We start from the raw sequence: 57,671 nt of genomic DNA on the forward strand, positions 1-57,671 counted from the left end.
CATCGACGAGACGGAAGAGGCGCGCAAGGCGCTGCGCTGGGCATCGCGGCGGGCCGCAGCCATCGATGGGTCGGTGCATATCCTCGCGCTGGTCCAGCCGCAGAATTTCAGCGCATTCGGTGGTGTCCAGGCCACCATCGAACAGGAAGCGCGCGACCGGGCCGAGGCGGTTGCCTCCAGCGCGGCGGGATCACTGCTGGCCGAAAGCGGGCGGATGCCGAGGATCACCGTGCGCGTCGGCGAAGGCCGCGCCGTGATCAAGGACTACCTCGCCGAACACCCCGAGGTGCACGCACTGGTGCTGGCCGCGGGCGAAACCTCGTCCGGCCCGCTGGTCATGCATTTCAGCGAAAATGCCGCCAGCCTGCCCTGCCCGTTGGTGATCGTGCCCGGCACCTTCACCGCCGAGGATATCGACCGGATTACCTGACGCCCGCGCCAGTGCAGGCGGCGGTTGGCCTATTTCTTCCGGCGACCCTGGTGGCGGATATTCTTCGGCCGTCCGCGCTTGCCCTGCTCGGGCTTGCCCTGGTCGCGCTGACCGTTCCCCTGCTTGCCGCGCGGGCCTGCGCCACTCTTCTTGCGTTCGGTGCGGTTACCGCGCGGCTCGATCGGGTTGCCCTCGGCATCGAGCGGTTCGAACTTGAGCGCGCCGGTCAGCGGATTGGCCTCGGCCAGCTTGAGATCGAGCTTCTGCCCAACCTCGTAGCGGGTGCCCGTCCGGTCTCCCACCAGCGCCTGCGCCGCCTCGTCATAGCGGAAGTAATCCTGCCCCAGCGTCGAGACCGGGACCAACCCGTCTCCCCCAAATTCGAGGATCGTGGCAAAGAAACCGAAGCTCTGCACGCCGGTGATGCGCGTCTTGAAGGTCTTGCCGACATGCTGCGCCAGATAAGATGCGACATAGCGGTCGATCGTATCGCGCTCGGCCTCCATCGCGCGGCGCTCGGTCGTGCTGATAGCGTCTGAAATCTGCTGCAGGTCCTCGCGGTCGCGGTCCGATAGGCCCGAATGCGCTGGCAGGTCGCCCTTGGGCTTGGGTTGTTCGAGGCCGTAAGTGTCGACCAGAGAGCGGTGCACCAGCAGATCGGCGTAACGGCGAATCGGCGATGTGAAGTGCGCGTAGGAGCCAAGCGCCAGCCCGAAGTGCCCGGCATTCTTGGGCCCGTAATAGGCCTGCATCTGGCTGCGCAGAACAGCCTCCATCAGCAACACCCTCTCGGCGTCATCCGACACGTCTTTCAGGAAACGGTTGAACAGGGTCGGCGTGATGACCTGCCCCATCGCCAGCTTCTTGCCCTGCGTGCCGAGATAATCGCGCAAGGAAATGATCTTCTCGCGGCTCGGCTGCTCGTGGACGCGGTAGACGACCGGCGAGGCCTTGGCCTCCAGTGCCTTGGCAGCGGCGACATTGGCAGCGATCATGAAATCTTCGACCACGCGGTGCGCGTCGATCCGTTCGCGCACGGCAATGTCGGCAATCTGGCCCTTGTCATCGAGGATCACGCGGCGCTCGGGGAGGTCGAGTTCGAGCGGATCACGCGCGGCCCGCGCCGCGGCGAGCAATTTCCAGCACGCCCACAGGTCGCGCAGTTCCTGGTTTGCGTCACCGGCATCAATCTGCGCCTGCGCATCCTCATAGGCAATATTGTGCGTCAGGCGGACGATGGCGCGGGTGAAACGCCATGACGTCACCTTGCCCTCGGGCGAAATCTTGAGGTGGCACGCCATCGCCGCGCGGTCTTCGCCCTGCTTGAGCGAGCAGACATCGGCGCTGAGCACCTCGGGCAGCATTGGCACGACGCGGTCAGGAAAATAGACCGAATTGCCGCGCTTGCGCGCTTCGCGATCGACGGCACTGCCGGGACGGACGTAATAGGAAACGTCGGCGATAGCGACGATGGCATCGAACCCGCCCTTGTCATCCGGCTTGGCGTAGATCGCGTCATCATGATCGCGCGCGTCGGCGGGATCTATGGCGAGGATTGGCACGTCGCGCAGATCCTCACGCTTTTCCTCGCTGAGCGGCAATTCGGCAGCAAGCTCGGCCTCGGCCAGCGTTTCTTCGGGAAAGACGTGCGGAATGCCATGCTTGGCGATTGCAATCAGGCTGAAGCTGCGCGGGGCGAGCGGATCGCCGACCACTTCCACCACCTTGACCCCGGCGCGCGGTGAGCGGCCGGCCTGTTCGGCCAGTACCAGCTGTCCAGACTCGGCTCCGCCCAAATCGACTACATGGACCGAATTGCGGACCTTCTTGTCGACAGGTGCTAGCCATGGCTTGCCGCTGCCGTCGATCTCGATCACGCCCATCAGCCCCTCGGTGCGGGCAGGCAATTTCTTCATCGGGAAGGCGCGCCAGCCGCGATCGGTTTCCTCGGTCCTGGCGAGCACGCGGTCGCCGCGCTTGAGCGCCGGCATGCCCTTGGCACCTTTGGGACCGCGTCCGCCCTTGGCCTCGACTACCAACAGCCGCGGCGGCTTCTGCTTGTCGTCGGGGTCCCAGTTCTCAGGTTCGGCGAACAATTCGCCGTCGTCGATATCAATCACCCTGAGGACGGTGACTTTCGGCACTCCGCCCATGCGGTGATAGGCGGTCTTCTTGCCGTCAATCAGGCCTTCCTCGGCCATGTCTTTCAGCAGCTTCTTGAGGGCAATCTTTTCCTGCCCCTTGAGGCCGAAAGCCTTGGCGATTTCGCGCTTGCCCGCAGGCGTTTCGCTGGATTGGATGAATTCGAGGATTTGCGCGGTGGTCGGAAGCCCCTGCTTATGGTGAGGCGACCGTTTGCTGTTCTGTTTTCTTGTCATATGGCCACAATATGGGGATGGCGTTACTCGCTGTCACCCTCTGGCGACGCGACAGGCGCGAAAGCGCCCGCCGGAACAGCGCTGGCGACTGGGCTGCAGATATTTCCCGCACATGCGCTGACTCCGAAAAACCAGTCGTCCCCGCGTTCGGGAACGATGAACTGCATGAGAGATTGCGGGTCTGTCTTTGTCATCGGAACCGGCATCATTGCTGACATGGCGACCGCACCGAATGTTTCTGTCCAGGCCGGATTGTCGGTTCGCCGACCATGAACCACAAAGTTCGACGCCCCCTGCGGCGTGGTCCATTGCACCAGTGTATCGGTGCGCACCGCTGCTTCTGCCGTGGTTTCTGGTGGCATGGGAGCCCGTGCGAGTCGATCAAGCGCACGCACATTGAGCTGCGTCACCTTGGCCAGATAATCGAAGTCCATCACCTCCACAGTGTCGCCATAGGTCACGCCGTCCTCGACCCGCAGGTCCTGGTGCTGGTGCTCGTAATCTTCGACCGCGACTGTAATGCGGACAGCAGGATACCCTTTTTCGAGGAAAGGGATCTGGTCTCCGCCACGCCCCATCCGGTCGACCCGCCAGATTTGACGTACATCGAGCCCGTCTTCGAATTCGTCGGCCAGGCCATCGATCCAGCGTGACAGATTGCGGCTCGGGCTGTCGTTTTCACCACCTTCGCGGCGCTGGGAGGCGCGCAGATCGTCGGTCAGGTCGGCGCGTGGCCCTTCGGAAAAGACGCGCACGTTTTCGGCATCGCAATAGCCGTCGCTGCTGCAACTGTTGCCCACGACATCGTTGTTGAGCACGGCCTTGACCGTATAGCCTTGCGCCTCGACCCAGTCCGCCAACAGGCGACCGCCATAGAGCCCTTGCTCCTCGCCAGAGAGCAGCGCGTAGATGATGGTAGTGGGATAGCGTTTGCCGGTCAGCACCCTTGCAGCTTCAATGACAAGCGCGGTGCCCGAGCCATCGTCATTGGCGCCGGGAGCATCGCTTTCCCAATCGAATGGGTCGGTGGCCCGGCTGTCGATATGGCCTTGTACGATGACGACTTCATCTGGCCGTTCGGTCCCGCGCTGAATGGCGACCGCGTTGCGCAGTCTGGTCGGGCGCGGGATGCGGCGCCCTTCGACCGTCGTTTCGGGCAGGACGATGTCGAGGCAGCCACCGCAAGCCGTAGCTATGCGTTGAAACTCGGCTGCGCCCCAGTCCACTGCGGCCCCGATCCCGCGAGTGGGATCATCCTGTTCCGACAAAGTATGGCGGGTGCCGAAGGAAACGAGCTTCTCGACATCTTCCTTAAGCCGATCGGCCGAGACATTGTCGGCCGGCGTATCCTGGGCAACGGCGGGTGTGGTGAAAAGGGCGGCGGCGAGGATCAGTTTGCGCATGCCGCCTTTTCAGACCTTTGCGAGGGCGCGGTCAATACGCCTTGGCGACGTAAATCCATTCCTTGGCCGGTTCGCCGGTGAAGATGCACGGGCCATCGGGTGCAGGTGCGTCCATAGGCACGTTGCGGATCGTCAGCTTCAGGTCCTTCAACTGCTCGACCACATTGTCCAGTGCCGTGCCCGTTGGCTTCGACCATGCGACCTTCACCCAGCCGGGGAACTTGATGCCCTTCGAATAATAGGCACGCACTTCATCGAAGCAGCTCACTTCGTCGACGATCTGGGCATCGCGGCGCTCGCGCGCTTCCTCAAACAGGGCGGTCTGGATGCCGGTGAGCAAGTCGGAGATGCTTTCAGCCAGCGCTTCGCGGCTTGGCGTCTCGAACGCCGGTTTGCCGGTCTCAGCGTTCCACAAATTATCGCGCCGCAACATGCTGACGACGCCGTTGTCCATATCGCGTCCGCCAACCTCGACGATCACGGGTGCTCCCTTGCGCACCCAGTCCCAGCGCTTGGCAGCAGCTTTGCCCGGCTTGGTATCAAGCAGGACGCGGACCGGTTCGCCCAGCGCGGATTGTGCCGCGAGCGAGGCGCGCAGCTCTTCGCAATACGCAATCAGCGCGTCATCCTCGGGCTTGTCGCGGAGCATTGGCAGGATGACGACCTGTTGTGGCGCTATGCGCGGTGGAACGCGTAGTCCGTCATCATCGCCATGGGTCATGATGACGCCGCCAATCATGCGGGTCGAAACGCCCCAGCTGGTGGTGTGGCAGAATTGCTCGCCACCTTCGCGGGCCTGGTACTTGATGCCCGAGGCTTGCGAGAAATTGGTGCCAAGATAGTGACTGGTGCCCGCCTGCAGGGCCTTGCCGTCCTGCATCATGGCTTCGATCGACCACGTCTCGACCGCGCCGGGAAAACGCTCGTTTTCAGGCTTTTCGCCGGCAATCACCGGCAATGCGAGATCGTCCTCGGCATGGGCGCGATAGACCTCGAGCATGGTCAACGTATGCTCCTTGGCCTCTTCGGCCGTGGCGTGGGCAGTATGGCCTTCCTGCCACAGGAATTCGCTGGTGCGCAGGAACATGCGGGTACGCATTTCCCAGCGTACGACATTGGCCCACTGGTTGAGTTTGAGCGGCAGGTCGCGCCAGCTCTGGATCCAGCGCGCCATGGCATCGCCGAAAATGGTTTCCGACGTCGGTCGGACTACCAGCGGCTCTTCCAGCTTGGCCTGCGGATCGGGGATCAGCCCGCCCTCGCCATCTGCAATCAGCCGGTGATGGGTGACGACCGCCATTTCCTTGGCGAAACCTTCGACGTGCTCGGCCTCGCGTTCGAAATTGGAAAGTGGAATGAAGAGCGGGAAATAGACGTTCTCGTGGCCGGTGGCCTTGATCCGGTCATCAAGGAGCCGCTGGATGCGTTCCCAGATGCCATAGCCCCAAGGTTTGATCACCATGCACCCGCGTACGCCCGATTCCTCGGCCAGGCCGGCTTCGGCGATGACAGCCTGGTACCAGTTGGCGAAGTCTTCCTCGCGCTTGATGGTGAGGGCGTGGCGTATCTCGGGCACGTCGGGTCTGTCCTGTCTTGAAGTTGTGGATCGAGTGGGCGGGCGCTTGGCGCTACTTACCAAGTTCGTCCAGCTTCTTTTGCATCTCGGCCATCTGTCTTTTGAGCTCGGCGAGTTCGGCATCCTTGCTCGAAGCCGGGTTCGCCTGGGTCTTGCTGCCAGGGATCAGGGCGGAACTCATGGCCTTGATCATGGCCATGTTGTTTTCGTGCAGCTTGGCCAGTGGAGTGCCCGAAATGCCCTTTTCGAACGTTTCGCGAATTTTGACCTGGTTCTCGCGGAAATTCTTCATGCTGGCTTCGAGATAACTCGGCATCATGGCCTGCATGGAATTACCGTACATCGAGATGATGTCGCGCAGAAAACTGACCGGCAACATCTGCTTGCCGCCGGTCTCCTCGTCCATGATGATCTGCGTCAAAATGGTGTGAGTAATGTCGTCGCCGGACTTGGCATCGACCACCTTGAAATCCGTCCCCTCACGCGTCATCGCAGCAAGATCGTCGAGCGTGATATAGCTCGAGCTCTGTGTGTTGTAGAGCCGCCGGTTGGCGTATTTCTTGATGACGACAGTGTCGCCCGGTGCGGTGGTTTTGCGAGCCATGGCTGGAATATCGAACTTATGTTGCTGCGCACAATGCTGCGCAGCATCGCCCTTAGCACTTGCAGCATGAAATGCGCAATTGCCGCGATTCAGTGGCGCAGGCGTTGTCCCAGAACGGTCAGCAATTCATATTGCGAAAGACCTGATGCTGCGGCTGCACGCGGCAAATAATAGGGCACGTCGAGCCAATCACCGATCTGCAATCCGGGCGCTGCAGACAGGTCGACGACAATCATGTCCATCGACACTTTGCCAAGTATCGGGAGCGCGCGATCTTCGTGCACCAGGGCATTGCCCTTCCCGCCCCAACTGCGCAGGAATCCGTCGGCATAGCCGAGCGTCACAGTGCCGACCCGCATGGGTTGCTCTGCCGTGAATTGCGCGTTGTAACCCACGCGATCGCCGGCTGCGAGATCGGCAACCTGGATCAGGCTTGCGCGCAAAAACGCGACCTGGCGAATTTCTCCTGCCAATTCGCGCCTGGGTACGCCGCCATACAGTGCGACACCCGGACGGGTTAGGTCGAAAGCATAGCTCTCCCCCAAGGCGACGCCGGCGCTGTTGGCCAGGCTGAGAGTTCTCGCCTCGATTTGATTGGCCACTTCAGCAAAAGCACGCTGCTGCGCCGGATTGGCATCGCTCTCCTCATCCGCGCAGGCAAGATGCGACATGAGCACTTCGATCTTTAGCGCTGCAATGGCCGGGTCTCCTGCATCGGCGGGCCGGATTCCCAGCCGATTGATGCCGGTATCGACCATCAGGTGGCAGGGGCCGCCGCCGCTCTCGTACCAAAGCTGCGCCTGGTGCAGCGAATTGATGACCGGGCGGACTCCCGTGGCCCTGGCATAGGCCGCTTCGGCAGAAGTGTTTGCACCATGCAGGACCGCAACTTGTTCGGCCGGCACGTGGGTCAGGACCGCTTCCACCTCACTCCAATGCGCGACAAAGAAATCCCGCGCGCCGGCATCTCGCAACACGGGCAGGCAGGTGTCGATCCCGAGACCATAGCAATTCGCCTTGATCGCCGCGCCGGCTCGCGCCTTTCCGGATAACCTATCAAGCGTGCGCCAGTTCGCGGCCAGCGCGTCGCAATCGACATCGAGCCGCAAGGTCGGCGGGGGATGATTGTGGGCCACGCTATGCCTGGATTTCAGCTCGAAAGGCTTCGCATCGCGCTCAATCCTCAAAGTCGCGCGGCGGACCGTCGGGGACGCCCCACCACAGCACTACTATGCCGAAGGCGACGACCACCCAAGTGTACCACAATCCGGAATAGATATTGCCGGTACTGGCCACAATGACGCCAGCGATAAGCGGCAGGAAGCCGCCCAGGTAGCCAGCTCCGATATGGTAGGGGATCGACATTGAGCTGTAGCGGATGCGCGGCGGAAACATCTCCGAAAGCAGCGCCGCGACGGATCCGTAAGTCAGCGCCGACAACAGTCCGAGGCCAAGCAGGATGGCGACGATGCCGAGGATGTTGCCGGCGGAGGGCTGCTGCTTGGCGAAATCGAACCCGTGTTCACCCAGAGCCGCACGTATTCCGTCGCGGCGGACACCGCCGTCCTCGAACCAGGCCGATTCGAGCGCGATCGCCTCTTCCCCTGCGGTCAGTGCAAGCGCCTCGCCCTCGACCAGCGAGTAAGGCACGCCGGACGCGGTAAGTGTCTCCAGCACCTTGCCGCAATCGGTCTGCTCGCGGTCAAACAGATCGGCGAATGGGTCGGTCACACATTGCGGGCCGGCTACCGTAATCGGGGTGTCCCTGGCGGCCTTTTCAAGCCCCGGATTGGCCAGGCTACCCAGCCCCCAGAACGCCGGGAACAGCAGCAGCAATGTAAGCACGGCGCCAATCATGATTGGCTTCTTCCGGCCGACCCGATCCGACCAATTGCCGATCAGGACATAGAACGACATCGCGATCAGGCCCGAGAAGAACAGGATCAGTTCGACGGTCAGGTCTGCTACATGCATTGGGCCACGCAGGAAGCTCATCCCGCTGAAGAAGGCGGTGTACCAGATCGTCGTCAGGATGCCCGTGACGCCAAACAGGGCGACGAAGATGCGCTTGCGGTTCCCGGGATAGGTGAAGCTTTCAACAAAGGGGTTGCCGGCGAGCTGACCCTCTTCCTTCATCGCCTGGAACACGGGGCTTTCGGAAAGTTTGAGACGCATCCAAAGCGAAATGCCGAGCAGAATGATCGAGAGCAGGAAAGGCACACGCCAGCCCCAGGCGGCGAAATCATCTTCCGGGATCAGGAAGCGACAGGTCAGCACGACCGCTATCGACAGTACAAATCCGCCAGCCACGCTGGCTTGGATAAAGCTGGTGTAGAAACCGCGCTTTTCCGGTGGGGCGTGTTCGGCGACGTAGATTGCCGCCCCGCCATATTCACCGCCCAGCGCCAGTCCCTGGATGACCCGCAAGAGTATGACGATGATCGGCGCGGCGATCCCGATAGAAGCGACAGTAGGAATCAGCCCGACCCCGGCCGTGGCAATCCCCATCAAGGTGACTGTAACGAGGAAGGTGTATTTGCGGCCCAGCTTGTCGCCGAGGAAGCCGAACAGGACCGCACCGAGCGGACGGAAGGCGAAGCCGACGGCGAAGGTCGACCAGACCAGCAGCAGGCCGAGCGTTTCGTTGTCGACGTCGTAGAACGCATCCTTCAGGATGTAGGCCAGCGTCCCGTAAATGAAAAAATCATACCATTCGAAGATGGTGCCAGCTGACGAAGCACCGATAACCAGCTTGATCTCGTTCTCGTCCGGCTCACGTCCCTTGAGTGCTGCTGCGTCGCTCATGCTGCGCCCTGTCCCCCTGATTGTCGGAAGAATCTTTAGCGAGCCGCCCCAGCGTTGGAAAGCGCGACTTCGGCGGCCTTCCACGGCAACAGCATTGCACCATGCCGCGCAGGATATTCCCGGGCCGGAGCGATCAGATCGATATCGGGCCAGTTTGGCGTCGGCCCCTCGACCTCAAGCCACTGCGCAATCGCTGCGCGCGCCTGACCGATCGCGTCCCCATCGAGGCCGAGAACGTGGCGAGCGAAAATCGCAGCGCTGGCTTGCCCGATGGCGCAGGCCGAAACCTGCATTCCGACAGCCCGGATGGTATCATTGTCATCAATATCGAGGCTCAGCGACAAAGAACTGCCGCAGCTCTGCGACCGGGCGTGGCCAATGTATGGCAGATCCGTATCGAGCGGATACCGGGCCAGCTCGACAGCAAGGCCGAGGATGGTTGGAGAATAGAGTTTCTCGGCTGTGCCCGGCGCCATCAGCCGCCGATCAATGCGCGTTGGGCGTCCTGTTCCGTGCGCAGTTTCTCGCGCCGTTCGGAAATATACTCGACCAGAGCCTCGGTGCTGGCATTGACCACCGGATAGGTTCGCGCGGTGGCGATCCATACCGGGCGGCCCTTGTAACCCCAGACAGTATCATACCCGAGCACCAGCAAGGAAAACGCCATAACCACGACGATCGCACCCTTGATCGCACCGAAACCGAACCCCAGTACGCGGTCAATCGGCCCCAGGATCGATTTTCGCGGACCGTCGCCGGCGCGACCGGCAATCAGTTTCATCGCGGCATAGGGAATGAGTAGAAGAGCCACGAAAGCCAGAATCGCAGCCCCGGTTGGCGTCGGGGTATAGCGTTCAAAAGACTCGTATAGCGGCGTGTGCAGATATCGGATTGCAAATAGCGAGAGAATCCACGCAGCGAGCGAGAGGACTTCTTGCACGAAGCCCCGCATGAAACCACCAATCGCGGCAACCGCGACGATGAGAAGTACGATGATGTCAAACCCGGTCATTATGGGTTCGACAACTACGAGTTCGCCATCACCCGGTCAACGAGCTTGGACAGCCGATCGACAGGTAAAAACTTCATATTTGCGACCTTCTCGCCGCCGTTCTGCGGTCCGCAACCCGTGGCAAAGCCGAGCTTGGCAGCTTCGCGCAATCGCAGCCCGGAGTGTGCCACCGGACGCACCTCGCCCGCTAACGAAACTTCACCGAACCAGACCGAGCGTTCGGGCAATGGCTTGTCTGCCTGCGCCGAGACCAGTGCGGCGGCTACGGCTAGGTCGGCTGCCGGATCGGAAAGGCGGTATCCCCCGGCGACGTTTAGATAGACCTCGGCCGAGCTGAAATTAAGTCCGCAGCGCGATTCGAGCACCGCTAGCAGCATCGCCAGTCGGCCATTGTCCCAACCGACGACCGCACGTCGCGGCGTCGCGCCTGATTGCAACCGTACGATCAGCGCTTGCACTTCCACGAGTACTGGTCGTGTGCCTTCCAATGCCGGAAATACCGCGCTTCCAGCCAGCGGCTCGTCGCGGCCCGACAGGAACAGCAGCGATGGGTTGGCGACCTCTTCCAGGCCCTTGGCAGCCATGGCGAAGACACCGATCTCGTCGACTGCGCCGAAGCGGTTCTTGAGCGCACGCAGGATGCGGTATTGGTGGCTGCGCTCGCCCTCGAAACTCATAACCACGTCGACCATGTGTTCCAGCACGCGTGGCCCGGCTATGCTGCCGTCCTTGGTGACATGGCCGACAAGGACCAGCGCAACGCCTGTTTCCTTGGCATAACGTATCAGTTCGAAAGCGCATCCGCGGACCTGGCTGACCGTGCCGGGCGCACCTTCGATCGTGTCCGAATGCATGGTCTGGATCGAATCGATGACGAGCATTGCCGGCGCTTCCATTCCGCCGAGCGTTGTCAGGATGTCGCGCACCGAGGTGCTCGATGCGAGCTTGAGCGGGGCATCGGCAACGCCCAGGCGAGAGGCGCGCAGGCGCACCTGTCCGGCGGCTTCTTCTCCGCTGACATAAACGACCTGCTGGCCGGCTTTGGCGATATTGGCTGCGGCCTGAAGCAGCAGGGTCGATTTGCCGATTCCCGGATCGCCGCCCATCAAGATGGCGCAGCCGGGGACGAGGCCGCCGCCCAGTGCGCGATCAAACTCGTCGAGACCGGTGGTCCGCCGGACCAGTTCCTCGCCGGGCTTGTGGAGGTCGACGAACTCTATCGCACGACCACCACTCGAAAGGTTATGTTTCTGTGAAAACACCGTGGCCGGTGCATCCTCGACCAGAGAGTTCCACTCTGAACAATCCCCGCATTGCCCTTGCCAGCGGTGCGCGACCGCGCCGCAGGCCTGGCAGATATATCTCTTCTTGGTCTTCGCCATGACAGATTCGATAAACAGAACATTTGCAGAACGCAATTGCTATTGCCTCGGACCGCGGCCACTATCCCCCAATGCGGCAGAAGGAACTTCGGATTGCGCTGGTTTGCTATGGGGGTGTGAGCCTGGCCGTCTATATGCATGGCGTAACCAAGGAACTGTGGAATCTGGCCCGCGCCAGCCGTGCCTTCCTTGCCGGCGAAACGGCACCGAGCGGAAGCGCGGCAATCTATGCTGACCTGCTGCGCATCATCGAAGACGAGACCGAACTACGGCTGCGGGTTCTGCCCGATATCATGAGCGGCGCGAGCGCCGGGGGAATTAATGCGGTTTTCCTTGCCCAGGCGATCCATTCTGGTGCTTCTCTCGAGCCCCTGACCGAATTGTGGCTCGACAATGCTGATGTCGAACGCCTGGTAGATCCGGACGCACGGCCGGTGTGGCGCTTTGCAAAGCCCTATGCGGAACCGTTGGTCGCCTGGATCTTGCGGCGCCCGGGCAGCGCGGTGAGCGAAAGCGTCGCGCCGGAAACGCGGTCGGAAGTCAGGGGCAAGGTATCACGCTTGATCCGCGGACGCTGGTTCCAGCCCCCTTTCTCTGGCTCAGGCATGTCGGAACTGTTGTACGAGGCGCTCGAGGCGATGGCGGCAGAACAAGCCGGTCCTCCCCTGCTGCCCCCTGGCCATCCGATCGACCTGTTCGTAACGGCCACCGATTTTCGCGGTTATCTCGACACGTTGCGCCTGCACAGTCCGGCGTTGGTGGAAGAGAGCGAGCATCGGATGCCAGTCACCTTCCACGCCCCCACCCCGGCCGAGTCCGGCCATTCGCTGGCCGATCCGCTGGAACTGACGCTGGCCGCGCGTGCCACCTCCAGCTTTCCCGGAGCCTTCCCGCCATTGATGCTGGCCGAGATTGATGCCCTTGCCGCCAAGTATGATCGCCCGTGGCCAAAGCGCGACGAGTTCCTCGAGCGTGTCATGCCGATCCACGTGAAGCTCGGCAGCACGAATTCGGTTTCGCTGATCGATGGTTCGGTGTTGGTCAATCGACCGTTTGGCGGCGCGATCGAGGCCTTGCGGGGCCGCCCTGCCCACCGCGAGGTTGATCGTCGATTTGTCTATATCGATCCGCGACCGGATCGCGTGGGCACCTTGCGCGAGGCCGACGACAGCCCAGTCGGCTTCTTCGCCGCGATCTTCGGCTCGCTCTCCACGATCCCGCGCGAGCAGCCGATCCGCGACAATCTCGAAGCACTTGAAGCACAATCGCGCGAGGCCGAGCGCCTGCGGCGTATCGTCAGCGGGATGCGGCCGGAAATCGAGGACGCCATTGAGCGCCTGTTCGGCCGCACGCTGTTTTTCGACAACCCGACGCCCAGCCGGCTCGCCATCTGGCGCCGGAAGGCGCAGGCCGCCGCCGCCGAAGATGCCGGTTATACATTCCCCGCCTACGCCCACACCAAGTTCACCGGCATTGTCGAGCGGATTGCCGAACTGGTGCTCGAAGCTGCGCCGCATCTGCAATTGCCCCATGCCGGCCCGATCACTGATGTGTTGCGCGGTGAGTTCGAGCGGCGAGGCCTTGCTTCCATGACGCTAGAGGGCGGCGGCGCGACAGAGGAAGCAGTTTCGTTCTTCCGCGCTTTCGACCTGGGGTTTCGCATTCGCCGCCTGCGATTGCTGGCGCGGCGGCTGTCGCGCGATTGGGACGCCGATCCGGAGATCGACGATGACGCGCTCGACCAGGCGCGGGAGGCTATCTACGAAATCCTCGCGCTCTACTTCGAACGCGACGGGATCGAGCATATGGGGCTCGATTTCCTACTCATCGCGCTCAAGGTGTTCGAAGATCCAGGCGAGGTTATCGATGCCTTCGCCGAGCGTCACCTGTTGCCCGAAGTGGACGCCAAGGCAGAGGAAATGCTGGCCGAGGCACTGCAGGCGATGCCCAAGAACCTGCGTCGACGAATGTTGCTCACCTATCTCGGATTTCCATTCTACGATGTCGCCACGCTTCCCCTGCTTGGACATGACGGGCTGACCGAGTTCGACCCCGTCAAGGTAGACCGGATCAGCCCCGACGATGCGCGCAGTATCCGCAATGGCGGGACAAGAGCGACCCTTCGCGGCATCGAATTTTACAATTTCGGAGCATTCTTCAGCCGCGATTATCGCGAGAACGATTATCTATGGGGTCGCCTGCATGGTGCCGAACGGATGATCGATCTCGTCTGTTCGACAGTCGAGGAAAAGCTAACTGAAGCGCACTGCCAGACCTTCAAACGTGACTCTTTCCTGGCCATTCTCGACGAAGAGATGGAAGCGGGTCGTTGTTCGGAGAAACTGATTTCAAAGTTACGCCAAGAAGTAATCGAACAGTTGGGCGCTCCCGGCTGATTATTCGATGCTACGCCATATCGCGGTGACAAAACTGTCAGCATCGATGAATCCTTCGCCGCGTTGGAAATCTGCCAATGGCTTGGCAGCGATGGCCTCGTCCAGTGTCTTGCCCGCGGTCTTGAGCTTTTCGACCCGTGAAACAGCGTCGCCAATCATGGCGCGATAGGCGTCCAGTTCGGCCTTGTTGGACAAGCCCCCATGACCGGGAATGACGACGGTTTCGTCATCGATTGTCCTGATCACCGCATCGAGCGAGTTCATCATATTGAACACATTGCCGCCCGAGCGAACGTCGACATAGGGATAACCGGGGATGTTGAGGTAGAGGTCGCCTACGTGGACGACATTGCCCTCGCGCCAAAAAATCACGCTATCACCATCGGTATGCCCACCGCCCAGAAACGCGATGTCGACGGTGTCGCCATTGAGGTTCAGCCGCAGGCCCTGATCGTAGGTGACGACTGGGAGCGCGGCCTTGGGCGCGGGGGTGGATGGATTGGGCTCGCCGCGCCCATCCTTGAGGCGAATGCGGACGTTTTCCTGGGCAAAGATGAGCGCGCCCTTGCGGCCGAAGTTCTCGTTCCCGCCGGTATGATCACCGTGATAATGGGTGTTGACCAGGAACTCGACCGGCGATGCACCCAGATTGGCAATGGCGGCTTCAATTTTTTCCGTCAGGGGAGCGAATTGGTCGTCGATCAGGACCGTTCCATCATCCCCGTGACTGACCCCGATGTTACCGCCAGCCCCGAACAACACCGCAATTCCGGGAGCGACCTGTTCTGTCCGGATTACGACCTCGTCGAAATTACGCTGCGCGCTGGCGGCCGTGGCCAGCACGCACAATGACAGGCTGGCGAAGAAAGCGCTCTTTCTCATTGCAAATCCCCCAATGGCTGAACCATTGTCGGAACGTGCCACAAGCGGTCGCCTTCCGCTAGGCTCCCAACGCTTCCTTGATCTTGTCGAAGAAGCCGCGGCTTTGCGGACATTCGTCGCCGGTTTCGGTGTCACGGAACTCGGCAAGGATCGCTTTTTGCTCCTTGCTGAGCCTCGTCGGAGTTTCGACGATAACCTCGACGATCAGGTCGCCCCGACCACGGCCCTGAAGCACCGGCATGCCGGCACCACGTTTGCGCAATTGCTTGCCCGACTGGATACCGGCCGGGATATCGATCGAATTGGTTGAGCCATCAAGATCGGGAATATCGACACAGCCACCCAGCGCGGCAGTCGTGAAGCTGACAGGCACACGGGTGACCAGCGAAGTGCCTTCACGTTCGAACAGCTCGTGCGGCTTCACATGGAGGAAAATGTATAGATCGCCAGGAGGCGCTCCGCGCGGGCCGGCTTCACCCTTGCCGCTAAGGCGGATGCGCGTGCCGGTATCGACGCCTGGCGGTACTTCAACCTTGAGCGCGCTGGCCTTGTCGACCCGGCCTTCGCCCCGGCAACTGTGACAGGCTTCTTCGAGGACCTCACCGCGACCATGGCAGTTGGGGCATGGCCTCTCGACCATAAAGAAACCCTGTTGTGCGCGGACTTTGCCGTAGCCATTGCAAAGGTTGCAGCCCCGCGTGCCGGTGCCCGGTTCCGCCCCAGATCCGTCGCAGGTATCGCATTGGACCGAGACTTCTATCTCGATCTCCGTTTCCTTGCCGTGAAACGCTTCGTCCAGCGTGATTTCCATATCGTAGCGCAAGTCTGCGCCGCGCTGTTGCCGACGGCGACCGCCGCCACTGCCAAAAGCGCTGCCGAAGATGGTTTCGAAAATATCGCCAATGTCGCCGAAATCGGGATGCGCGCCGCCTGCCCCGCCGCCGCCGTTCTGGAAAGCGGCATGGCCGAACCGGTCATAGGCTGCGCGTTTCTGCGGGTCCTTGAGGACTTCGTAAGCCGCACCGACGGCTTTGAACTGCGTCTCTGCCTGCGGATCGCCTGGATTGCGGTCCGGGTGATATTTCATCGCCAGCTTGCGATAGGCGGACTTGATCGCCGCGCCATCCGCACCGCGCTCGACGCCCAGAATTTCGTAAAGATCGGTTTCGGCCGACATATCCTACCCCATCCCTGCAAAGACCCGGGCCGCCACCGATGTCGTCACATCAGCGGCGGCCCGGCTTTGCATCAGGAAATCAGCCCTTGTTGTCTTCGTCGACTTCGGAGAACTCGGCATCGACAACGTCTTCGTCCTTGCCGGCGTCTGCGGCAGCTTCCGCCGTGTCGCCGCCATCGTTCGAAGCGTTGGCCTGTTCCTGCTCGTAGATCGACTGACCCATCTTCATGGCGACTTCGGTCAACGCCTGTGCCTTGGCATTGATGGCATCGGTATCATCGCCTTCAAGCGCGGTCTTGGCCTCGGCCAGCGCCGCCTCGACGTCGCTCTTGAGCGATGCGTCGATCTTGTCGCCATGCTCCTCGAGCTGCTTCTCGGTTGCATGAACAAGGCTGTCGGCTTGGTTGCGGGCTTCGGCCGCTTCCTTGCGCTTCTTGTCCTCTTCGGCGAACTTTTCCGCATCCTGGACCATCTGGTCGATGTCGGCTTCGTTGAGCCCGCCAGAAGCCTGGATCTTGATCGTCTGTTCCTTGCCGGTGCCTTTGTCCTTGGCACTGACATTAACGATGCCGTTGGCGTCGATATCGAAGGTGACTTCGATCTGCGGCACGCCGCGTGGTGCAGCAGGAATGCCGACGAGGTCGAAATTGCCCAGCAGCTTGTTGTCAGCGGCCATTTCGCGCTCGCCCTGGAAGACCTTGATGGTGACCGCATTCTGATTGTCTTCAGCAGTCGAGTAAGTCTGGGTCTTCTTGGTCGGGATCGTCGTGTTGCGATCGATCATGCGGGTGAAGACACCGCCCAGCGTTTCGATGCCCAGCGACAGCGGGGTCACGTCGAGCAGCAGGACGTCCTTTACGTCGCCCTGCAACACGCCTGCCTGGATCGCGGCGCCCATGGCCACGACTTCGTCCGGGTTCACACCGGTATGCGGTTCCTTGCCGAAGAAGTCCTTCACCGTTTCGCGTACCTTGGGCATGCGGGTCATGCCACCGACCAGGATCACCTCGTCGATGCCGCCTTTTTCGATGCCGGCATCGGCCAGCGCCTTCTTGCACGGCTCAAGGGTGCGCTTGATGAGGTCACCGACCATCTGTTCAAGTTTCGAACGGGTGATGGTCTCGACCAGGTGCAGCGGAGTCGAGCTACCGCCTTCCATGCGAGCCGTGATGAAGGGCAGGTTGACCTCGGTCGACTGCGAGCTCGAAAGCTCAATCTTGGCCTTTTCCGCCGCTTCCTTGAGCCGCTGCAGCGCCAGCTTGTCGCTGCGCAGGTCCATGTTTTCCTTCTTCTGGAACTGTTCAGCCAGATACTCGACAATTGCATTGTCGAAATCTTCGCCGCCCAGGAAGGTGTCGCCATTGGTCGACTTCACTTCGAAAACGCCGTCGCCAATTTCGAGGATCGAGACGTCGAAGGTACCGCCGCCAAGGTCATAGACAGCAATGGTCTTGCCGTCGTTCTTGTCCATGCCATAGGCCAGCGCAGCTGCCGTAGGCTCATTAATGATCCGCAAGACTTCAAGACCGGCAATCTGGCCGGCATCCTTGGTTGCCTGGCGCTGGGCGTCGTTGAAGTATGCCGGGACGGTGATAACCGCCTGCTTGACGTCCTCGCCGAGATAGCTCTCTGCGGTTTCCTTCATCTTCTGCAGGATGAAGGCCGAAATCTGGCTGGGAGAATATTCTTCGCCGCCTGCCTCGACCCAGGCATCGCCATTCTTGCCCTTGACGATGTCATAGGGAACGATCTCCATGTCCTTCTTGGTCGTAGGATCGTTGAACGGGCGGCCGATCAGGCGCTTGATGGCGAACAGAGTGTTGTCCGGGTTGGTGACGGCCTGACGCTTTGCAGGCTGGCCGATCAGGCGTTCATTGTCCTTGGTGAAGGCAACGATCGACGGCGTCGTGCGCGCGCCTTCAGAATTCTCGATGACCTTGGGCTTGCCGCCGTCCATCACAGCTACACAGCTGTTGGTGGTGCCCAGGTCGATCCCGATTACTTTGCTCATTACTACCCCATCTCACTTCATGGTTGGACGCTGCGCGGTGGGTCCCCCGGATATGGCAAGACCGCTCGGCAGCTCGGTTTGTGAAGGCGGATATAGGTGCGGTTTTGCTTGGCACAAGGGATGCACAGCCCTAGTTTTGAAGTCGCACCACACGGAGAAACAACTCGATATGCGAAGTCTCGTCGCGCTTGTCATAGCTGCCGTTCCGCTCGCCCTCGCTGCCTGTAACGACGGTGTGCCCGATGAAAATGCGCTGGAGCAGCAGGCCCGATCGGACATATCGATTGAGGCCGCAAGGCTCGCCCTGCCCCCGGTTTCCGGCAATCCAGCGGCACTCTATTTCGAGCTTGGCAATGATGGGGCCGAGCCGCTGGCACTTTTGGGGGTGACCGTCACCCAGGCTGATAGCGCCATTATGCACGACATCGTTCGTGAAGACGGCGCAGTTCGGATGGTGGATATGAGCCCGGCCATGCTGGCGAGCGGCCAGACCGTCACCTTCGAGCCTGGTGGGCGACACGTGATGGTGATGGGGCTCGATCCGGCGGTGGGTGCGGGCGACATGGTCGATGTCACCCTCCGCTTTGATAATGGACGCGAATATTCGCGTCGGTTCGAGGTCGTGGCTGCCGGAGAAGTGCAGTAGCTCTTCCAGATACACCCGCAACGCAAGCGAGCGCGAGCCCACAGGCCTGTCCCGCAGGGGGCGAGCGGCCCTTGACGGACGGCGAAGTGGCATTGTCCCGCGGCATTTTCGGCGATGCCATCCGTTATGACGAGGTGATGATCCGGCGTCGCAAGTGGGCTTTTTTCCAGCCGCGTACGGTGACGATGGCGCCGAGCGGGCACCTCCATTTTCACCCTAGCGGCGAGAGTTATTGCGACGATTTTTCGATCGCGGATTATCGCCAACGGGGGCTGTTCATCCACGAGATGACACATGTCTGGCAAGCCCAGACGAGGGGCAGCTGGTACCTGCTGTTCAATCGCCACCCCTTCTGCCGTTACGACTACAGCCTCAAGCCGGGTTGGAGCCTAGAACAATACGGCATCGAGCAGCAGGCCGAAATCGTCAAACATGCCTATTGGTTGCGAACGGGTGTCAAGATTGGCGGTGTCGGTGACCCGGCAGCCTACGATTTGCTGGTGAAGTTTCCCGGCGCGACGCTCTGACTCCCCGGATTTGCCGCCAGTCGGCTTGAGCAAAGCGGTTGCATTTGATACCTTCCAATGGTCCGGGCGGCCCAACCCGCGCCCGGCCGACGAGTCTCAACAATGGAGCTTAAAGACTACGGTTTGAGCCGCGAGCGCGGCTACCTTTCGCAATATGAAATCGACGAGATTTCGCTTCCCCCGCAGCTCGATCCAGCTGTCGAAGTGGCCGCTAATTTGTCGGGCCTGCTTTCGACCGGACGGGTGCGCCACTGGCTCGACCAGGTGCCTGATACGCAGATCGAAGGATGGGCGCAGGAAGCGAGCGAGGAAGAGATTCGCACCGCGATGGTGCACTACTCCTTCCTCGTCCAGGCCTATGTCTGGGGCGAGACCTTGCCGCCTGCCCACCTGCCGGCGAATCTGGCCCGCCCGATGGTGGCGATTGCCGACCGCCTCGGCCAGGCGCCGTTGCTGCCCTACTCGGCCTATGTGCTCGACAATTGGGCGCGGCTCGACAAGTCGGGGCCGATCTCGCTCGAGAACATCTACATGGTCCAGAACTTCCTCGGCGGGGACGACGAGAACTGGTTCGTCATGATTCATGTCGCCATCGAGGCCGAGGCCGGCGTGCTGCTGGACAACGCTGCAAAGCTGGTCGTCGCTGCCGAAAATGGCGATGAAGCAGAAGCCGAACGGCTGCTGGTGGAAATGGACGCTGCGTGGGAACGGATCTACGCCCATTTCGCGCGGATGCCCGAACGCTGCGACCCGTACATCTACTTCCATCGGGTGCGCCCGTATATCCATGGCTGGGCCAACAACCCGGCGCTGGAAAATGGCGGAATGGTGTATGAAGGCGTCGAGAAATTCGGCGGCAAACCGCAGGCGTTGCGCGGGCAGACCGGATCGCAGTCGAGCATCGTTCCGGCCATGGACGCCTTGTTCAAGGTCGGCCACAGCGACGATCCCCTCAAGTCCTTCCTCGACGAATTGCATCAGTATCGGCCGGTCCAGCACCGCCGGTTCATCGAGGACCTGGGTGCGCGTACTCGCTTGCGCGAATTCGTCGAGGGTTCAGGCAGCCAGTCGCTGAAGGATGCGTTTAACGCCTGCCTCAACCAGTCGGCGCGGTTCCGAACCCGGCATCTCGAATATGCCGCCAACTACATCAACAAACAGGCCGGCAGCATTCCGGGTAACGACCCAGATGTTGGCACGGGCGGCACGCCGTTCATGAAATATCTGAAAAAGCACCGCAACGAGAACGCGGAGCAACTGGTCTGATGCGGATGGGCCGTTCCTTCAGGAGCGGCCCTTTCCTCATTCGTATTCGACGCCGTCCAGCCCGGGGCCGCCTACGGCGATGAAGGCGTCGATCCGCTCCTCCAGGACTGGCAGCGGAACAGAGCCGAGCGACAGCATGACATCGTGGAACTTGCGGATGTCGAACGCCTCGCCCAATTCGCGCTCGGCCTTGGCGCGTACCCGCCGCATTGTCATCTCGCCCAGCTTGTAGGCCAGCGCCTGGCCCGGCCAGCTGATATAGCGGTCGACCTCGGTATTGACCTCATGCGTCGACAACGCCGTGCGCGAGGCGAGATAATCCACCGCTTGCTCGCGGCTCCAGCCATAGTGGTGGATGCCGGTATCGACCACCAGCCGCACCGCGCGCCACATCTCGTAGCTCAACCTGCCAAAACGTTCATAAGGCGTGCGATAGATGCCCATCTCTTCGCCGAGATATTCGACGTAAAGCCCCCAGCCTTCCCCAAAGCCGGAGAAATAGGTGTCGCGCCTGAACTCGCTCGCTTCGGGCTGCTCCTTCGCCACCGCTGCCTGGAAACTGTGGCCCGGCGCACATTCGTGAAGGGTCAACGCGGGGATGTTGTAAAGTGGGCGGGAAGGCAGGTCAAAAGTGTTCATCTGGCACGCTTCGTACCCGCCGCGTCCAGCAGTGTAGAACGGCGCGATAGCAGGATCGACCTCGACAATCCCGAAGCGGTGACGCGGCAGGAAGCCGAAAAAGTCACCCAGCTTCAGATCGACCCGCTTGGCCGTGTACGCGGACACGCCCATCAGTTCGTCAGGAGTTTTGGCGACGAATTGCGGGGCGGTACGCAGGAAAGTCACGAACTCGTCGAGTGAGCCGTCAAAGCCCGCTTCTGCCTTCACCTTTTCCATTTCGGCAGTGATGCGCGCGACTTCTGCCAGCCCAATTTGATGGATTTCCTCGGCGGTCAGGTCGAGGGTCGTATATTCGCGGATTTGCTGTGCGTAATAGGCCGGGCCATCAGGCATGGCGTTCGCAGCAAGCGTCGTGCGCGTCCGAGGCAGGTATTCATCGCGGAAGAAGCCGATGAGGTCGGCATAAGCCGGTGTCACAGCTCTCTCGATAGCATCCTTCGCTTCGCGCATCAGCCGCGTCTGTTCGTCGGCCGGAATGCTCGCCGGAAAGTCCGCAAACGGCACCCAGAACGGGCTTTGCCGGTAATCTTCGACAACATAGGCTGCGAGCGAAGCGTCGCGGCCCTCAAGCGTCACCCTGGGGACAGAAAACCCTCGGGCCAGACCGCTTCGCGCATTGGCGATGTGTTCGGCAAAATAGCGCGGCAGGTCGCGCATTTCGGCGATATATTCGTCATACTGCTCAACGGTGCGATATCCGCTGCGACCGGCGAGATAGCTCCAGAAATTATTGTCGCTATCGAATGGCATTTCCCATTCGCGAAAGCGGGCATCGCCCAATTGCTGTTGAAGGAGGGTGCGCAGTACCGCGGCATCGATCTTTTCGGCAGGCGTGAGCGAAGCCTCATCCAAAGTGGCGAGTTCGGCGAGCAATTCGCCTGCGAATGCTGCACTTTGCCGATAGCTTTCGGGCGTAACCGAACGCGCCTCTCTGCGTTCTTCCCAGTGCTGTTCGTACCGCTTGGCTAACGCAGCTAGGTCAGAATCGGTCTCGTGAGCAGCGGCAGGTATCCCGATCAACACGAAAAGCGCAGCCAACGGCAGGAGCAAATGTCTCACAAACGATACTCCTGCCGTTGATATTGCGCGGTGCGTATTCAGTCTGGCTTCTTGGCCACGCCGACCATGGCCGGCCGGAGCAGGCGATCCTTGATCATGTAGCCGGCCTGCATTTCCTGCACGATGGTGCCAGGTTCTGCATCATCAGTCGGCACCTCAAGCATGGCCTGGTGCTGGTTGGGATCGAGCGGCAGGCCCATGGCAGCGATGCGGGTCACGCCGTGCTGGCCGAACACCTTGTCGATCTCGCGCTGGGTCGCTTCGATACCGGCGACCAGTCCCTTGAACTTGCTGTCCTCACGCAATTCCTGCGGAATGGAGTCAACGGCACGGGTCAGGTTATCGGCCACCGAGAGGATGTCGCGGGCGAACCCAGTTGCTGCGTAGGCACGAGCGTCCTGCACGTCCTTCTCCATTCGGCGGCGGACATTCTGCGTATCGGCCTTGGCGTAAAGCGTTTCCTGCTTTGCCGCCTCGAGGTCGTTTTTCAGCTGCGCAATCAGTTCGGAAAGGTCTTCGCCCTCTTCCTCGCTTTCTGCATCATCGTCGAGGCCGCCGTCATCGCGCAAATGCTCGGGCACGCCATCCATTTCCTTGTCGATATCTGTCTTGGTCGCAGCTTCCTGCTTTTTGTCTTCGATCATGGTCTGATTGTTTCCGGTTAACCGATCAACTTGCCCAGTGAACGGGCTGTGAAATCCACCATGGGGACGACCCGTGCGTAATTCAACCGCGTCGGCCCGATCACCCCCAAGACGCCAACTACCTTTCCTTCACGATCATGATAGGGTGAAGCGATCACCGACGATCCGCTCAGCGCAAACAGCCGGTTCTCGCTACCGATAAAAATGCGGGTGGCATCGGCTTCGCGGGCAGTTTGCAGCAATTCGGCGACAGATTGCTTGTTCTCGAGGTCGTCGAGCAGCGATCGGACCCGGTCTAGATCTTCAAGCGCAGCCTCGTCGAGCAAATTGGCTTGTCCGCGCACGATCAGCACGGGACGCTTCGCAGCGTCTTCCGTCCAGACCGCGAGGCCGCGTTCGACCAGGTCCTGGCTGGCCTTGTCGAGCGCCGTGCGCCCTTGTGCTATTTCCTTACGCACCGCTGCCGTCGCTTCCGCGAGAGTCCGTCCGGTGAGGCGTGAAGTAATATAATTGCTGACCTGTTCGAGCACATTTGCCGGCGTGTCGCCTATCTCGATTACCCGGTTCTCGACGGCACCGTCTTCGCCGACCAGGACGGCAAGTGCGCGGCCCTGCCCCAGCGGCACCAGGCTCACCTGCGCCAGTCGCGGCTCGCGGCTTGGCACCATGACCATCCCGGCTGCGCCCGACAGGTCGGACAGCATCGAACTGGTCGCCTCCAGCGCCTGCTCGATCGGCCCGGACTGGCCGAGACGCCGGGCGATGGCATCGCGCTCCGCCTTGGTCGGCTTAGCCATCTGCATCATGCCATCGACAAACAATCGCAGCCCGGTCTCGGTCGGCATCCGTCCCGCGCTGGTATGCGGAGCGGCCAGCAAACCGATCGATTCGAGGTCTGCGAGGACTGAACGGATCGAGGCCGGAGACAGGTCGAGCCCGCTTTCGCCCGCCAGGGCCTTGGACCCGACGGGCTGCCCGCTATCGAGATATCCCTCGACCACGAGGCGAAAAATCGTCCGCGCGCGTTCGGTCATTTCGGTTACAGGAGGACTTGCCATCCCCTCTCTTTAGCGTGTGGCCTTGCAGCCTCAAGGTCTGTGCTTCACACGCAGGCGCAACGACTCACCTGAAAGGATATCCATGCGACCTTCCGGACGTGCGCCCGACGAGATGCGCGCCATCACTATCGAGACCGGCTATACCCGCCATGCGGAAGGCTCCTGCCTGATCAGCTTCGGCGATACACGCGTGCTGTGCACGGCTAGCGTCGAAGACCGGATCCCGCCGTGGCTGCGCGGCAAGGGCGAAGGTTGGGTCACCGGTGAATACTCGATGCTCCCCCGCGCCACGCACACCCGCGGCCAGCGCGAAGCTGCGCGCGGCAAGCAGTCCGGCCGAACGCAGGAAATCCAGCGCCTTATCGGACGTTCCTTGCGCGCGGTTGTTGACCTGAAAAAGCTGGGCGAGCGGCAGATCACGCTCGATTGCGACGTCATCCAGGCCGATGGCGGGACCCGTACGGCCTCGATCTCGGGTGCGTGGATTGCTCTGCGGATCGCTATCGATGGGCTGATGAAGCAGGGCCTGATCAAGGAAGACCCCATCTCCGGCAAGATCGCCGCCGTCAGCTGCGGTATCTATCAGGGCACGCCCGTCCTCGACCTCGACTATGACGAGGATTCAAACGCCGATGCCGATGCCAATTTCGTCCTGATCGAAGGTGGCCAAATTGCCGAGGCACAGGCCACCGCAGAAGGCGCGACCTATGATGAGGAAGGCCTGCTGCGCCTGCTTCGCCTCGCCCAGATCGGCTGCGGCGAAATCTTCAAGGTGCAGGACAAGGCGACCGGCAGATGACGCGCAGGCTCGGCTCCGGATCGCTGGTGATTGCGACGCATAATGCGGGCAAGCTGAAGGAAATCTCGGCCTTGCTTGCGCCGCATGGCGTCAAGTGCATCAGCGCCGGATCGCTGGGCCTGCCCGAACCGCCGGAAACCGGCACGGCATTTGCCCAGAACGCGCTGATCAAGGCGCGCACGGCGGCGGAAAGCTCAGGCATGGCGGCGCTTGCCGATGACAGCGGGCTGGCGGTTGACGCGCTCGACGGCCGACCTGGCGTCTACACTGCAGACTGGGCCGAACGGCAATGGTTTGAAGGCAAGCCCGGGCGCGACTGGTACATGGCAATGGGCAAGGTTGAAGGGATGCTGCAGGAACTGGGGCCGAATACAGACCGCAGCGCTGCATTCCACTGCGTCCTCGCCATCGCCTGGCCCGACGGCGACCACGCTATTTATGAAGGCCGTTGCCCCGGCTCGCTGACTTGGCCGCCGCGTGGGGAATTGGGCTTCGGATACGACCCTGTGTTCGTCCCTCAAGGTGGTGAGCAGACCTTTGCCGAGATCGACCCGGCTGAAAAACACGCAGTAAGCCACCGCGCCGATGCCTTTGCCAAGCTGGTCGCGGAGCAATTCGGTAGCTAGGATAAGGTCATGGCGCGCGCGCTCTATATTCACTGGCCCTTCTGCGCGAAGAAATGCCCCTATTGCGACTTCAACAGCCATGTCCGCGCTGAGGTGGACTACGGCTTGTGGGAGCGTTCGCTGCTGGCCGACATGCGCCACGAGGCCAAGCTGGCGGGCGGCGAGGCACTGACATCGATATTCTTCGGCGGGGGCACGCCTTCGCTGATGCCCCCTGCACTCGTCGCGACCCTGCTGCGGGAGGCCGAGCATTTGTGGGGCTTCGCTCCTGATATCGAGATCACGCTAGAGGCCAATCCATCCTCGGTCGAAGCGGCCAACTTTGCAGGACTTGCTGACGCCGGTGTCAACCGCGTTTCTCTCGGCGTGCAATCGCTGGATGACGAGGCATTGCGCTTCCTGGGACGATTGCATGGTGTCAACGAGGCCCTCGCGGCGCTTGATACGGCTCAGCAGGCTTTCAAGCGGGTCAGCCTCGATCTGATCTACGCCCTCCCAAACCAGACCGCGAAGGCTTGGCGGGAGCAATTGGGACGCGCGCTGGCCTTCGGGACTGACCACCTGTCACTCTATCAGTTGACTATCGAGCCGGGCACTCGCTTTGCTACCGATGTCCGCCGCGGAGCGTTCACACCTCTCGAAGACGATCCCGCCGCAGACCTGTTCGCCGTGACGCATGAAATGACGCAGGCTGCTGGGATACCCGCCTACGAGGTCAGCAATCACGCGCGGCCTGGCGAGGAAAGCCGACATAATCTCACATACTGGCGCTACCAGGATTATTGCGGGATCGGCCCGGGCGCACACGGGCGGCGCAGCAACCTTGCAACTGTCCGGCACAAAAAGCCCGAGAACTGGCTGTCGGCAACCAGTCAGCACGCCCATGGCCTGCAGGAGGAGAGTGCATTGACGCCTTGCGACCAGGCCGTCGAAGCACTCGTCATGGGGCTGCGGCTCGCCGAAGGTGTCGATATCGATGCACTGGCGACCCGGTTTGGTCTTCGCGACAAGGAACTGCTCGATCACGAGCGGTTGCTGCTATACTCGCAGCTTGGCATGATCGACAAGGTAGGCTCCCGGGTCACGGTGTCGAATGCAGGTATGCCCTTGCTCGATGCCCTGCTCGGCGAACTCGTTTACCCGGCACTCGTCCTGACATGAGCGCGGGCGATCTTCTCGCCCAGTGGCATCGCCATCTCGCCCTCGAACGCCGCCTATCGCCACACACGGTGCGGGCCTATCACAAGGCCGCGGATCGGCTGCTTGATGCGACCAAGTATAGCGCGTGGGAGACAGTGGCAGAGCTGAACGCATCGGCGTTGCGCCGCCATCTCGCGCAGCGAAGGGCGGAGGGGCTGGCCAACAGCTCCGCCGCGCGAGAATTGTCGGCGCTCAAGGCCTTTGTTGCCTACGCTCGAGCCGAGACCGGATCGGATGAAAACAGCGCGCCGCGCTTGCGCGGGCCACGCATCAAGAAGGGCCTGCCGCGCCCGGTCTCTCCAGATGATGCGCTGGGTCTTGCCGACATGGTGGAGGCGACTGCCAGCGAGGACTGGATCGGCAAGCGTGATCGAGCCGTATTGCTGCTGCTCTACGGAGCCGGAATGCGCATTGCCGAGGCGCTTTCGCTGACTGGCAATATCCTCCCGATTGGCGAACAATTGTTGGTCACCGGCAAGGGCGGCAAACAGCGTATTGTCCCGATATTGCCGCTGATTGTGCAAGCGGTCGATGCCTATGTGGAAGCCTGTCCCTTCCCCGTGTCAAAGGACGCGCCGCTGTTTCGTGGCGCCAAGGGGGGCGCCTTGTCGCAAGGCATGGTACAGAAGGCGACCGCGAAAGCGCGCCGGGCCTTGGGCTTGCCGGACAGCGCCACTCCCCACGCGCTGCGTCACAGTTTTGCCACTCACCTGCTCGGTGCCGGTGCGGATTTGCGCAGTCTGCAGGAGTTGCTCGGCCATGCGAGCCTGGGGTCGACACAGATCTACACCAAGGTTGACGCAGCCACGTTGCTCGATGCCTATCGCGGCGCCCATCCACGCGAGAAGGACTGACTACATCGCCGCGTGACGCGCTTCGATCGCGTCCCAGATCAGCGCTGGCGTATCGGTGCCGTTGAACTTGTCGATAGCGACGATCCCGGTCGGTGAAGTAACGTTGATTTCGGTCAGATATTTGCCGCCGATCACGTCGATGCCCACGAATACCAGACCGCGACGTTTGAGCTCGGGCCCCATCGCGGCGCAAATCTCTTCCTCGCGCGGGGTCAATCCGGCCGCTTCGGCAAACCCGCCCTGCGCCAGGTTGGAGCGGAACTCGCCCTTGCCCGGCTTGCGGTTTATGGCACCGGTGAACTCGCCGTCGATCAGCACGATGCGCTTGTCGCCCTCGGCCACTTCGGGGAGGAAGGGCTGGACCATGTGAGGTTCGGGCCAGGTCTGGTTGAAAACCTCGCTCAGGGCCGAGAGATTGCCGCCATCGGCATCGATCTTGAAGATCGCCTTGCCGCCATTGCCATGCAGCGGCTTCACCACCACCGCGCCATGTTTGGCCTGGAACTCGCGAATGTCGCTCAGCTCTCGCGCTACTAGCGTCGGCGGCATGAACTGCGCATAGTCCAGCACGAACATCTTTTCAGGCGCGTTGATCACTTCGCGCGGGTCGTTGGCGACCAGTGTCGTGCCCTTCAGCCGATCAAGCAGCAGCGCGGCAGAAATGTAACCGAGATGGAACGGTGGATCTTGCCGCATCAGGACGACATCGATGTCGCTCGCCAAATCAATCTTGCGGCGGTCCCCTGCGGAGAAGTGGTCGCCTTCCACCCGTTGCACGGTAACAGGGGCTGCATGGGCGGTGATCCGACCATCCTCATATGCAAGCGAACGGACATCGTAATGCCAGACCGAGTGGCCCCGCTGCTGGGCGGAGAGCATCAGCGCGAAGCTCGAATCACCGGCGATATTGATGCTTTCCAACGGATCCATCTGGACCGCGACGCGCAGGGACATGTTCGCTCCTAAGGTTGCCAAGCGTTGGCGATGTGGCGCGGGAACGCTCCCGGTGCAAGCAGGATCACGTCTACGCGGATATCGTCGTCAGCGCCCGCATAGTCATGTGCAACCGCCTCGGCCGCTGCGGCGACGCGTGCGAGCCGCTGCGTATCTATGGCATGATCGAGATCGCCCTTCTCCTTGCGCCACTTGACTTCGACGAAGGCAACGAGGCCCTTGCGCCGGGCCACGAGGTCAATTTCGCCCACGGGTGTCTTGACCCGCTCGGCAAGGATCGACCAACCCTTGGCGCGCAGCCACAGGGCGGCCCGTTGTTCACCCTTGCGGCCTTCCTGCTCGGCGCGCTGCCGCTTCACTCTTTCAGTTCCATGGCCCGGGCGTAGAGTTGCTTGCGATCGATCCCGGTCAGCTTGGCGACATGACCCGCCGCCTGCGACGCCTTCATGGTCTCGAGGGCTTTGCGCAAGGCTTCGTCGGGATCGACCTGCGACTTCGTCTCGATCGGTGGGCCAACCATCAGGACGATCTCGCCCTTGGGGGGATGGGCTTCGTAATGCGCGGCGAGCGACTGGGGATCGCCTCGTCGGCTTTCCTCGTGCAGCTTGGTCAACTCTCTCGCCACAGCCGTCTCACGGCCGGGCAGTTCCTCGGCAATGGCGGCAAGGCTCTTTCCCAATCGCGGGCCGGTTTCGTAAAACACCAGGGTACTATCGACAGCGCCGAATTCGCGCAGCACTTCGCGCCGAGCCTTGTCCTTCACCGGCAGGAAGCCTGCAAACAGGAAACGGTCGCTCGGCAGTCCGGAAATCGTCAGCCCGGCAATGGCAGCGCAAGCACCGGGAATGGTGGTGACGGGTTGACCTTGCTCGCGGGCTTCGCGGGCGAGGCGATAGCCCGGGTCCGAGATCAGCGGCGTGCCAGCATCGCTAACCAGAACGACCGCCTTGTCACTCAGCGCGGCGATGATTGCAGCACGCGCCTTCTCATCAGCATGATCGTCGTGCCGCCACAACGGCTTGTTGATGCCCAGATGTTTCAGCAGCTTGCCTGCCACGCGCGTATCTTCACAGGCGACCGCATCGCAGCGCGCCAGCGTCTCGATCGCCCGCAGCGTGATATCGCCAAGATTGCCAATAGGCGTGGCGACTATATAGAGACCCGCAGACAAGGGTTCGGCTGAAAGTTGATGCTGCACCCGACAAGGCATGAAGATTAGGGCTGGGAGTCGCAAGTATGATGGGCTTTAAACTGGTGCGCAAGGCACTGGTCGTGGCAGGTTCGGCGGCGTTTCTGGCCGGTTGCCAGATCATTCCTGGCGGGGGCACGGCCTCGACCGGGCCGGCCGTGGAGACCGAGCGCCCTGCCCCTGAACCCAGCGCGACTGCCTTGCCGACCGACCAGAGTCGTCATCGTGTTGCATTGCTCGTGCCGATGTCGGGCAGCAACGCGCGGGTGGGCCAGTCGATTGCCAATGCGACGACCATGGCGTTGCTTGATACCAATGCCAGCAATCTTCGTATCACGACCTATGATACCGCCGCCGACGCACGGTCTGCCGCGCGCAAGGCGATTGCCGACGGCAACAAGCTGATTCTGGGCCCCTTGATGTCTGAAAACGTCGCTCTGGTGCAGGCCGAGGCGCGGCCAGCCGGTGTCCCGATTATTTCTTATTCGAATGACGAGAGCGTGGCTTCGACCGACGTCTTCGTGATGGGTCATTTGCCCGGCCAGTCGATCCGCCGATCGATCGCCTATGCCAAGAGCCGTGGCGCGCGCAATATCGCTGCCATCGTGCCTGATGGTGAATACGGACGGCGGGCCGAACTGGCATTAACCTCGGCGTTGCGGGCCGAAGGGCTCAGCCTTGCCGGGATCGAGCAATATTCGCGCGGCAATACCTCGGTCGTGGGCGCTGCGCGCAGGCTGCAGTCGCGCGGTGGATACGACACCGTTCTGATCGCTGACAGCGCCCGGCTTGCCATCCAGGCCGCTGGTGTTCTCAAACCCGGCGGTGCTGGCAGTACGCAACTGCTGGCGACCGAGCTGCTCAGCGGCGAAAGTGATGTAACGAAGGCCAGCGCGCTGCGAGGCACGTGGTTTTCCGCGGTATCGGATGCGCGTTTCAAACGATTTTCCGACAGCTACAATTCGCGTTTCGGCAGCCAGCCATATCGCATCGCCACGCTCGGCTATGACAGCGTGCTGTTGGCCCTTCGGGTCGCGCGCGACTGGCGCGTCGGCCGGGATTTCCCGACTGGCAAACTCTATGCCGATGACGGGTTCCTCGGCCTAGATGGAGCTTTCCGCTTTGGTCGCAATGGTATCGTCGAACGGGCCATGGAAGTGCGCGAAGTGCGCGGTGACGACGTCGTGATCGTCGATCCTGCGCCATCGCGCTTCTGACAGCGGGCGCCGCCGCTGCGCAAAACCCTGCCGCACCGCTTGTGAGGGCCTGAATCCGGGGCGTATAGCCTATTACCATGTCCAACGATCTTTTCGAGAATACGCCCGCGTCCAGCGGCGACTATGACAGTTCCTCCATCGAAGTGCTCGAAGGGCTGGAGCCGGTCCGTCGCCGGCCCGGCATGTATATCGGCGGGACCGACGAACGCGCCTTGCACCACCTCGTCGCCGAAGTGCTCGACAATTCCATGGACGAGGCGGTGGCTGGCCATGCCAGCCGCATCGAAATCCGGGTCGAGGAAAACAACACGGTCTCGATAGCCGATAACGGGCGCGGCATTCCAGTCGATGAACATCCCAAGTTCCCCGGCAAGTCGACGCTCGAAGTGATCCTGTCGACGCTCCATTCGGGCGGTAAGTTTTCCGGCAAGGCCTATGCTACCTCTGGCGGCTTGCACGGTGTCGGCGTGAGCGTTGTCAACGCCTTGTCGAGCCACACCAGGGTCGAGGTCGCGCGCGACCGCGAGCTCTACGCGCAGGAGTTCTCGCGGGGGCAGGCAGTCGGGCCGATCGAGAAGCTTGGACCTACGCCAAACCGTCGCGGAACCACTGTCACTTTCACGCCCGACACCGAGATTTTCGGGGATCGCCAGTTCAAGCCTGCCCGCCTGTTCAAACTGGCGCGGTCGAAGGCCTATCTTTTCGCCGGGGTCGAAATCCGCTGGAAATGTGCGGCCTCGCTGGCCAGCGAAGACGTCCCCGAGGAAGCGGTGTTCAAGTTTCCAGGGGGGCTTGCCGATCACCTCAAGGAGCAGGTCGGCGCCCGCGAATGCGTTACCGCCGAACCCTTTACCGGCAATCAGGATTTCCCTGATGAGCAAGGTCGTGTCGAATGGGCCATCGCCTGGCCGCTATATTCGGACGGATCGACCAGTTGGTACTGCAACACCGTCCCCACCCCCGATGGCGGCACACATGAACAAGGCCTGCGCGCAGCGTTGACCAAGGGCTTGCGCGCCTTCGGCGAGCTGACCGGCACAAAAAAGTCCAAGGACATCACCGCCGACGACGTGATGACTGGATCCGAGATCATGCTCAGCGTGTTCATCCGAGATCCCCAGTTCCAGAGCCAGACCAAGGACCGTCTGACCTCGCCCGATGCCGCCCGCCTGGTCGAGAATGCCGTGCGCGATCACTTCGACCATTTCCTGTCCGACAATATGGAGCGCGGCAAGGCGCTGCTCGGCAGCGTGATGGAGCGGATGGACGAACGGCTCCGGCGCAAGCGGGAGCGCGAGATCAAGCGCAAGACTGCTACCAACGCGAAGAAGCTGCGCCTGCCCGGCAAGCTGACCGATTGCAGCGGTGAAGGCGAAGGTGAAACCGAACTGTTCATCGTCGAAGGCGATTCCGCCGGTGGCAGCGCCAAGCAGGCGCGCAACCGTAAAACGCAGGCGATCCTGCCGATCCGCGGCAAGATCCTCAACGTTGCCAGCGCCAGCGCCGACAAGATCCGCGCCAACCAGGAAATCGCTGACCTCGCGCTGGCGATGGGCTGCGGGATGCGTAAGGACTGCGATCCGGAAGCGCTACGCTATGATCGCATCATTATCATGACCGATGCTGACGTTGACGGCGCGCATATCGCCACGCTGTTGATGACGTTTTTCTTCCAGGAAATGTCCGAGATCGTGAAGCGAGGGCACCTCTTCCTCGCCCAGCCCCCGCTATATCGACTGACGGCGGGCAAGGAGAGTCGCTACGCTCGCGACGATGCCCATCGAGCCGAGCTCGAGGAGACCGTCTTCAAGGGCAAGAAGGTCGATGTCGGCCGGTTCAAGGGACTAGGCGAAATGAACCCGCAGCAATTGCGTGAAACGACGATGGACCCCAAGAGCCGCTCGTTGATCCGCATCACCCTGCCGCCTGAGCACGAACAGCGCCATGCGGTGAAGGAACTGGTCGACCGCCTGATGGGCCGCAATCCCGAACACCGCTTCAATTTCATTCAGAACCGTGCCGGCGAAATCGATCGCGACATGATCGACGCCTAGAGCGTTGCGGGATCGACGGTCTCGGCCCGGTAGATTTGAAGGTCGGGTGCAGCCTTGGCGAAGGCGCCCATCTGCTGCATGAATTGTCGCGATTCCGGCACTGCGAAATGCGCCTTCACCGCCGCTGCATCTGCCCATTTCTCGAAGAAGTGCAGCCGCAGCGGGTCCTCGGCGTCGACGTGACAATTGTGCGCGAGGCATCCGGCCTCGCCGCGTGAACGGGCGGAGTGTTCGCATCCGAGTGCCAGCGCATCTTCGCGCTTTTCGGCCTGCACAGTCACACTGCCGGTGATTATGATCATTCTTCGTTCCTCGTGTGAATGTGCAGGTGGCCTTCCAGCGTCTTGTGCACGGGACACTTGTCGGCAATCTCGATGAGCTTTGCCCGATCTTCGGCGGTCAATTTGTCGCCGCGGATCAGGATTGCCCGGTTGAGTGCCTGGATATCGATCCCCTTTTCCATCGCGTGGCCGTGATCTTCCTCGTGCTTGCGTTCGTGCGTCACATGAACGCTTACGCTATCCAGCGGCAGGCCCTTGCGATCAGCATACATCTTCATCGTCATCGCGGTGCATGTGCCGAGCGCAGCATTGAGCAGATCGTAGGGGGTCGGGCCGGTATCGTCTCCGCCATAGCTGGTCGGTTCATCGGCTACGAAACGATGGGACGGGGTATGCACCTCGGTCCCGAACTTGCCGTGACCGGTTCGCACGATGATACCTTCTTCCGGCATCGGCCAGTCGTCGGCCAATGGGAGGTAACGATGGGCCCAGCTTGCAATGACGCTGGCGGCAAATTGTGCGTCTTGTACGCCGGTCAGCAAGTGGTCGGCGCCCGCCAGGCTGATGAAGCTCTTGGGGTGTTTGGCCGCAACGAAGAGCTTGGAAGCATGGTCGACGCCGACGATCTCGTCGGTGGGGGAGTGACAGATCAGCAGCGGGACGCGCAATTGTGATACCTGGGCGAGCAGATCGACTTCGCGGGTCCTGTCGATGAAATCCTTGCTGAGATTGAAGGTACGCCCGGCGATGGTGACCTCGCCCTCCCCGTCGCGCTCTATTGCAGCGATATCGCCCTTCACGTTCTCCAGCACATGCGGCACGTCGGACGGCGCGCCGATAGTGGCGATGGCTGCAATCTTGCCGCGCGCCATCATCCCGGCTGCGGCCAGCACGGCGGCTCCGCCCAAGCTGTGTCCGACCAGCAGAATACCGTCGCCAAAGCGGTCACAAAGCGCCCGTGCAGATGCCAGCAGGTCTTCGATATCGCTGCCGAAGCCAGCGCGGCCAAAATCACCTTCGCTGCCCCCAAGCCCGGTGAAGTCAAAGCGCAGGGTCGCGATGCCCTCACGCGCAAGCGCACGTGTTACAGCCACGGCCGCTTTCGATTGCTTGGTGCAGGTGAAGCAATGCGCAAACAGCGCCGCGCCGCGTACCAGCCCGGTGGGCAATTCAAGCGCACCCGCAAGTTCGTGTCCCGCATCGGTAGTGATGGTAATTTTCTCGGTCGGCATCGAAGCTCCCTCGCTCGGTTCAACCCGAGCCTAGTCCATTGATTGAGCCATGGCGACGTCTTGCAGGGGTTGTGGTGTCTGCAAGCGTGGTTCCATAGGCTTGGAGAGCAAACAGGAGATTCGTATGATCCGTTCCCTCTTGACGAGTTGCGCGCTGGGAATGTTCGGCATCGCGTCCACAAGTGCGGTCCCTGCAAGTGCTTTCACGCAGGCGCCGGAGCATGATGCATCGCAACCCGATGGCAATTTGGCACAGCGAGCGGCGGACGTTGTCGCCGTGTTCAAGGGAGCACGAGAGGCGGAGGAGGTTTTCGCCGAGAGCTTCCTGGCAGCCGTACCGCCCACGCAGTTGCAGGCCGTCAACGCGCAGATGACCGCGCAGTTCGGCGCTGTGGTCGGGGTCGATAAGGTGACTCTGCGACCAGACGGCCAGGCCGATATCGCTGTCCGTTTCGAACGTGCGATTGCTCGCGGGACTATGGCTGTCGCGCCCGGCCCGGATGGCAAGATCATCGGACTGTTGTTCAATGCGTTCGAGCCGGTCGACGACAGCGCGGCCAAGATCACCGCCGAGCTTGCGACATTGCCAGGCCAAGTAACCGCGCTGTTTGCGCCCCTACCAGCCGATGGCGCACCGGTGATATCGCTCGGTGCCGAGCAGCCCCTGGCAATCGGGTCGGCTTTCAAACTCTATGTCCTTTCCGCACTGGCCGAGCAGATCGTTCGTCAAAAGACCGGTTGGGATCGGACAGTGCGCCTGTCTGCCAGATCATTTCCAAGCGGGATGATGCAGGATTGGCCAAGCGGATCGCCGGTTACAGTTCAAACGCTGGCTACGCTCATGATTTCGATCAGCGATAACACGGCCACGGATCAGTTGATCGCACATTTGGGCCGTGAAGCTATCGAGCGGGAAATCCGCGCATCGGGGCATGGCGCGCCGGACTCCATGCTTCCCTTCCTCAACACGCTCGAACTGTTTGCACTCAAGGGCGATGCCCTTCGGGGGGAGCGTTTCGGTCAGGCGAGTGAATCCGAACAACCCGCCCTGCTGCGCAAATTGCAGTCCGAGATCGGCAGCGACCGGAATGCCATAACGCCGCCTGTCTTCACCGACCCGACCTTGATCGACACCGTCGAGTGGTTCGCCAGTCCCGCCGACTTGCGTAGCCTCCTGCGCCGTGTGGTCGAGCGCGAGGACCCGACTGCGCGCGCGATCTTGGCGGTCAACCCTTCTGTATCCGAATCGGTCAAGCCGCATTGGAGCTACATCGGGTACAAGGGCGGGTCGGAACCCGGCGTTCTAAACCTGACGTGGTTGCTGCGGGACCAGGATGAAAACTGGCATATCTTGACCCTGGGCTGGAACAACCCCGACGCCGTGGTCAACACCAGCACGCTAGAACTGTTCGCCATGCGTATCCTTGCCCTGCCCCACAGCTGAACTGCAGGACGGCCAAACAATGGCCCGGACGGAGCCCCTTGCAAGAATCCGGCACCCCCGATAACGACGCGCAAAATTCGTTGCAGAGGAAAACTGATGGCAGAGAAGCGTTTCACCGGGACCGAAAGCTATATCGCGACCGACGATCTCAAGGTTGCGGTCGATGCAGCTGTCACCTTGCGCCGACCGCTGCTGGTCAAGGGCGAACCCGGCACCGGCAAGACGGTCCTAGCGCACGAAATCGCCAAGGCCATCGGCGCTCCACTGATCGAGTGGAACATCAAATCGACCACCAAGGCGCAGCAGGGTCTGTACGAGTATGACGCGGTGGCCCGACTGCGCGATGGACAGCTGGGCGACGAGCGCGTCCACGATATCTCGAACTACATCAAGAAGGGCAAGCTGTGGGAGGCCTTCGACGCCGAGCAGCTGCCCGTCCTGTTGATCGACGAGATCGACAAGGCCGACATCGAGTTTCCCAATGACTTGTTGCAAGAACTCGATCGCATGTCTTTCTACGTTTACGAGACGCACGAGGAAATCGTCGCGCGTGAACGCCCGATCGTGGTCATTACATCCAACAACGAGAAGGAACTGCCCGACGCATTCCTGCGCCGCTGCTTCTTCCATTACATCAAGTTTCCCGACCGCCAGACAATGTCGGATATCATCGACGTCCACTTCCCCGGCATCCAGAAACAGCTGGTAAAGAAGGCGATGGATGTCTTCTACGAGATCCGCGAAGTGCCGGGACTCAAGAAGAAGCCTTCCACCAGCGAACTGCTCGATTGGCTCAAGCTGTTGCTGAACGAAGACATGCCGATGGAAGTACTGCAGGATTCCAATCCCAACAGCGCCATTCCCCCGCTCCATGGCGCGCTGCTCAAGAACGAGCAGGACGTCATGCTATTCGAACGCCTCGCCTTTATGGCACGCCGCCAGAACTGATACGCGAATGGGGTCCGGGCCGCTCTCGACCCGGACCCCATAGCGCTGTTGGTTGCTGTCTATTCGAAGATGTAGGCGAGCTCCGAATCGCCCCAACGTCGGCCCGCGATAAAGAGTGGGACGTAGACGTTACGAACCACCTCATACTGCTGGCCGTCGCCCTCCTGGCGATAAACCGCCATCATGTAAGGGTCGTTGCTGGCCTTCGCCTTCTGGTCGATCGGGTCGAGGATGATGCGGCCATTACGGCAGTACTTGGTGTCGTGGAGAAGGTCGCCGGTGGGCGCGCGCGAACGCTCCGAAACGTGGGTCGGCAGGAAGCCGTGCATGTCGGCCGGCGAGCACATATGCGTCGCATCCGCCTTAGTGATCATCTCGTCTATCACTGGCCGCCAGTTTTGGTCCGCCCAATCGCTGAGCGCATTGCGATAGCGCGGCGGATTGGACCCTTCGACAAGTTGGTAGTTGTGGTCGAAGAACGCCTCGATCGTGATTTCCCCCCTCTCGATGGCGGATTCGGCGATTTCGGCGAGGCGCTGGGCGTGAGCCTGCGCCTTTTCGACCATTTCGCTGTCCTTGGGCGAGAGGCCGGCCTTCACGATCCCGTCGAACATCTCGCTGGCGGTCAGTTCCAGTGCTTCCATCCGCTTGTGGGCACTGTCGAGCTTGCGCTCGTTGTGAATGGCCGCGCTGTCAAAGCTAGTTAGGACGTCCTGGACCTTGGTGATGTGGCTGCTGATCGTGGTAGTGGAACGCGCGATCTGGTCATTCTGGCGATCCACTTCCTCGACCAGTTCGGACACGCCCGATAGCGTGTGCTCAATCTTGGCGACCGATTCCTTGGCTTCGACAGATGCCTGTGCGCCGCCTTCGATCTGGCCGATCACGGCTCGAGCCTCGCCCTCGAGTGTATCGATCGTGCTGGTAATTTCTTCTGTCGCCTTGCGGGTAGCTCCGGCAAGGCTTTTGACTTCATCGGCGACAACCGCGAAGGCGCGGCCGCTTTCGCCTGCGCGCATGGCTTCAATCGTGGCATTCAACGCGAGGATGTTGGTGGTCTCGGCAATGTCCTCGATCCGTTTCGAACTTCGCTTCACCTGGTCCATCGCCGAGGCGAAGCCGGTGACATGGCGGGTCAGGGTTTCGACCAGGTCGAGCAGATTCGTGATTTGCGACAGCGACGAGCGGATCAGGGCGTTGCCGTCTCCAAGCCGGGCAATGGCGCGTTCGGAAAGCAGCCGAGCTTCGTCACTGGCTTCGCTGACGCGGGATTGGTCAGCCTCCAAGTCAGCAATCGTGCCGTGAAGCGCAGCGTGCTCTTCGCGCAGCTTCTCGGAAGATTCGATAACGGCCTGGACGACTCCCGCCACATCGGTGCAGCCGACGGTCACATCACCGCATTTGCCCGGAATCATGTCCAGGGCGGACTGATCCGACGCGATAATCTTGCTATGTTCCATGCGTTCCCCCAAAATGCGTGTCAGTTCCCTAGCGGCCATATGGTTACCGCCACGTAAAGGCTTGATTGAATTAGGTGCATCTTCCGTGGGTTGGCAGGCGCGAGCTCTTGAAACGGCCTATCCGGCACGATCTATCCGGCACGATGCAGCGACGATTAAAGGTTCAGACACATGTTCTTCAATTTCATGGACGAGCTGCGCGAAGCCGGCATCGGTGCCAGCTTCAAGGAACACCTCACCCTGATCGAAGCGCTCGATCGTGACGTAATCGAGCAGACGCCCGAGGCGTTCTACTATCTCGCTCGCGCTACCTTCGTGAAAGACGAGGGCATGCTCGACAAGTTCGACCAGGTGTTTGCCAAGGTCTTCAAGGGCATCATGACCGATTACGGTCAGAACCCGGTCGAGATACCCGAGGACTGGCTTAAAGCAGTGGCCGAGAAGTTCCTGACCGAGGAAGAGATGGCCGCGATCGAGAAGCTCGGCGACTGGGACGAACTGATGGAGACGCTCAAGAAGCGGCTCGAAGAACAGGAAAAGCGCCACGAGGGTGGTAACAAGTGGATCGGCACCGGCGGGACCTCGCCTTTCGGCCATTCGGGCTACAACCCGGAAGGCGTGCGCATAGGCGGCGAGAGCAAGCACAAGCGCGCGGTCAAGGTGTGGGAAAAGCGCGAGTTCAAGAACCTCGACAGCACCAAGGAACTGGGTACGCGCAACATCAAGATGGCGCTGCGGCGCTTGCGCCGCTTCGCCCGTGAAGGGGCGCAGGACCAGCTTGACCTGGATGCCACGATCGACGGTACTGCCAAGCAGGGCTGGCTGGACATCCACATGCGTGCAGAGCGGCGCAATGCGGTCAAACTTCTGCTGTTCCTTGATGTCGGCGGCTCGATGGATCCCTTCATCAAGCTATGCGAGGAACTGTTCAGCGCCGCTACTTCAGAATTCAAGAACCTCGAATTCTTCTATTTTCACAACTGCCTTTACGAAGGCGTGTGGAAGGACAATCGGCGGCGCTGGCAGGAACGGACCAAGACCTGGGATATCCTCCACAAATACGGACATGACTACAAGGTCGTGTTCATTGGCGACGCGGCGATGAGCCCGTATGAAATCACCCATCCGGGCGGCAGCGTCGAGCACATGAACGAGGAAGCCGGCGCGACCTGGATGCAGCGTGTCACCAACACCTATCCGGCGACCGTGTGGCTGAATCCGGTGCCGGAAAAGCAATGGGGTTACTCGCAGAGCACCAAGATCATCAAGCAACTGGTCAATGACCGGATGTATTCGCTCACGCTTGACGGCCTGGACGATGCAATGCGCGAACTCAGCCGCAAACAGGGACACTAGTCAGACGATCATGCGTGCCTAGGGAGCCGTATCCTCACTCTCGTTTTCGCCATGTGCGCGAACGGCTCGAGGCCTTCGACCCCGGTTCGGGCTGGCGTCTGTGGTTGTACGAGTTCCTCCTGTTCGGCTTTAAACAGGCATGGGCGTGCCTGTTCGGCGGGTTGCTGCTCGCATTGCTGCTTGGAACGCACCTGTTCTATCCGGTCGATGCAATCCTGCACCGGTATGATTTTCTGACCATCGCCGCCGTGCTGATCCAGCTAGGCCTTATAGCCTTGCGACTGGAAACATGGAGCGAAGCGCGGGTCATCCTGATCTTCCACATCGTCGGCACGGTGATGGAATTGTTCAAGACGGCGGTCGGCTCGTGGAAGTACCCGGAGGCGAGCATCCTCCATATTGGCGCGGTCCCGCTATTCTCCGGCTTTATGTATGCCGCTGTCGGCAGCTATATCGCGCGGGTGTGGCGGATTTTCGATTTTCGCTTCGCAAATTACCCACCGGTTTGGGCGACGTGGGTCCTGGCGGGCGCCATCTATGTCAATTTTTTTGCCCATCACTGGGTGCCGGACATTCGCTGGCTATTGTTCGCGGCAACCGCGGTGCTGTTCTGGCGCAGCCGGGTCTATTTTCGCAACTGGCGTAGCCATCGCTGGATGCCGCTTTTGCTCGGCTTCGGGCTGGTCGCGCTGTTTATCTGGTTTGCAGAGAACATCGCCACATTCGCCAATGCCTGGAACTATCCCGGTGAGGAGAATGGTTGGCAGATGGTGTCCGCGGCCAAGTATGGCAGCTGGTACCTGCTCATGCTGATCAGCTTCGTTCTCGTAGCGATGACCCAGCCGGTTCGCGAACCCGATCAGTAGAGCAACAAGTCTCGCACCTGCTGTGTCCACGCTGCTTCATCGGGTACGGCCAGCGCATCGAGGTCGGTCGGATTTGCGGCAGGATCGTCGACCCACTCACGCAAGGCGGGGCCGCCATTGATGACGTCGATGGCGAGGACATCGTCGGTGTATTCGTATTTGAAATCCCTGCCGCGCCAGAGCGGATAATCGGGGTAGAGATTGCGGATAGCCTTGAAGGCGAGCGCTTGCAGCCGCCAGGGCCGGAACGCATCATGCCGGTAGTGTGCGCCCTCGGCATGGATCATCAATCCGTTGCACAACTGGCCTGCGTGCTTGTGGAAGGTCGGCTCGAACCAGCATTCGCGCAGGGCGCAATTCGTTAGCCAGTCAGGCGCGATCCGCTGCATTTCGCCATGAACCCTCTTGGCGTCGATATCCGGGGCGCCGAACAGCACTTCCAATGGGCGGGTCGTCCCCCTGCCCTCGCTCAACGTGGCGCCTTCCAGCATTACGGTGCCGGCATAGGCCCGCGCCATATTGAGGCTGGCGGCATTAGGGCTGGGGTTGATCCAGATGCGACTGTCCGGCCAGCCGTAACCGGGCGCCGCCTCGGGCAGCCAGTGGTGCATATCGATGACGCGGTAATCCACGTCGAGGTTGAAGTGTCGGATGAAACAGTGGCCCATCTCGCCCATGGTCAGGCCATGCCGCATCGGCATAGCGGCCGCGCCGACAAAGCTTTCATGACCGGGCACTAGCATCGTGCCTTCGACCGGGCGTCCGGCGGGATTGGGTCGGTCGAGCACCCAGACGCTTTTGCCGTGGCTGGCCGCTTCCTCGAGCAGATAGAGCAGCGTGGTGACAAAGGTGTAGATGCGGCAGCCGAGATCCTGCAGATCGAACAGGAACACGTCCGCGCTAGACATCATATTTGCGGTAGGGCGCCTGACCTCGCCATACAGGCTGAAAATCGGAATATTGTAGACCGGATCGATCTCGTCGCCGGTCTCGACCATGTTGTCCTGCTTGTCACCCTTCAGCCCATGCTGCGGGCCAAACGCGCTTGTGATGTTGACCCCAGCAGCGATCAGCGCATCGAGGCTGTGGGTCAGGTCCTCGGTGACGGATGCCGGGTGGGCCACTAGTGCAACGCGCTTGCCTTCAAGCGGTTTACGAAGGTCCGGATCGGCCAGCAGGCGATCGATTCCGAATTTCATGGCCGTGTCTCCAGGGTCAGTGTCCGGCAGGCCTCGCTGTGGAATTCCGGCTTGCCTGCAGCGAATGCCAGCGCCCAATATTGAATATTGCCTGCCTCGTCCTCGATGATCGCATTGAGCGCAACCTGGGCCGGAAGCGGCAGTTCCGCCAAGATGTCCGCCTTGAGTGTCAATTTGTCACCATCGTGCTCACTCGCAATCGCAACAGCATCTACCGGGGCATCGCGGGCATTCTCGCGAAAATCATCGAAATCATAGGCGGCCCAGCGTGACGAGGGGCTGAGATTGAACTCGCGGTAATCGCTGTCACCCACCGGCTGCCAGAAGATCTCGAAACAGGTGGTTTTCCAAAGATTGTCTGTCCGTTCACTGGCGGCTTTGGCCGGAATCGTAATGTCCTCGACATTCCCATCCAGCTCGAAGACGGCGCGACATCCCTGGCTGGTAGGTTCAATTTTTGCGTGTACGCGCTGGATCGGTCCGACCGCGCAATCGGGATGAAGAACGAGCTCGTGCATATCCGCCGCTATTGCCGAGCAATGCGGTGCTCGCAAGCCACTTGGAGCCGCTGCCCCCCGCTGCTAATGGCCGCGGCCTATGAGCGAATTCAAATCCGATCTCCTGCGCGTGCTCGACGAGCGCGGTTACATCCACCAGGCTACCGACGCCGAAGCGCTCGATGCGCTTGCGGCCAAGCAGGTTGTGCCGGGCTATATCGGTTTCGACGCGACTGCGCCCTCTCTCCATATCGGATCGCTGGTGCAGATCATGATGCTGCGCCGTATGCAGCAGGCAGGTCACAAGCCGATCGTGCTGATGGGCGGCGGAACTACCAGGATCGGCGATCCCTCCGGTCGCGACGAAAGCCGCAAGATGCTGACTGATGAGGCTATCGAGGCCAATATCTCTGGCATTCGCAAGGTCTTCGAAAAGCTTCTGACCTTTGGCGACGGTCCGACCGATGCGGTGATGGTCAACAACCATGACTGGCTCGGCCAGCTCGGTTATATCCAGCTACTTCAGGAAGTGGGCACGCACTTCACGGTCAACCGGATGCTGTCCTTTGATTCGGTGCGTCTGCGTCTCGAGCGCGAGCAGCCGATGACATTCCTCGAATTCAACTACATGATCCTGCAAGGTTATGACTTCCGCCACCTGGCGAAAGAGATGGATGTTCGCCTGCAGATGGGTGGCAGCGACCAGTGGGGCAATATCGTCAACGGCGTTGAACTGGGACGCAGGATGGACGGAGCTGCCCTGTTCGGCCTCACCACACCGCTACTGACGACAGCCGACGGTGCGAAAATGGGCAAGACCGCCGCGGGCGCGGTGTGGCTCAATGAGGAACAGCTGCCAGCCTACGATTTCTGGCAATATTGGCGCAATGTCGATGATCGTGATGTGGGCCGGTTCCTGCGCTTGTTCACCGACCTCCCGCTGAACGAGATCGCGCGGCTTGAATCCCTTGAAGGGGCGCAAATAAACGAAGCCAAGACGGTGCTAGCAAATGAAGTCACCGGCCTCGTCCGTGGGCGGGAGGCTGCGCAATCGGCGCAAGCCACGGCGTCACAGACCTTCGCCGGTGGGGGTGCAGGCGATGATCTCCCGACATTGGCAATCAGCGCCGAAGGCATGACGCTTCCGGCTGCTCTAACCGCTATCGGCTTCACCCAGTCGAACGGCGAAGCCAAGCGCAAGATCGGCGAAGGCGCGGTCAAGCTGAATGGCGAACCTGCGACCGATCCGGGACTTCTGCTGCACGTTGATGATGGCGACGAGATCAAGCTAAGCTTGGGCAAAAAGAAGCACGGACTGCTCGTTCGCTAATCTCTTAAACCCCCGAAAATCGGCGGTTTTGTGCCAATTCGGGACAATTCCGGTTAACCGAAAATCAGCGATTGAAAGGCATAAGCGCTCTCTACGCACAAGACATGGAGGGTCGTGCAACATGCCAAGTGGAGCCCAGCTCACTGTAACCGATCAGCGCCGCGCGACCCGGCACCCTGTGGATTTTCCTGTTATTGCCGAGCATCACGTTCATGGCGACATCAGCCTCCACATCAGCAACCTGTCCGCCCACGGCTTCATGGTCGACGATGCGCATGACGTGGAACGCGGCGACCGAGTTATTATCCGGGTGCCTATAATCGGTCGTATCGAGGCCTATTGCATCTGGGTGCGAGAAAACCGCGCTGGCTTCCAGTTCGAGCGGATTATCCGGCTCGACGATTTCATCTCCATCATCGACGAACTGCAGCCCAATCCGCGCTTGCGCCGTCCACGCTAACCTCCAGATCCGCAAGTCCAACTTGCGCAATTGATAGGGGGAAGCTGCTTCCCTAGCGGCACATCGCCTGCCATGGCTTGTGAGTGAGCGAGACACATCTGCCCCCCAGTCATCCATTTCGGGTCCCGAACTTTCGCGCCTATTGGCTGAGCCGCCTGGCGATGACGCTGGCCCAGTATTCCATGCTGCTGATTATCGGGTGGCAGACCTACAACCTTGCCCGCGATTCAGGCATGAGCGTGCCCGGCGCGTCCGGTCAGCTTGCATTGATCGGCCTGTTTCAATTCCTGCCGCTGTTCGTGCTGACGCCTTTCGTTGGTCTTGCCGCTGACAGGTTCGATCGCCGCCTGATTGCACGTGTAACAGTCACCTTGCAGCTCATTTGTGCTGGGCTCCTCGCCTGGGCGACCTATTCGAGTTCGATCTCCCTGCCGTGGCTGTTCGCGGTAGCAGTCCTGCTGGGTATTGCCCGGGCATTTGCCGGCCCTGCGCTGTCCGCCCTCGCCCCTAACCTCGTGCCCAAGGCGATCCTGCCCAATGCCATCGCGCTGTCGAGCATTGCCTGGCAAGTCGGGATGATCATGGGACCGGCGCTTGGCGGCTACCTCTACGTTATCGATCCTGCCCTGCCCTACACTGTCGCCACCGGGTTGTTCGCGCTCTCGATCATCGCACTCGGCTTTATCGGCCACGTCCCGCAGCCACCGGTGCGCAAGGACCAGCGCCCGATCGGCCAGATCGTCGACGGCCTGCGCTATGTCGGTCATAACAAGATGGTGCTCGGGGCGATCTCACTGGATCTGTTCGCAGTCTTTCTCGCCGGGGCAACGGCGCTTTTCCCGGTCTATGCCCGCGACATATTGCAGGTCGGTGCTACCGGGCTCAGCCAGCTTGCCATGGCACCAGCCATCGGCGCAGCATTGACCGCGCTGTTCTTCAGCTTCCGTCCGCTCAGGACACAGGTAGGGCCGAAAATGTTGTGGTCGGTCGCCCTGTTCGGGCTCGCCACTATCGTATTCGGCCTGTCACGCTCAATGCCTCTCAGCCTCGCCATGCTGTTCATCGTCGGCGCGGCGGATATGTTCAGCGTCTATATCCGGCAGTCGTTGATCCAGCTTCACACCCCCGATGACAAGCGCGGCCGCGTATCGAGCGTATCACTGCTGACGATCGGCGCTTCAAACGAAGGCGGGGATGCGTTTTCTGGCTTTCTAGCCAGCATGGTCGGGCCGGTTGCGGCTGTTGTTGCCGGTGGCATTGGAGCCATCGCCACGGTTGCGCTGTGGAGTCGACTGTTCCCGGTCCTGCGAACCACAAGGACCTTTGATCCGCCCGACGAATTCCTAGATAATGAACCCGACCAGACCACGAGGAGCGCGCCATGAAAGCCGACAACATCCTGCACACCATCGGCAATACCCCGCATATTCGCCTATCAAAGCTGTTTCCCAATCACGAGGTCTGGGTGAAATCGGAACGCGCCAATCCTGGGGGATCGATCAAGGACCGCATTGCGCTCGCCATGATCGAGGACGCGGAAAAGTCAGGTGCGCTCAAGCCAGGCGGCACGATAATTGAGCCCACTAGCGGCAACACCGGCATCGGCCTCGCCATGGTCGCCGCAGTGAAGGGTTACAAACTCGTCCTGGTCATGCCGGAAAGCATGAGCATCGAGCGCCGCCGGTTGATGCTGGCATATGGCGCAAGTTTCGACCTGACCGATAAAGCCAAGGGCATGAAGGGCGCCATTGAGCGTGCGACCGAACTGGTTGAGCAGACCGAAGGCTCGTGGATGCCGAGCCAGTTTGATAATGACAGCAACTGGAAGGTCCATGTGCGCACCACGGCCAAGGAAATCCTGGAGGATTTCCGCGATAGTCCAATCGACGTGCTGGTTACCGGCGTTGGCACTGGTGGCCATCTGACCGGCTGTGCCGAGGAACTGAAACGTCACTGGAGCGGGATGAAGGCCTACGGGGTCGAACCCGAACTTTCACCCGTGATCAGCGGCGGCCAGCCCGGCCCGCACCCGATCCAGGGCATTGGTGCCGGTTTCATTCCTGGCAACTTGCACACCCAGTCGATAGACGGCGCGATCCAGGTCGATGCCGAGGCGGCCAAGGACATGGCTCGCCGAGCAGCCTTGGAAGAAGGCATGCTGGTTGGAATCTCCTCGGGCGCCACGCTCGCGGCAATTGCCAAGAAAATACCCGAGCTTGATGCCGGGTCTCGCGTGCTCGGCTTCAATTACGATACCGGAGAGCGGTATCTGTCGGTGCCGGATTTCCTGCCCGAGGCTTGAGCCTCACACCGCAGACACGAAAAGGCCCGGGCGCGAAACCCGGGCCTGTTTTGTTTCACCCGCATTTGGGGGAAGTGATTACGCGGCGGTAGCGAAAGCGTCCTCGCCCAGCGCCATCATGCTGTCTGAACCGCTTTCCAGCTTGCGACGCAGCGCCCCTGCGTCAGGGAGATAGCGGTCCATGTAATAGCGCGCAGTGGCCAGCTTGGCTTCGTAGAAGGCGGGGTCTTCGGGCGAACCTGCAAGGGTTTCCTTGGCAACCTTGGCCATCCGCAACCACATCAGGCCGAGCGTAACGATCCCCATGATGTGCATGTAGTGATGCGCGCCTGCACCCAGGTGATTTGGGTTCTGCATCGCGTTCTGCATGAACCACATGGTCGCCGCCTGGTGCTCGCCGAGCGCCTTCTCGAGTTTCTCTGCCAACGGTGCAAGTGTCTCGTCGTCCTTGGCTTCGGCGATGTCCTCTCCGACCATTTTGAAGAATGCCTGGATCGCAGCGCCGCCATTCTGCGCCAGCTTGCGACCGCACAGATCCATTGCCTGGATGCCATTGGTGCCTTCGTAGATCTGGGCGATACGGGCATCGCGGACGAACTGGCTCATACCCCATTCCTCGATATAGCCATGGCCGCCGAAGACCTGCTGCATGTTGGTGGCGATGTCATAGCCCTTGTCGGTGCCATAACCCTTGATGACCGGGGTCATCAGCCCGATCAGCGCGTCGGCTTCGGCACGTTCTTCCTCGGATTGGGCTTTGTGAGACAGGTCGACCAGCAGCGCTCCCCACAGGCACAGCGCCCGCATGCCCTCGGTGAAAGCCTTGGCGTCCATCAGCATCCGGCGCACGTCCGGGTGGACGAAGATTGGATCGGCCTTGGCTTTGGGATATTCTGGCCCGGTCAAGGCGCGGCCCTGGCGCCGGTCCAGCGCGTAGGCAACTGCATTCTGATAGGCGGCTTCGGCCTGGCCGAGGCCTTGGATGCCAACTCCAAGGCGCGCGGCATTCATCATGATGAACATGGCGGCGAGACCCTTGTTCTCCTCGCCGACCATCCAGCCGGTCGCCCCGTCATAATTCATGACGCAAGTGGAATTGCCGTGGATACCCATCTTGTGTTCAATCGAACCGCAGCTGACGGCATTGCGCTCGCCCGGATTGCCGTCTTCATCGAGGATAAACTTGGGCACCACGAACAGGGAAATACCCTTGGTGCTGTCCGGCGCGCCGGGGGTTTTTGCCAGAACCAGGTGGATGATGTTTTCCGCCATGTCGTGCTCGCCGGCGGAGATGAATATCTTGGTCCCGGAGATGGCGTAGGAACCGTCGGCCTGCGGTTCCGCCTTGGTACGGATCAGACCGAGATCGGTGCCGCAATGCGGCTCCGTCAGGTTCATAGTGCCGGTCCATTCGCCGGAGATCATCTTGGGGAGATACTTCTCCTTCTGCTCCTGCGAACCCTTGGCGATCAGGGCCGAGGTGGCGCCGGTGGTGAGGCCAGGATACATTCCGAAAGCCTGATTGGCGGTGGCGGTGAACTCCTCGATCACGAAGCCGAGCGTATGGGGCATTCCCTGCCCGCCGAATTCTTCCGGCTGCGAGATCGTGCCCCATCCGCTATCGCGATATTGCTGGAACGCTTCCTTGAACCCGGTCGGCGTGGTCACACTGCCGTCTTCGTGGCGGGTGCAGCCCTCCTGGTCTCCGACCTGGTTGAGCGGGGCCAGCACCTCGGCGCAGAACTTTCCGGCCTCATTGACCACGGTGTCGATCATGTCGGGCGTGGCGCTTTCAAAGCCGGGCAGATTGCCAAAGCTCGCAAGGTCTAAAAGTTCGTTGATGACAAAGCGGGTGTCGCGTGTGGGTGCGGTATAGATCGGCATGGCGGGGTCCTTTGGAGGAAGTGTGGCTTGGGAGACCGGGCGGCGTCAGCCGAGGTCGAGCTGCTTTATCTGCTCGACGAAATCGGTCAGTTCCTTGATCGAGGAATCGATATCGGCACGTTGGCGCTTCAACTTGGCGATATGAATCTGGCACTTTTCGACCGTCACGCGGCGCTGTTCGACGCGGCCATCGCCCAGGTCATAGAGGTCGATCATTTCCTTGATCTCGCCAAGGCTGAAGCCGACATTCTTAGCCCGCATGATCCAGGCCAGGCGCGCCCGATCCCGCTTGGAATAGACCCGCGCCAGCCCAACGCGCGAAGGGTTGATCAGCCCTTCGTCTTCGTAAAATCGCAAGGCCCTGGCAGTGCAGTCGAATTCGGTCGTCAGGTCGGAGATGCTGTATTGCTCGCGCCCGGTTTTGTCGGGCGTATCGAGATGCGCGCCGCCATGCTTGCGTGCCTCGGACGGAGAATCTTTTTCAGCGAGATGGGCCATGAACGGCGTCGTAGCTCACCTTTACGTAAAGGTCAAGCAAGGGCGGGAACGAGAGTGGTCCCTTCCAGCCTCCGATAGAAGCAACTGCGCGCGCCTGTATGGCAGGCCGGCCCCGCTGGAATCGCCTTGATTACCAGCGCGTCTTGATCGCAATCCACGAGGATATCGGTCACCTGCAAGACATTGCCGGAAGTCTCGCCCTTTTTCCACAAGGTGCCGCGTGAGCGAGAGTGGAAATGCGCCAAGCCGGTCTCACGCGTAGCCTCCAGAGCTTCGGCGTCGAGAAAAGCCAGCATCAGGATTTCATTGCTCTTGGCATGTTGAACCACGCCGGCAACCAGCCCTGATGCATCGAATTTCGGAAGAAACTCCGATCCGGATTCGCGATCCGTTTCATGTGTGTTCGTATTCAAAACGGCACCCTTCAGAGAACAATCGGCGATTTGCGACAGTTTTGTTGCACAAACTCCACAGAACAGTGTCAAAATTGGACGTCGCGCGCCAAGACCCTATCCAGTCAACCATTAGAATGAAAAACCTTCCCTTGCGACACATTGCTGTCGTCCACCCGAATAACGGCACGAGTAGAGGCCATGTTCAGGGGGTTGGCCGGGGACGAGGCATCATGGGGGTGATGCCGGCTTTCCGGACAGACGATGAGGGAGTAGGCCCTCGTGCGGCCATCGGGGGACGGCCGCCGGGCCTTACGATTTTCGTCACGTGGCGCCCGGGGCTTTAGCGGCCTCGGGCGTTTCGTTTGGGGGCCGCACACCTGCGTGCGGCAGGCTTTCATCCAACACGCGAGCAAAGCAGGCGATCCGCACTTCGCGCGCGCCGGCCTTCAGCAACGCATGCACGCATGCTTGGCTGGTCGTGCCACTGGTCAGCACATCATCGACGAGGATTAAGGACCGGCCAGCGATCTTGGCGCAGGCACGCCGGTTGACTGCAATTGCGTTGGCCAGCGCGCGCTTGCGGGCCTCCTTCCCGAGCCCGCCTAGTGAAGGTGTCGCTCTTGTCCGCACGAGCGCATCAAGAGCAAGGTTCGCGCCGGTCGACTTTGCCAGTTCTCGCGCCAGCAGGGCGGCCTGGTTATACCCGCGCCGCCAAAGCCGCCATCGATGCAGCGGGACCGGGACAATGACCGTGCCCTTCCCCACTTCTCCCAGCCTGCCAGCCATTAGGCGAGCCATCATCCCTGCCAACGCTATGCGCCCGCCGTGTTTGAACCGCAGCACCAACTGGCGCGAAGTATCGTTGTAGAGCGTTGCCGCAGCGATCCCTGCATGGCGTGGCGGTTGTGCGAGGCAGGGTGCACAGAAGATCGGCTCGTCGAAGTCCTGTTGGGACTGCGATGGCAGCGGGCGCTGGCATGTTGAACAGGATGGCTCGGACGGGATGACCAGACCCTCCCAGCATGTCACACACAACCCACTCGGCTGCTCGATGGCGCTGCCGCAGAGCGGGCACCGCGGCGGATAGACGAGGTCCACAACCGGAGCGAACGAATCGCGCAAGAGACGCAACGGCTTCATTTTGTGCATGTTGCTGCGCTTGCGCCGGCGGCACAAGCACGGCACGGGAAAGCCATGAATCGCGCCCCGCCAAGAATATTCTCCCGCCGCCGTGTCGGTGCCAAGTTCGCGCGCAGCCAAAGCCGCCAGGCCGCTCCCGGCGCTGCCCGTTATCTCGGGGAGATGCTTGCCGACGACGTTATTGAACGGATCGGGTTCATGCGGCTCGAACCGTCACGCGCATTGTTGGTTGGGGACATGACCGGTCGGCTTGCCCGATGGCTCGAAGATAGCGGCGCCGCTGTCGATTTGCGCGGGATTGACCGCTTCGACGCAGAACAGCCGGGCCCGGTCTCGCATTATGACCTGATGGTCCATCTCCTCGGCTTCGGTATGGTCAATGATCTGCCAGGCGCTCTCATCCATGCTCATGCGATGCTCAGCAAAGGCGGACTGATGGTCGCTGCCTTCCCCGGAGCGGGCAGTCTGCCGGCCCTGCGCCAGATTGCTCTGGCTGCAGATGGTGAGCGGCCTGCAGCCCGGATGCACCCGCTTGTCGACAGCCAGGCCGGTGCCGCACTGCTCCAGCGCGCCGGCTTTTCGCGGCAAGTGGTCGACAGCTATCCCCTGCGGGTCCGTTTCGCATCGTTCGACAGGATGGTGGCCGATCTGCGTGATCACGGTCTGACCGGTTCGCTCACAAGTCCGGCGCCCATGCTAACCCGCGACTGGCTCGATCGCGCTCGCAAGGCATTCGACGCTCTGCGCGAGGATGACGGCAAGGTCACCGAGACCTTCGAAATCCTCGTGATGACGGGCTGGAAGAGCTAGCCCAGCGCCGCCTGTGCTGCCGCCAGTCGTGCGATCGGCACGCGGTAGGGCGAGGCGCTGACGTAATCGAGGCCGACATCCTCGCAGAAGGCAATGCTGGCCGGGTCGCCGCCGTGCTCGCCGCAAATGCCCAGCTTGAGGTCAGGGCGCGCTGCTCGGCCCCGTTCAGCACCGATCCGCACCAGTTCGCCCACCCCTTCGATGTCGAGGCTGACGAAGGGATCGCGGGCGTAGATGCCCTTGTCGACGTAAGGCGTAAGAAAGCGCCCCGCATCGTCCCGACTGACCCCGAGCGTGGTCTGGGTGAGGTCATTGGTGCCGAAGGAAAAGAATCGCGCTTCCTGCGCAATCTCGCCTGCCAGCAATGCTGCCCGCGGCAGCTCGATCATGGTTCCGACCAGATATTCAATCTTCGTGCCGGTCTCGGCGAATACTTCATCAGCGACGCGGTCGACCAAGGCGCGCAGGATCTCCAACTCGCGGCGGGTAGCGACCAGCGGAATCATGATCTCCGGCACCGGCGCATCGCCTGATTGGGCGACTTCGCAGGCTGCCTCGAAGATGGCGCGGGCCTGCATCTCGTAAATCTCGGGAAAGGTGATGCCCAATCGGCAGCCGCGATGACCCAGCATGGGATTGAACTCGTGCAGTTCATCAGCGCGTCGGCGGAGGCTATCTACTGACAAGCCGGTCGCTTCTGCCAATTCCGTGAAGTCGGCATCGCCATGTGGCAGAAATTCATGCAGCGGCGGATCAAGCAGGCGGATGGTGCATGGCAGGCCGACCATCACCTCGAAAATGGAGCGGAAATCGGCGCGCTGTTCGGGCAGCAGCTTGGCCAGCGCGGCGCGGCGGCCTTCCTCTTTCTCGGCCAGGATCATCTGCCGCATGGCGCTGATCCTTTCGGCATCGAAGAACATATGCTCCGTGCGGCACAGACCGATGCCATCGGCCCCGAACTGGCGCGCGACGGCACAATCGGCGGGGGTTTCGGCATTGGTGCGCACGCCCATCCGGCGATGCTTGTCGGCCCATTCCATCAAGATGCCGAAATCACCTGCCATTTCGGGTTCGATGGTGGCGACCTCACCAGCCATGACCTGCCCGTTCGACCCGTCGAGGGTGAGGATATCGCCTTCCTTGAGCTCGCGTCCGCCGATGGTCAGCGTGCGGCCCTCACGAGCGATGACCACGCCCGATGCCCCCGATACGCAGGGGCGCCCCATACCGCGCGCGACCACGGCGGCGTGGCTGGTCATTCCGCCGCGAGCGGTCAGGATGCCGGTGGCGGCATGCATTCCGTGAATGTCTTCGGGAGAAGTCTCGACCCGCACCAGGATCACTTTCTCGCCGCGATTTGCCCATTGTTCCGCAGTGTCGGCGTCGAGGACGATCTTGCCTGCAGCCGCGCCCGGCGATGCCGGAAGCCCGGTGGTTAGGATGTCGCGCGGAGCATCGGGATCAAGCGTCGGGTGCAGCAACTGGTCGAGCGCCATGGGATCAATCCGGCGGATCGCATCTTCCTCGCTGACAAGCCCTTCGCCGACCATCTCGACCGCCATTTTGAGCGCCGCCTTGGCCGTGCGCTTTCCGGTGCGGGTCTGGAGCATCCACAAGGTGCCGCGCTCGACCGTGAACTCGATGTCCTGCATGTCGCGGTAATGGCGTTCGAGCAGGTCGAAAACCCGGGCCAGCTCGTCGTAGGCGTCGGGCATGGCTTCTTCCATGCTCGGCTTGTCCGCACCTGCGGCCTCGCGCGCGGCGCGAGTAAGATACTGCGGGGTACGGATACCGGCGACGACGTCTTCGCCCTGGGCGTTGATCAGGAATTCGCCGTAATAGGCCTTCTCTCCTGTCGAAGGGTCGCGGGTGAAGGCGACGCCGGTGGCCGAGGTGTCGCCCATATTACCGAACACCATCGCCTGGACATTCACGGCCGTGCCCATGTCGTCCGGTATGTCATTGAGACGACGATAAACTTTTGCGCGCTCGCTGTCCCAACTATCGAACACGGCGCTGATTGCGCCCCACAGCTGCTCGGTCACGTCTTGCGGGAAAGGCTCGCCATCCTGTTCCTCGGCGGCGATCTGCTTGTACTGCGTGACCAGTTCTTTCCAGTCCTCTGCCGACATCTCTGTATCGGCGTATAACCCTTTGTCCTCCTTGGCGATTTCCAGCGCTTCTTCGAACAATCCGTGGTCCAGGCCCAGGACCACGTCGCAATACATCTGGATGAAGCGACGGTAGCTGTCCCAGGCGAAGCGTTCATCGCCGCTAACCCGCGCGAGCCCTTCGACCGTGTCGTCATTGAGGCCGAGATTGAGGACAGTGTCCATCATGCCCGGCATCGAGATCGCGGCGCCAGACCGGACTGAGACGAGAAGGGGATTTTCCTTGTCACCCAGACGCTTGCCGACTGTCTTTTCGATATGGCCGAGCGCCGAAATGACGTCATGACGCAGCTTTTCGCTGAAATCAGCACCCTTGGCGAGATATTCGAGGCATTCCTCGGTGGTAATGGTGAAGCCGGGCGGGACCGGCAGGCCAATTTCCGCCATCTCGGCAAGGTTCGCGCCCTTCCCCCCCACGATCGCCTTGTCCTTGGCGCGGCTGTCGCTCGACTTCGCGTTGCCGCCGAAGATGAAGACGGTTTCGTGCGGGGGTTTGGTCACAAGCAAGTCCTACAGGATGGAACACATGGAACAGGGTTCAGAAGCAATAATTCTTACCCTTCGATCTTCGAGAAATCAGCCACCCGGTGGACCGCCTCGCGGAAACTGGCGAGCAGGTCGAGGCGGTGGGCACGCTTGGGCTTTTCCTCGTCATTGACGGTAACTTCATCGAAAAAGCGGTCGATCGGCTCACGCAGGCTCGCCAGTGCCGCCATGGCGCCGGTGAAGTCTTCTGCCTCAATCGCCTGCGCCGCGCGCGGTTCCGCTTTTTCGAGCGCGTCCATCAGCGCCTTTTCGGCCGGTTCGGGCGTGTAGGACAGCTCCTTCGAGTGAGCGAGCTGCATCTTGGCGTCGATCACCGCCTTCATGTCGGGATCGTCGACCAGCGCCAGCGGGTCTTCCTCGCCGGTGTGAGGGATTTCGCCCTCGATTCCGTGCCAGTCTTCCTTCTTGAGGATATTGGCCGCGCGCTTGTAGCCGGCGAGCAGATTGGCGCCGTCGTCGGTTTCGACGAAGGCCTGCAGCGCGTGGACGCGGGCGAGCAGGCGGACGAGATCGTCCTCGCCGCCGAGCGCGAAGACCGCGTCGATCAGGTCGTGGCGCACACCAGCTTCACGCTGCTGAACCTTGAGACGGTCGGCGAAGAAGTCGAGAAGTTCGCCTTCGCCCGCACTCATCCGGAGATTGTTCTCGGTCAGGAGACGGAGGACACCAAGTGCCGCCCGCCTAAGCGCAAAGGGATCTTTTGATCCGGTTGGCTTCTCGTTTATCGAAAAGAAGCTGCGGAGAGTATCCAGCTTATCCGCCAAACTCACCGCGACTGTCACCGGCGTGGTGGGCGCTTCGTCGCCCTGGCCGACCGGCTTGTAGTGGTCGCGGATGGCGTCGGCAACTTCGTTGTCCAGCCCTTCGGCGCGGGCGTAATAGCCGCCCATAAGACCTTGTAATTCTGGAAATTCTCCAACCATTTCGGTGACGAGATCAGCCTTGGCGAGGCGCGCGGCCTGTTCGGCCTTGTCGGGGTCGCCCTTGACGATCCCCTCCTCGCACAGCCAGCGCGCCAGCCTGGCCACGCGTTCGACCTTGTCGGCAACGGTGCCCAGCTTTTCGTGGAAGGTGATCCGCTCCAGCCCCTTGGCATGTTCGGCAAGTGTCTTCTTGCGGTCGACATCCCAGAAAAAGCGCGCATCGGCCAACCGTGCGGCGAGGACCTTGCGGTTGCCATCGACCACGCGCGCGCCGCCGTCTTCCGCCGCGATATTGGCGGTGCAGATGAAGGCGTTGGCGAGCTTTCCGTCGGCATTCTCGCAGACGAAATATTTCTGGTTCACGCGCGCGGTGAGCTGGATCGTCTCGGGCGGGACTTCCAGGAAATCCTCCTCGAACCGGCCGAGCAGAGGAACCGGCCATTCGGTCAGCCCGGCATTCTCGATCACCAGACCCTCGTCCTCGACCAGCTTAAGGCCCGCATCCTCGGCAGCCTTGGCGGCACCGGTGCGGATCAGGTCCTGGCGTTCCTCGTGATCGACGATGACATGCCCTGCGCGCAGTTTCATCGCGTAGTCGGCAGCATTGCCGATGGTGATGTCGCCCGAATGGTGGAAGCGGTGGCCGAGCGTGACCGAACCGCTGGTAACGCCATGCACTTCGCATTCGATCACGTCGTCACCCAGCAAAGCGACGATGCCCGACAGCGGCCGCACCCAGCGCAGGCTCTCGGTGCTGACCGAGGCATCGCCCCAGCGCATCGACTTGGGCCAGGCGAAGTCGCGGATGATGGCGGGAATGGCTTCGGCCAGCAGCTCTTGCACCGCCCTGCCCGGCTTTTCGATCACCGCGAACCAGGTGTTGCGGCCCTTGACCTCGCGCAGTTCCAATTGCTCGCGGGTAACACCGTTCTTGCGGCAGAATCCGTCGACGGCCTGGTCGGGCGCGCCTTCGGGCGGCCCCTTGGCCTCCTCACGCACGGCCTCGGTCGATTGCGGCAGGTCGCGCGCGATCAAGGCCAGCCGGCGCGGCGTGGACCAGACAGTGATTTCGCCCAGCGCGACCTCGGCGGCGTCCATTTCGCGGCGGAACAGTTTTTCCAGTTCGGCGCGGGCACCGGCCTGCATCCGGGCGGGAATCTCTTCGCTGCGCAATTCGAGGAGGAAATCGCTCATGCGCTCCACTCCGGATAGTCTTTCGCCCAGCCGGCGGCTTCCTTGGCCATGTGCGCCTCGCACGAACCACGCGCGAGATCGCGAACCCGGCCCATGTAGCTGGCGCGTTCCTGTACGCTGATCACGCCGCGCGCCTGCAGCAGGTTGAAGATGTGGCTCGCCTCGACCGCCTGTTCATAGGCGGCGATGGGCACTTCGGCCTTGAGCGCGTTCTGGCACTCGGCTTCGGCCTTGTTGAACAGGTCGAACAGCGCGTCGGTCTCGGCGACTTCGAAGTTCCATTTCGACATCTGCTTCTCGTTTTCGAGAAACACGTCGCCGTAGCTCACTCCGCGACCGTTGAAATCGAGGTCGAAAACGTTGTCGACGCCCTGGATATACATGGCCAACCGTTCCAGTCCGTAGGTCAGTTCGCCGGCCACCGGCTTGCAGTCGAAACCGCCCATCTGCTGGAAATAGGTGAACTGGGTGACTTCCATCCCGTCGCACCACACTTCCCAGCCTAGCCCCCAGGCGCCCAGCGTTGGGCTTTCCCAGTCATCCTCGACGAAGCGGATATCATGCTTGAGCGGATCAATGCCGATCACGCGCAGGCTTTCGAGGTAGAGATCCTGGATGTCGGGCGGGCTTGGCTTCAGGATCACTTGGTATTGGTAATAGTGCTGCAGCCGGTTGGGATTCTCGCCATAGCGACCATCGGTCGGGCGGCGGCAGGGCTGAACGAAGGCGGCATTCCACGGCTCAGGCCCCAGTGCGCGCAATGTGGTGGCGGTGTGAAAGGTGCCTGCCCCCATCCGCATGTCATAGGGTTGCAGGATCAGGCAGCCTTGCGCGACCCAGAAATCGTGCAGCGCCAGGATCATGTCCTGGAAGGAGTTCTGCGGGTTACGTTCGATCTGTGTCGCCATAGCCTGCGCGCAATGGCTTAGGCGTCAGACAGGGTCAATGCCGCAATGCAGCATCTTCACTCCGCAGCGACCGCCTCCCGGACAGGTTCGACGGTGACCGGGGTGCCATTGAGCACCGCATTGCCTGTCAGACGGTCATAGCGCTCCGGATCAGTCAGGTCGTTTATCGAAACCCCGGCATGATCGGCGGCAGTGCGCCAGCTGACACCGGCGCGGTGATGGCCCCAGCCATGCGGAATCGAGACGACGCCGGGCATTATGTCCTGGGTGATCTCGACAACGATTTTCACTTCGCCGACGCGGCTTGCTACCAGGGCCATGTCGCCATCTTCCAGCCCGCGCTCCGCTGCGTCGTCTGGATGGATCATCAGCGTGCAGCGGTCCGGCCCCTTCACCAACCGCCGCGAATTGTGCAGCCAGCTGTTGTTGGAGCGGACATGGCGGCGGCCTATCAGGCTTAGCGAGCCATCGGGCACCTCGCCGAGCCGTGCGGCGAAGCGTTGCAGTTCCTCCAGCAATTCTGGCGGAGCGGCATGAAGCAATCGGTCACGGGTGAGCAGGCGGTCCTTCAAACACGGCTGAAGCGGCCCCAGATCGACACCGTTGGACTGCGATTCAACCTCGGCCAGCGACATTCCCGCAGGCGATGCCTTGAGCATGGCGTCTAGCCTTTCGCGGGGCGTATCGAAGTTGGGGGCAGGCTTGCCCTTTTCTGCCAGGATCGCCTGCGCCAGGTCGGCGGCGATTTCCCAGTCGGCCTTGGCGCCCTCCTCCATCGGCAGGGTGGCCGGCGAATAGGCTCCGAAATTGCGCACGGCGAGCGGGCCGAAGAAGAAGGTGTAGTGGTCTTTTTCCAACGGGCCACAAGGCGGCAGGATGTAGTGGGCATGGGCGCTGGTCTCGGTGATGTACATGTCCATGCTCACCATCAGATCGAGGTTTTGCAGCGCTTCTTCGGTGCGCTCGCCATCGGGGGCGGACAGCACGGGGTTACCGG

51 protein-coding genes (2 of these 51 only partly in view) are annotated in these 57,671 nt (G+C 61.4%); 20 read left to right on the top strand and 31 right to left on the bottom strand.

Annotated features, from left to right (window positions below):
- Nucleotides 1–430, top strand: partial view of a universal stress protein gene (locus ACXYL9_RS07695; protein ID WP_459038995.1) — the 3' portion only. Its footprint begins 20 nt before the window's first position; only the last 430 of its 450 coding nucleotides appear in the window; its start codon lies beyond the left edge, outside the window; the stop codon is at nt 428–430.
- A gap of 29 nt (nt 431–459) precedes the next feature.
- Here ACXYL9_RS07695 and rnr read toward each other — a convergent pair whose 3' ends face one another.
- The 9 genes from rnr to radA form a co-directional block, all read right to left on the bottom strand.
- A complete protein-coding gene (gene rnr / locus ACXYL9_RS07700; RefSeq protein WP_459038996.1) occupies nt 460–2,808 on the bottom strand; it encodes a ribonuclease R in 2,349 nt (782 codons plus the stop codon).
- A 23-nt stretch (nt 2,809–2,831) separates the two neighbouring features.
- Nucleotides 2,832–4,211, bottom strand: coding sequence for a M28 family peptidase (locus tag ACXYL9_RS07705; protein WP_459038997.1), 1,380 nt, complete (start codon nt 4,209–4,211; stop codon nt 2,832–2,834).
- Between the two features lie 31 nt (nt 4,212–4,242).
- Nucleotides 4,243–5,787 (bottom strand): proline--tRNA ligase, encoded by a 1,545-nt coding sequence (proS, locus tag ACXYL9_RS07710; RefSeq protein ID WP_459038998.1) that lies wholly within the window; start codon nt 5,785–5,787, stop codon nt 4,243–4,245.
- A 52-nt stretch (nt 5,788–5,839) separates the two neighbouring features.
- Entirely contained in the window at nt 5,840–6,391 is a 552-nt protein-coding gene (phaR, locus tag ACXYL9_RS07715; protein ID WP_459038999.1) for a polyhydroxyalkanoate synthesis repressor PhaR, read from the bottom strand.
- An 89-nt stretch (nt 6,392–6,480) separates the two neighbouring features.
- Nucleotides 6,481–7,527, bottom strand: coding sequence for an alanine racemase (alr, locus tag ACXYL9_RS07720; RefSeq protein ID WP_459039000.1), 1,047 nt, complete (start codon nt 7,525–7,527; stop codon nt 6,481–6,483).
- A gap of 40 nt (nt 7,528–7,567) precedes the next feature.
- The gene (locus ACXYL9_RS07725) at nt 7,568–9,196 is read right to left on the bottom strand and encodes an MFS transporter (protein WP_459039001.1); all 1,629 of its coding nucleotides are present in this window, start codon (nt 9,194–9,196) and stop codon (nt 7,568–7,570) included.
- Between the two features lie 35 nt (nt 9,197–9,231).
- Entirely contained in the window at nt 9,232–9,672 is a 441-nt protein-coding gene (locus ACXYL9_RS07730) for an iron-sulfur cluster assembly scaffold protein (protein WP_459039002.1), read from the bottom strand.
- Nucleotides 9,672–10,208: a CvpA family protein gene (locus tag ACXYL9_RS07735; protein ID WP_459039003.1), complete on the bottom strand. Its 537-nt coding sequence runs from the start codon at nt 10,206–10,208 to the stop codon at nt 9,672–9,674. Before ACXYL9_RS07735 ends, ACXYL9_RS07730 begins: the two co-directional genes overlap by 1 nt.
- Nucleotides 10,209–10,222: 14 nt before the next feature.
- A complete protein-coding gene (gene radA / locus ACXYL9_RS07740; RefSeq protein WP_459039004.1) occupies nt 10,223–11,590 on the bottom strand; it encodes a DNA repair protein RadA in 1,368 nt (455 codons plus the stop codon).
- Between the two features lie 71 nt (nt 11,591–11,661).
- Here radA and ACXYL9_RS07745 point away from each other — a divergent pair, with 71 nt between their 5' ends.
- Entirely contained in the window at nt 11,662–13,986 is a 2,325-nt protein-coding gene (locus ACXYL9_RS07745) for a patatin-like protein (RefSeq protein ID WP_459039005.1), read from the top strand.
- On the opposite strand, the gene ACXYL9_RS07750 is transcribed toward ACXYL9_RS07745, so the two are convergent.
- The 3 genes from ACXYL9_RS07750 to dnaK form a co-directional block, all read right to left on the bottom strand.
- Nucleotides 13,987–14,868 (bottom strand): MBL fold metallo-hydrolase, encoded by an 882-nt coding sequence (locus tag ACXYL9_RS07750; protein ID WP_459039006.1) that lies wholly within the window; start codon nt 14,866–14,868, stop codon nt 13,987–13,989.
- Between the two features lie 58 nt (nt 14,869–14,926).
- Nucleotides 14,927–16,045, bottom strand: coding sequence for a molecular chaperone DnaJ (dnaJ, locus tag ACXYL9_RS07755; protein WP_459039007.1), 1,119 nt, complete (start codon nt 16,043–16,045; stop codon nt 14,927–14,929).
- 79 nt (nt 16,046–16,124) lie between these two features.
- Nucleotides 16,125–18,056: a molecular chaperone DnaK gene (gene dnaK / locus ACXYL9_RS07760; protein WP_459039008.1), complete on the bottom strand. Its 1,932-nt coding sequence runs from the start codon at nt 18,054–18,056 to the stop codon at nt 16,125–16,127.
- 169 nt (nt 18,057–18,225) lie between these two features.
- Here dnaK and ACXYL9_RS07765 point away from each other — a divergent pair, with 169 nt between their 5' ends.
- From ACXYL9_RS07765 to ACXYL9_RS07775, 3 genes are all read left to right on the top strand, one after another.
- Entirely contained in the window at nt 18,226–18,702 is a 477-nt protein-coding gene (locus tag ACXYL9_RS07765; RefSeq protein WP_459039009.1) for a copper chaperone PCu(A)C, read from the top strand.
- Nucleotides 18,703–18,773: 71 nt separating this feature from the next.
- Entirely contained in the window at nt 18,774–19,229 is a 456-nt protein-coding gene (locus tag ACXYL9_RS07770; RefSeq protein ID WP_459039010.1) for a vgr related protein, read from the top strand.
- 102 nt (nt 19,230–19,331) lie between these two features.
- Nucleotides 19,332–20,495, top strand: a complete 1,164-nt coding sequence (locus tag ACXYL9_RS07775) for a PrnB family protein (RefSeq protein WP_459039011.1) — start codon at nt 19,332–19,334, stop codon at nt 20,493–20,495.
- Between the two features lie 36 nt (nt 20,496–20,531).
- Here ACXYL9_RS07775 and ACXYL9_RS07780 read toward each other — a convergent pair whose 3' ends face one another.
- Genes ACXYL9_RS07780 through hrcA form a run of 3 tightly spaced genes read right to left on the bottom strand, consistent with a single transcriptional unit; the run spans nt 20,532 to nt 23,937 of the window.
- Nucleotides 20,532–22,235, bottom strand: a complete 1,704-nt coding sequence (locus tag ACXYL9_RS07780; RefSeq protein ID WP_459039012.1) for a DUF885 domain-containing protein — start codon at nt 22,233–22,235, stop codon at nt 20,532–20,534.
- A 38-nt stretch (nt 22,236–22,273) separates the two neighbouring features.
- Nucleotides 22,274–22,879, bottom strand: a complete 606-nt coding sequence (gene grpE / locus ACXYL9_RS07785) for a nucleotide exchange factor GrpE (protein WP_459039013.1) — start codon at nt 22,877–22,879, stop codon at nt 22,274–22,276.
- 17 nt (nt 22,880–22,896) lie between these two features.
- The gene (hrcA, locus tag ACXYL9_RS07790; RefSeq protein WP_459039014.1) at nt 22,897–23,937 is read right to left on the bottom strand and encodes a heat-inducible transcriptional repressor HrcA; all 1,041 of its coding nucleotides are present in this window, start codon (nt 23,935–23,937) and stop codon (nt 22,897–22,899) included.
- An 82-nt stretch (nt 23,938–24,019) separates the two neighbouring features.
- On the opposite strand from hrcA, the gene rph reads away from it, so the two are divergent.
- From rph to ACXYL9_RS07810, 4 genes are read left to right on the top strand one after another with little or no spacing between them, the layout of a single operon-like run.
- Nucleotides 24,020–24,736: a ribonuclease PH gene (gene rph / locus ACXYL9_RS07795; protein WP_459039015.1), complete on the top strand. Its 717-nt coding sequence runs from the start codon at nt 24,020–24,022 to the stop codon at nt 24,734–24,736.
- Entirely contained in the window at nt 24,733–25,362 is a 630-nt protein-coding gene (rdgB, locus tag ACXYL9_RS07800; protein ID WP_459039016.1) for an RdgB/HAM1 family non-canonical purine NTP pyrophosphatase, read from the top strand. The genes rph and rdgB overlap by 4 nt, the downstream gene beginning before the upstream one ends.
- A gap of 9 nt (nt 25,363–25,371) precedes the next feature.
- The gene (hemW, locus tag ACXYL9_RS07805) at nt 25,372–26,523 is read left to right on the top strand and encodes a radical SAM family heme chaperone HemW (protein WP_459039017.1); all 1,152 of its coding nucleotides are present in this window, start codon (nt 25,372–25,374) and stop codon (nt 26,521–26,523) included.
- A complete protein-coding gene (locus tag ACXYL9_RS07810) occupies nt 26,520–27,416 on the top strand; it encodes a tyrosine recombinase XerC (protein WP_459039018.1) in 897 nt (298 codons plus the stop codon). Before hemW ends, ACXYL9_RS07810 begins: the two co-directional genes overlap by 4 nt.
- Here the strand turns inward: ACXYL9_RS07810 and gshB are convergent, their stop codons facing one another.
- The 3 genes from gshB to rsmI are packed head-to-tail and all read right to left on the bottom strand — an operon-like array spanning nt 27,417 to nt 29,568.
- Nucleotides 27,417–28,370, bottom strand: coding sequence for a glutathione synthase (gene gshB, locus ACXYL9_RS07815; RefSeq protein ID WP_459039019.1), 954 nt, complete (start codon nt 28,368–28,370; stop codon nt 27,417–27,419).
- A gap of 8 nt (nt 28,371–28,378) precedes the next feature.
- Nucleotides 28,379–28,729 (bottom strand): YraN family protein, encoded by a 351-nt coding sequence (locus ACXYL9_RS07820; RefSeq protein ID WP_459039020.1) that lies wholly within the window; start codon nt 28,727–28,729, stop codon nt 28,379–28,381.
- Nucleotides 28,726–29,568, bottom strand: a complete 843-nt coding sequence (gene rsmI, locus ACXYL9_RS07825; protein WP_459039021.1) for a 16S rRNA (cytidine(1402)-2'-O)-methyltransferase — start codon at nt 29,566–29,568, stop codon at nt 28,726–28,728. The genes ACXYL9_RS07820 and rsmI overlap by 4 nt, the downstream gene beginning before the upstream one ends.
- Nucleotides 29,569–29,606: 38 nt before the next feature.
- On the opposite strand from rsmI, the gene ACXYL9_RS07830 reads away from it, so the two are divergent.
- Together ACXYL9_RS07830 and parE are read left to right on the top strand one after the other, a co-directional pair.
- On the top strand, nt 29,607–30,776 hold the full coding sequence (locus ACXYL9_RS07830) for a penicillin-binding protein activator (protein ID WP_459039022.1): 1,170 nt from the start codon (nt 29,607–29,609) through the stop codon (nt 30,774–30,776).
- Between the two features lie 77 nt (nt 30,777–30,853).
- Nucleotides 30,854–32,830 (top strand): DNA topoisomerase IV subunit B, encoded by a 1,977-nt coding sequence (gene parE / locus ACXYL9_RS07835; protein WP_459039023.1) that lies wholly within the window; start codon nt 30,854–30,856, stop codon nt 32,828–32,830.
- Here parE and ACXYL9_RS07840 read toward each other — a convergent pair.
- Complete coding sequence (locus ACXYL9_RS07840) at nt 32,827–33,132, bottom strand: putative quinol monooxygenase (RefSeq protein ID WP_459039024.1); 306 nt, start codon at nt 33,130–33,132, stop codon at nt 32,827–32,829. The two genes, parE and ACXYL9_RS07840, sit on opposite strands and share 4 nt — an antisense overlap.
- Nucleotides 33,129–34,343 (bottom strand): bifunctional alpha/beta hydrolase/OsmC family protein, encoded by a 1,215-nt coding sequence (locus ACXYL9_RS07845; protein WP_459039025.1) that lies wholly within the window; start codon nt 34,341–34,343, stop codon nt 33,129–33,131. Before ACXYL9_RS07845 ends, ACXYL9_RS07840 begins: the two co-directional genes overlap by 4 nt.
- 124 nt (nt 34,344–34,467) lie before the next feature.
- On the opposite strand from ACXYL9_RS07845, the gene ACXYL9_RS07850 reads away from it, so the two are divergent.
- Together ACXYL9_RS07850 and ACXYL9_RS07855 are read left to right on the top strand one after the other, a co-directional pair.
- On the top strand, nt 34,468–35,787 hold the full coding sequence (locus ACXYL9_RS07850; RefSeq protein WP_459039026.1) for a serine hydrolase: 1,320 nt from the start codon (nt 34,468–34,470) through the stop codon (nt 35,785–35,787).
- 96 nt (nt 35,788–35,883) lie between these two features.
- Nucleotides 35,884–36,735, top strand: coding sequence for an AAA family ATPase (locus tag ACXYL9_RS07855; protein ID WP_459039027.1), 852 nt, complete (start codon nt 35,884–35,886; stop codon nt 36,733–36,735).
- A 59-nt stretch (nt 36,736–36,794) separates the two neighbouring features.
- On the opposite strand, the gene ACXYL9_RS07860 is transcribed toward ACXYL9_RS07855, so the two are convergent.
- Nucleotides 36,795–38,195, bottom strand: a complete 1,401-nt coding sequence (locus ACXYL9_RS07860) for a methyl-accepting chemotaxis protein (protein WP_459039028.1) — start codon at nt 38,193–38,195, stop codon at nt 36,795–36,797.
- A 171-nt stretch (nt 38,196–38,366) separates the two neighbouring features.
- Between ACXYL9_RS07860 and ACXYL9_RS07865 the strand changes: the two genes are divergently transcribed.
- Both ACXYL9_RS07865 and ACXYL9_RS07870 read left to right on the top strand, forming a co-directional pair.
- The gene (locus ACXYL9_RS07865) at nt 38,367–39,551 is read left to right on the top strand and encodes a vWA domain-containing protein (RefSeq protein WP_459039029.1); all 1,185 of its coding nucleotides are present in this window, start codon (nt 38,367–38,369) and stop codon (nt 39,549–39,551) included.
- Nucleotides 39,552–39,604: 53 nt separating this feature from the next.
- Nucleotides 39,605–40,417 carry a DUF817 domain-containing protein gene (locus ACXYL9_RS07870; protein ID WP_459039030.1) on the top strand — a complete coding sequence of 271 codons (813 nt, stop codon included), beginning with the start codon at nt 39,605–39,607 and terminating at the stop codon, nt 40,415–40,417.
- Here the strand turns inward: ACXYL9_RS07870 and ACXYL9_RS07875 are convergent.
- Nucleotides 40,411–41,616, bottom strand: coding sequence for an exo-beta-N-acetylmuramidase NamZ family protein (locus ACXYL9_RS07875; RefSeq protein ID WP_459039031.1), 1,206 nt, complete (start codon nt 41,614–41,616; stop codon nt 40,411–40,413). The genes ACXYL9_RS07870 and ACXYL9_RS07875 overlap by 7 nt on opposite strands.
- Nucleotides 41,613–42,134, bottom strand: a complete 522-nt coding sequence (locus ACXYL9_RS07880) for a DOMON domain-containing protein (protein ID WP_459039032.1) — start codon at nt 42,132–42,134, stop codon at nt 41,613–41,615. The genes ACXYL9_RS07875 and ACXYL9_RS07880 overlap by 4 nt, the downstream gene beginning before the upstream one ends.
- 79 nt (nt 42,135–42,213) lie before the next feature.
- Between ACXYL9_RS07880 and tyrS the strand changes: the two genes are divergently transcribed.
- From tyrS to cysK, 4 genes are all read left to right on the top strand, one after another.
- The gene (tyrS, locus tag ACXYL9_RS07885; protein ID WP_459039033.1) at nt 42,214–43,443 is read left to right on the top strand and encodes a tyrosine--tRNA ligase; all 1,230 of its coding nucleotides are present in this window, start codon (nt 42,214–42,216) and stop codon (nt 43,441–43,443) included.
- Between the two features lie 121 nt (nt 43,444–43,564).
- Entirely contained in the window at nt 43,565–43,903 is a 339-nt protein-coding gene (locus ACXYL9_RS07890) for a PilZ domain-containing protein (RefSeq protein WP_459039034.1), read from the top strand.
- Between the two features lie 83 nt (nt 43,904–43,986).
- The gene (locus ACXYL9_RS07895; protein WP_459039035.1) at nt 43,987–45,288 is read left to right on the top strand and encodes an MFS transporter; all 1,302 of its coding nucleotides are present in this window, start codon (nt 43,987–43,989) and stop codon (nt 45,286–45,288) included.
- Nucleotides 45,285–46,205: a cysteine synthase A gene (gene cysK / locus ACXYL9_RS07900; RefSeq protein ID WP_459039036.1), complete on the top strand. Its 921-nt coding sequence runs from the start codon at nt 45,285–45,287 to the stop codon at nt 46,203–46,205. Before ACXYL9_RS07895 ends, cysK begins: the two co-directional genes overlap by 4 nt.
- A 78-nt stretch (nt 46,206–46,283) precedes the next feature.
- On the opposite strand, the gene ACXYL9_RS07905 is transcribed toward cysK, so the two are convergent.
- The 4 genes from ACXYL9_RS07905 to ACXYL9_RS07920 form a co-directional block, all read right to left on the bottom strand.
- Nucleotides 46,284–48,089, bottom strand: a complete 1,806-nt coding sequence (locus ACXYL9_RS07905; protein ID WP_459039037.1) for an acyl-CoA dehydrogenase C-terminal domain-containing protein — start codon at nt 48,087–48,089, stop codon at nt 46,284–46,286.
- Between the two features lie 45 nt (nt 48,090–48,134).
- Nucleotides 48,135–48,587, bottom strand: coding sequence for a MerR family transcriptional regulator (locus ACXYL9_RS07910; RefSeq protein ID WP_459039038.1), 453 nt, complete (start codon nt 48,585–48,587; stop codon nt 48,135–48,137).
- A gap of 32 nt (nt 48,588–48,619) precedes the next feature.
- A complete protein-coding gene (gene hisI, locus ACXYL9_RS07915) occupies nt 48,620–49,000 on the bottom strand; it encodes a phosphoribosyl-AMP cyclohydrolase (RefSeq protein ID WP_459039877.1) in 381 nt (126 codons plus the stop codon).
- A gap of 303 nt (nt 49,001–49,303) precedes the next feature.
- Nucleotides 49,304–50,122 carry a double zinc ribbon domain-containing protein gene (locus ACXYL9_RS07920; protein WP_459039039.1) on the bottom strand — a complete coding sequence of 273 codons (819 nt, stop codon included), beginning with the start codon at nt 50,120–50,122 and terminating at the stop codon, nt 49,304–49,306.
- A gap of 54 nt (nt 50,123–50,176) precedes the next feature.
- On the opposite strand from ACXYL9_RS07920, the gene ACXYL9_RS07925 reads away from it, so the two are divergent.
- A complete protein-coding gene (locus tag ACXYL9_RS07925) occupies nt 50,177–50,932 on the top strand; it encodes a methyltransferase domain-containing protein (protein ID WP_459039040.1) in 756 nt (251 codons plus the stop codon).
- On the opposite strand, the gene ppdK is transcribed toward ACXYL9_RS07925, so the two are convergent.
- The 4 genes in view from ppdK to ACXYL9_RS07945 are tightly spaced (at most 56 nt apart) and all read right to left on the bottom strand, a layout consistent with a single transcriptional unit that may run on beyond the window.
- Nucleotides 50,929–53,604, bottom strand: coding sequence for a pyruvate, phosphate dikinase (ppdK, locus tag ACXYL9_RS07930; RefSeq protein WP_459039041.1), 2,676 nt, complete (start codon nt 53,602–53,604; stop codon nt 50,929–50,931). The genes ACXYL9_RS07925 and ppdK overlap by 4 nt on opposite strands.
- A 53-nt stretch (nt 53,605–53,657) precedes the next feature.
- Nucleotides 53,658–55,766, bottom strand: a complete 2,109-nt coding sequence (gene glyS, locus ACXYL9_RS07935; protein WP_459039042.1) for a glycine--tRNA ligase subunit beta — start codon at nt 55,764–55,766, stop codon at nt 53,658–53,660.
- The gene (locus tag ACXYL9_RS07940; RefSeq protein WP_459039043.1) at nt 55,763–56,674 is read right to left on the bottom strand and encodes a glycine--tRNA ligase subunit alpha; all 912 of its coding nucleotides are present in this window, start codon (nt 56,672–56,674) and stop codon (nt 55,763–55,765) included. The genes glyS and ACXYL9_RS07940 overlap by 4 nt, the downstream gene beginning before the upstream one ends.
- A 56-nt stretch (nt 56,675–56,730) precedes the next feature.
- On the bottom strand, nt 56,731–57,671 hold the end of the coding sequence (locus ACXYL9_RS07945; protein WP_459039044.1) for a molybdopterin oxidoreductase family protein. 1,159 nt of this gene lie beyond the right edge of the window; 941 of the gene's 2,100 nt are visible here — the last part of the coding sequence; the start codon falls outside the window, past its right edge; it ends in the stop codon at nt 56,731–56,733.

This window comes from Qipengyuania sp. CAU 1752 (assembly GCF_054482615.1).

What these genes read in the sequence shown, in the direction of transcription:
- ACXYL9_RS07750 (WP_459039006.1), bottom strand. Translation starts at nt 14,868, where the DNA reads ATGAGAAAGAGCGCTTTCTTCGCCAGCCTGTCATTGTGCGTGCTGGCC.
- ACXYL9_RS07890 (WP_459039034.1), top strand. Translation starts at nt 43,565, where the DNA reads ATGCCAAGTGGAGCCCAGCTCACTGTAACCGATCAGCGCCGCGCGACC.
- ACXYL9_RS07765 (WP_459039009.1), top strand. Translation starts at nt 18,226, where the DNA reads ATGCGAAGTCTCGTCGCGCTTGTCATAGCTGCCGTTCCGCTCGCCCTC.
- hemW (WP_459039017.1), top strand. Translation starts at nt 25,372, where the DNA reads ATGGCGCGCGCGCTCTATATTCACTGGCCCTTCTGCGCGAAGAAATGC.
- rph (WP_459039015.1), top strand. Translation starts at nt 24,020, where the DNA reads ATGCGACCTTCCGGACGTGCGCCCGACGAGATGCGCGCCATCACTATC.
- cysK (WP_459039036.1), top strand. Translation starts at nt 45,285, where the DNA reads ATGAAAGCCGACAACATCCTGCACACCATCGGCAATACCCCGCATATT.
- ACXYL9_RS07860 (WP_459039028.1), bottom strand. Translation starts at nt 38,195, where the DNA reads ATGGAACATAGCAAGATTATCGCGTCGGATCAGTCCGCCCTGGACATG.
- ACXYL9_RS07925 (WP_459039040.1), top strand. Translation starts at nt 50,177, where the DNA reads ATGAATCGCGCCCCGCCAAGAATATTCTCCCGCCGCCGTGTCGGTGCC.
- ACXYL9_RS07845 (WP_459039025.1), bottom strand. Translation starts at nt 34,343, where the DNA reads ATGCCGACCGAGAAAATTACCATCACTACCGATGCGGGACACGAACTT.
- rdgB (WP_459039016.1), top strand. Translation starts at nt 24,733, where the DNA reads ATGACGCGCAGGCTCGGCTCCGGATCGCTGGTGATTGCGACGCATAAT.
- phaR (WP_459038999.1), bottom strand. Translation starts at nt 6,391, where the DNA reads ATGGCTCGCAAAACCACCGCACCGGGCGACACTGTCGTCATCAAGAAA.
- ACXYL9_RS07730 (WP_459039002.1), bottom strand. Translation starts at nt 9,672, where the DNA reads ATGGCGCCGGGCACAGCCGAGAAACTCTATTCTCCAACCATCCTCGGC.
- ACXYL9_RS07850 (WP_459039026.1), top strand. Translation starts at nt 34,468, where the DNA reads ATGATCCGTTCCCTCTTGACGAGTTGCGCGCTGGGAATGTTCGGCATC.
- ACXYL9_RS07865 (WP_459039029.1), top strand. Translation starts at nt 38,367, where the DNA reads ATGTTCTTCAATTTCATGGACGAGCTGCGCGAAGCCGGCATCGGTGCC.
- ACXYL9_RS07840 (WP_459039024.1), bottom strand. Translation starts at nt 33,132, where the DNA reads ATGATCATAATCACCGGCAGTGTGACTGTGCAGGCCGAAAAGCGCGAA.
- hrcA (WP_459039014.1), bottom strand. Translation starts at nt 23,937, where the DNA reads ATGGCAAGTCCTCCTGTAACCGAAATGACCGAACGCGCGCGGACGATT.
- dnaJ (WP_459039007.1), bottom strand. Translation starts at nt 16,045, where the DNA reads ATGTCGGCCGAAACCGATCTTTACGAAATTCTGGGCGTCGAGCGCGGT.
- radA (WP_459039004.1), bottom strand. Translation starts at nt 11,590, where the DNA reads ATGGCGAAGACCAAGAAGAGATATATCTGCCAGGCCTGCGGCGCGGTC.
- ACXYL9_RS07875 (WP_459039031.1), bottom strand. Translation starts at nt 41,616, where the DNA reads ATGAAATTCGGAATCGATCGCCTGCTGGCCGATCCGGACCTTCGTAAA.
- ACXYL9_RS07940 (WP_459039043.1), bottom strand. Translation starts at nt 56,674, where the DNA reads ATGGCGACACAGATCGAACGTAACCCGCAGAACTCCTTCCAGGACATG.
- ACXYL9_RS07775 (WP_459039011.1), top strand. Translation starts at nt 19,332, where the DNA reads ATGGAGCTTAAAGACTACGGTTTGAGCCGCGAGCGCGGCTACCTTTCG.
- gshB (WP_459039019.1), bottom strand. Translation starts at nt 28,370, where the DNA reads ATGTCCCTGCGCGTCGCGGTCCAGATGGATCCGTTGGAAAGCATCAAT.
- tyrS (WP_459039033.1), top strand. Translation starts at nt 42,214, where the DNA reads ATGAGCGAATTCAAATCCGATCTCCTGCGCGTGCTCGACGAGCGCGGT.
- rnr (WP_459038996.1), bottom strand. Translation starts at nt 2,808, where the DNA reads ATGACAAGAAAACAGAACAGCAAACGGTCGCCTCACCATAAGCAGGGG.
- ACXYL9_RS07920 (WP_459039039.1), bottom strand. Translation starts at nt 50,122, where the DNA reads ATGAAGCCGTTGCGTCTCTTGCGCGATTCGTTCGCTCCGGTTGTGGAC.
- ACXYL9_RS07830 (WP_459039022.1), top strand. Translation starts at nt 29,607, where the DNA reads ATGATGGGCTTTAAACTGGTGCGCAAGGCACTGGTCGTGGCAGGTTCG.
- ACXYL9_RS07910 (WP_459039038.1), bottom strand. Translation starts at nt 48,587, where the DNA reads ATGGCCCATCTCGCTGAAAAAGATTCTCCGTCCGAGGCACGCAAGCAT.
- ACXYL9_RS07855 (WP_459039027.1), top strand. Translation starts at nt 35,884, where the DNA reads ATGGCAGAGAAGCGTTTCACCGGGACCGAAAGCTATATCGCGACCGAC.
- glyS (WP_459039042.1), bottom strand. Translation starts at nt 55,766, where the DNA reads ATGAGCGATTTCCTCCTCGAATTGCGCAGCGAAGAGATTCCCGCCCGG.
- ACXYL9_RS07745 (WP_459039005.1), top strand. Translation starts at nt 11,662, where the DNA reads ATGCGGCAGAAGGAACTTCGGATTGCGCTGGTTTGCTATGGGGGTGTG.
- ACXYL9_RS07725 (WP_459039001.1), bottom strand. Translation starts at nt 9,196, where the DNA reads ATGAGCGACGCAGCAGCACTCAAGGGACGTGAGCCGGACGAGAACGAG.
- parE (WP_459039023.1), top strand. Translation starts at nt 30,854, where the DNA reads ATGTCCAACGATCTTTTCGAGAATACGCCCGCGTCCAGCGGCGACTAT.
- dnaK (WP_459039008.1), bottom strand. Translation starts at nt 18,056, where the DNA reads ATGAGCAAAGTAATCGGGATCGACCTGGGCACCACCAACAGCTGTGTA.
- ACXYL9_RS07905 (WP_459039037.1), bottom strand. Translation starts at nt 48,089, where the DNA reads ATGCCGATCTATACCGCACCCACACGCGACACCCGCTTTGTCATCAAC.
- ACXYL9_RS07880 (WP_459039032.1), bottom strand. Translation starts at nt 42,134, where the DNA reads ATGCACGAGCTCGTTCTTCATCCCGATTGCGCGGTCGGACCGATCCAG.
- ACXYL9_RS07735 (WP_459039003.1), bottom strand. Translation starts at nt 10,208, where the DNA reads ATGACCGGGTTTGACATCATCGTACTTCTCATCGTCGCGGTTGCCGCG.
- ACXYL9_RS07810 (WP_459039018.1), top strand. Translation starts at nt 26,520, where the DNA reads ATGAGCGCGGGCGATCTTCTCGCCCAGTGGCATCGCCATCTCGCCCTC.
- grpE (WP_459039013.1), bottom strand. Translation starts at nt 22,879, where the DNA reads ATGATCGAAGACAAAAAGCAGGAAGCTGCGACCAAGACAGATATCGAC.
- ACXYL9_RS07705 (WP_459038997.1), bottom strand. Translation starts at nt 4,211, where the DNA reads ATGCGCAAACTGATCCTCGCCGCCGCCCTTTTCACCACACCCGCCGTT.